General features: G+C 32.8%; 43 protein-coding genes and 1 pseudogene (1 of these 44 only partly in view). 21 read left to right on the top strand and 23 right to left on the bottom strand.

All coding sequences use genetic code 11. The features are described from left to right. Window positions 1-161 precede the first annotated feature (161 nt). Window positions 162-338 (top strand): CAL67264 family membrane protein, encoded by a 177-nt coding sequence (locus Q4517_RS06380; RefSeq protein ID WP_099216284.1) that lies wholly within the window; start codon window positions 162-164, stop codon window positions 336-338. A 19-nt stretch (window positions 339-357) separates the two neighbouring features. Continuing rightward, on the top strand, window positions 358-2049 hold the full coding sequence (gene ettA / locus Q4517_RS06375; protein WP_303507539.1) for an energy-dependent translational throttle protein EttA: 1692 nt from the start codon (window positions 358-360) through the stop codon (window positions 2047-2049). Window positions 2050-2482: 433 nt separating this feature from the next. Here the strand turns inward: ettA and Q4517_RS06370 are convergent, their stop codons facing one another. The 4 genes from Q4517_RS06370 to argS all read right to left on the bottom strand — a co-directional run bounded on the left by Q4517_RS06370 (window position 2483) and on the right by argS (window position 6470). Then, window positions 2483-2671 (bottom strand): hypothetical protein, encoded by a 189-nt coding sequence (locus Q4517_RS06370; protein ID WP_303507537.1) that lies wholly within the window; start codon window positions 2669-2671, stop codon window positions 2483-2485. Window positions 2672-2765: 94 nt separating this feature from the next. Beyond that, complete coding sequence (locus Q4517_RS06365) at window positions 2766-3212, bottom strand: hypothetical protein (protein ID WP_303507536.1); 447 nt, start codon at window positions 3210-3212, stop codon at window positions 2766-2768. A 63-nt stretch (window positions 3213-3275) separates the two neighbouring features. Beyond that, entirely contained in the window at window positions 3276-4664 is a 1389-nt protein-coding gene (gene lpdA, locus Q4517_RS06360; protein WP_303507532.1) for a dihydrolipoyl dehydrogenase, read from the bottom strand. A gap of 33 nt (window positions 4665-4697) precedes the next feature. Further along, window positions 4698-6470, bottom strand: coding sequence for an arginine--tRNA ligase (argS, locus tag Q4517_RS06355; protein ID WP_303507529.1), 1773 nt, complete (start codon window positions 6468-6470; stop codon window positions 4698-4700). A gap of 137 nt (window positions 6471-6607) precedes the next feature. Between argS and Q4517_RS06350 the strand changes: the two genes are divergently transcribed. The 3 genes from Q4517_RS06350 to Q4517_RS06340 are packed head-to-tail and all read left to right on the top strand — an operon-like array spanning window position 6608 to window position 8789. After that, window positions 6608-7393: a hypothetical protein gene (locus Q4517_RS06350; RefSeq protein WP_303507527.1), complete on the top strand. Its 786-nt coding sequence runs from the start codon at window positions 6608-6610 to the stop codon at window positions 7391-7393. A gap of 5 nt (window positions 7394-7398) precedes the next feature. Further along, the gene (locus Q4517_RS06345) at window positions 7399-7914 is read left to right on the top strand and encodes a YkgJ family cysteine cluster protein (RefSeq protein ID WP_303507525.1); all 516 of its coding nucleotides are present in this window, start codon (window positions 7399-7401) and stop codon (window positions 7912-7914) included. 44 nt (window positions 7915-7958) lie between these two features. Further along, window positions 7959-8789 carry a sterol desaturase family protein gene (locus tag Q4517_RS06340; protein WP_303507522.1) on the top strand — a complete coding sequence of 277 codons (831 nt, stop codon included), beginning with the start codon at window positions 7959-7961 and terminating at the stop codon, window positions 8787-8789. 49 nt (window positions 8790-8838) lie between these two features. Here the strand turns inward: Q4517_RS06340 and Q4517_RS06335 are convergent, their stop codons facing one another. Continuing rightward, window positions 8839-9069 (bottom strand): hypothetical protein, encoded by a 231-nt coding sequence (locus Q4517_RS06335; RefSeq protein WP_303507520.1) that lies wholly within the window; start codon window positions 9067-9069, stop codon window positions 8839-8841. A 265-nt stretch (window positions 9070-9334) separates the two neighbouring features. Here Q4517_RS06335 and Q4517_RS06330 point away from each other — a divergent pair, with 265 nt between their 5' ends. The 3 genes and pseudogenes from Q4517_RS06330 to Q4517_RS06320 all read left to right on the top strand — a co-directional run. Then, complete coding sequence (locus Q4517_RS06330; protein ID WP_303507518.1) at window positions 9335-9865, top strand: hypothetical protein; 531 nt, start codon at window positions 9335-9337, stop codon at window positions 9863-9865. A 66-nt stretch (window positions 9866-9931) separates the two neighbouring features. Beyond that, a complete protein-coding gene (locus tag Q4517_RS06325; protein ID WP_303507517.1) occupies window positions 9932-10711 on the top strand; it encodes a hypothetical protein in 780 nt (259 codons plus the stop codon). A gap of 242 nt (window positions 10712-10953) precedes the next feature. Then, a pseudogene (locus Q4517_RS06320) lies at window positions 10954-11445 on the top strand (IS982 family transposase); the annotation flags it as partial. Window positions 11446-11568: 123 nt separating this feature from the next. On the opposite strand, the gene Q4517_RS06315 reads toward Q4517_RS06320, so the two are convergent. Continuing rightward, window positions 11569-11826, bottom strand: coding sequence for a hypothetical protein (locus Q4517_RS06315; RefSeq protein ID WP_303507515.1), 258 nt, complete (start codon window positions 11824-11826; stop codon window positions 11569-11571). Between the two features lie 109 nt (window positions 11827-11935). Further along, window positions 11936-12514, bottom strand: coding sequence for an adenylosuccinate lyase (locus Q4517_RS06310; RefSeq protein ID WP_303507513.1), 579 nt, complete (start codon window positions 12512-12514; stop codon window positions 11936-11938). Between the two features lie 45 nt (window positions 12515-12559). Here Q4517_RS06310 and Q4517_RS06305 point away from each other — a divergent pair, with 45 nt between their 5' ends. The 3 genes from Q4517_RS06305 (at window position 12560) to Q4517_RS06295 (ending at window position 15633) form a co-directional block, all read left to right on the top strand. Next, entirely contained in the window at window positions 12560-13267 is a 708-nt protein-coding gene (locus Q4517_RS06305) for a toxin-antitoxin system YwqK family antitoxin (RefSeq protein WP_303507512.1), read from the top strand. A gap of 151 nt (window positions 13268-13418) precedes the next feature. Further along, window positions 13419-14606, top strand: a complete 1188-nt coding sequence (mnmA, locus tag Q4517_RS06300) for a tRNA 2-thiouridine(34) synthase MnmA (protein WP_303507510.1) — start codon at window positions 13419-13421, stop codon at window positions 14604-14606. Window positions 14607-14694: 88 nt separating this feature from the next. Then, window positions 14695-15633 (top strand): nitronate monooxygenase family protein, encoded by a 939-nt coding sequence (locus Q4517_RS06295; RefSeq protein WP_303507508.1) that lies wholly within the window; start codon window positions 14695-14697, stop codon window positions 15631-15633. Window positions 15634-16062: 429 nt separating this feature from the next. Here Q4517_RS06295 and Q4517_RS06290 read toward each other — a convergent pair whose 3' ends face one another. Then, window positions 16063-17628, bottom strand: coding sequence for a hypothetical protein (locus Q4517_RS06290; protein ID WP_303507506.1), 1566 nt, complete (start codon window positions 17626-17628; stop codon window positions 16063-16065). A 132-nt stretch (window positions 17629-17760) separates the two neighbouring features. On the opposite strand from Q4517_RS06290, the gene Q4517_RS06285 reads away from it, so the two are divergent. The 5 genes from Q4517_RS06285 (at window position 17761) to Q4517_RS06265 (ending at window position 23135) form a co-directional block, all read left to right on the top strand. Continuing rightward, complete coding sequence (locus Q4517_RS06285) at window positions 17761-18936, top strand: 2-isopropylmalate synthase (RefSeq protein WP_303507504.1); 1176 nt, start codon at window positions 17761-17763, stop codon at window positions 18934-18936. Beyond that, window positions 18936-20318, top strand: coding sequence for a 3-isopropylmalate dehydratase large subunit (gene leuC / locus Q4517_RS06280; RefSeq protein WP_303507502.1), 1383 nt, complete (start codon window positions 18936-18938; stop codon window positions 20316-20318). The genes Q4517_RS06285 and leuC overlap by 1 nt, the downstream gene beginning before the upstream one ends. Then, complete coding sequence (gene leuD / locus Q4517_RS06275) at window positions 20318-20899, top strand: 3-isopropylmalate dehydratase small subunit (protein WP_303507500.1); 582 nt, start codon at window positions 20318-20320, stop codon at window positions 20897-20899. The genes leuC and leuD overlap by 1 nt, the downstream gene beginning before the upstream one ends. An 11-nt stretch (window positions 20900-20910) precedes the next feature. Beyond that, window positions 20911-22026, top strand: coding sequence for a 3-isopropylmalate dehydrogenase (leuB, locus tag Q4517_RS06270; RefSeq protein ID WP_303507498.1), 1116 nt, complete (start codon window positions 20911-20913; stop codon window positions 22024-22026). A gap of 242 nt (window positions 22027-22268) precedes the next feature. Continuing rightward, window positions 22269-23135, top strand: a complete 867-nt coding sequence (locus Q4517_RS06265; RefSeq protein WP_303507496.1) for a M57 family metalloprotease — start codon at window positions 22269-22271, stop codon at window positions 23133-23135. A 62-nt stretch (window positions 23136-23197) separates the two neighbouring features. Here Q4517_RS06265 and Q4517_RS06260 read toward each other — a convergent pair whose 3' ends face one another. The 4 genes from Q4517_RS06260 to Q4517_RS06245 all read right to left on the bottom strand — a co-directional run bounded on the left by Q4517_RS06260 (window position 23198) and on the right by Q4517_RS06245 (window position 25201). Next, window positions 23198-23566: a nuclear transport factor 2 family protein gene (locus tag Q4517_RS06260; RefSeq protein WP_303507494.1), complete on the bottom strand. Its 369-nt coding sequence runs from the start codon at window positions 23564-23566 to the stop codon at window positions 23198-23200. Between the two features lie 11 nt (window positions 23567-23577). After that, window positions 23578-24321, bottom strand: coding sequence for an SDR family NAD(P)-dependent oxidoreductase (locus tag Q4517_RS06255; protein ID WP_303507492.1), 744 nt, complete (start codon window positions 24319-24321; stop codon window positions 23578-23580). Further along, complete coding sequence (locus Q4517_RS06250; RefSeq protein ID WP_115900639.1) at window positions 24311-24520, bottom strand: 4-oxalocrotonate tautomerase family protein; 210 nt, start codon at window positions 24518-24520, stop codon at window positions 24311-24313. Before Q4517_RS06250 ends, Q4517_RS06255 begins: the two co-directional genes overlap by 11 nt. A gap of 117 nt (window positions 24521-24637) precedes the next feature. Then, window positions 24638-25201 carry a Crp/Fnr family transcriptional regulator gene (locus tag Q4517_RS06245; RefSeq protein ID WP_303507488.1) on the bottom strand — a complete coding sequence of 188 codons (564 nt, stop codon included), beginning with the start codon at window positions 25199-25201 and terminating at the stop codon, window positions 24638-24640. 234 nt (window positions 25202-25435) lie between these two features. Here Q4517_RS06245 and Q4517_RS06240 point away from each other — a divergent pair, with 234 nt between their 5' ends. After that, window positions 25436-26125 carry a DNA-binding domain-containing protein gene (locus Q4517_RS06240; RefSeq protein ID WP_303507486.1) on the top strand — a complete coding sequence of 230 codons (690 nt, stop codon included), beginning with the start codon at window positions 25436-25438 and terminating at the stop codon, window positions 26123-26125. A gap of 242 nt (window positions 26126-26367) precedes the next feature. On the opposite strand, the gene Q4517_RS06235 is transcribed toward Q4517_RS06240, so the two are convergent. The 3 genes from Q4517_RS06235 to hutI form a co-directional block, all read right to left on the bottom strand. Continuing rightward, complete coding sequence (locus tag Q4517_RS06235; protein WP_303507484.1) at window positions 26368-27375, bottom strand: formimidoylglutamase; 1008 nt, start codon at window positions 27373-27375, stop codon at window positions 26368-26370. Window positions 27376-27416: 41 nt separating this feature from the next. Further along, window positions 27417-27719: a GIY-YIG nuclease family protein gene (locus Q4517_RS06230; RefSeq protein ID WP_303507481.1), complete on the bottom strand. Its 303-nt coding sequence runs from the start codon at window positions 27717-27719 to the stop codon at window positions 27417-27419. A gap of 159 nt (window positions 27720-27878) precedes the next feature. Further along, a complete protein-coding gene (gene hutI, locus Q4517_RS06225; RefSeq protein ID WP_303507479.1) occupies window positions 27879-29111 on the bottom strand; it encodes an imidazolonepropionase in 1233 nt (410 codons plus the stop codon). Window positions 29112-29160: 49 nt separating this feature from the next. On the opposite strand from hutI, the gene Q4517_RS06220 reads away from it, so the two are divergent. Together Q4517_RS06220 and Q4517_RS06215 are read left to right on the top strand one after the other, a co-directional pair. After that, window positions 29161-29586, top strand: a complete 426-nt coding sequence (locus tag Q4517_RS06220; RefSeq protein ID WP_303507477.1) for a DUF3995 domain-containing protein — start codon at window positions 29161-29163, stop codon at window positions 29584-29586. A 355-nt stretch (window positions 29587-29941) separates the two neighbouring features. Further along, complete coding sequence (locus Q4517_RS06215; RefSeq protein ID WP_303507475.1) at window positions 29942-31348, top strand: glycosyl hydrolase family 18 protein; 1407 nt, start codon at window positions 29942-29944, stop codon at window positions 31346-31348. An 871-nt stretch (window positions 31349-32219) separates the two neighbouring features. Here Q4517_RS06215 and Q4517_RS06210 read toward each other — a convergent pair. The 5 genes from Q4517_RS06210 to Q4517_RS06190 form a co-directional block, all read right to left on the bottom strand. Then, the gene (locus tag Q4517_RS06210; protein WP_303507473.1) at window positions 32220-32453 is read right to left on the bottom strand and encodes a hypothetical protein; all 234 of its coding nucleotides are present in this window, start codon (window positions 32451-32453) and stop codon (window positions 32220-32222) included. Window positions 32454-32712: 259 nt separating this feature from the next. Next, window positions 32713-34665 carry a hypothetical protein gene (locus Q4517_RS06205; RefSeq protein WP_303507470.1) on the bottom strand — a complete coding sequence of 651 codons (1953 nt, stop codon included), beginning with the start codon at window positions 34663-34665 and terminating at the stop codon, window positions 32713-32715. A gap of 441 nt (window positions 34666-35106) precedes the next feature. Further along, on the bottom strand, window positions 35107-35730 hold the full coding sequence (locus Q4517_RS06200; protein ID WP_303507468.1) for an FMN-dependent NADH-azoreductase: 624 nt from the start codon (window positions 35728-35730) through the stop codon (window positions 35107-35109). Window positions 35731-35796: 66 nt separating this feature from the next. Beyond that, window positions 35797-36378, bottom strand: coding sequence for a Crp/Fnr family transcriptional regulator (locus Q4517_RS06195; RefSeq protein ID WP_303507466.1), 582 nt, complete (start codon window positions 36376-36378; stop codon window positions 35797-35799). Between the two features lie 168 nt (window positions 36379-36546). Beyond that, complete coding sequence (locus Q4517_RS06190) at window positions 36547-37539, bottom strand: dienelactone hydrolase family protein (RefSeq protein ID WP_303507464.1); 993 nt, start codon at window positions 37537-37539, stop codon at window positions 36547-36549. Window positions 37540-37678: 139 nt separating this feature from the next. On the opposite strand from Q4517_RS06190, the gene Q4517_RS06185 reads away from it, so the two are divergent. After that, complete coding sequence (locus tag Q4517_RS06185; RefSeq protein ID WP_099214217.1) at window positions 37679-37888, top strand: SHOCT domain-containing protein; 210 nt, start codon at window positions 37679-37681, stop codon at window positions 37886-37888. Window positions 37889-37976: 88 nt separating this feature from the next. On the opposite strand, the gene Q4517_RS06180 is transcribed toward Q4517_RS06185, so the two are convergent. Then, on the bottom strand, window positions 37977-38450 hold the full coding sequence (locus Q4517_RS06180; RefSeq protein WP_303507457.1) for a nucleoside deaminase: 474 nt from the start codon (window positions 38448-38450) through the stop codon (window positions 37977-37979). A 216-nt stretch (window positions 38451-38666) separates the two neighbouring features. Between Q4517_RS06180 and Q4517_RS06175 the strand changes: the two genes are divergently transcribed. Then, window positions 38667-40172 (top strand): hypothetical protein, encoded by a 1506-nt coding sequence (locus Q4517_RS06175; RefSeq protein WP_303507455.1) that lies wholly within the window; start codon window positions 38667-38669, stop codon window positions 40170-40172. A gap of 290 nt (window positions 40173-40462) precedes the next feature. On the opposite strand, the gene Q4517_RS06170 is transcribed toward Q4517_RS06175, so the two are convergent. Both Q4517_RS06170 and Q4517_RS06165 read right to left on the bottom strand, forming a co-directional pair. Next, window positions 40463-41602 carry an NAD(P)/FAD-dependent oxidoreductase gene (locus Q4517_RS06170; RefSeq protein WP_303507453.1) on the bottom strand — a complete coding sequence of 380 codons (1140 nt, stop codon included), beginning with the start codon at window positions 41600-41602 and terminating at the stop codon, window positions 40463-40465. 5 nt (window positions 41603-41607) lie between these two features. After that, a protein-coding gene (locus tag Q4517_RS06165; protein WP_303507451.1) for a LodA/GoxA family CTQ-dependent oxidase crosses the window boundary here: on the bottom strand, window positions 41608-44444 show its 3' portion. 352 nt of this gene lie beyond the right edge of the window; 2837 of the gene's 3189 nt are visible here — the last part of the coding sequence; the start codon falls outside the window, past its right edge — the gene reads right to left on this strand; its stop codon occupies window positions 41608-41610.

Here is a 44444-nt window from a genome sequence, read left to right as displayed (position 1 = left end):
CAAAAAACCTTTGAAGCTAGCTTCAAAGGTTTAATTAATATTTTATAAAAACTGTCAATCTATTTCAGGACGACTCAGTATTAAGATTAAGAGCATGAATAAGTCTAAATAATTACCGATATTTGTAGCTCACATTTTTTTGAAAAAAGTAAATTATGGCAATGAACAAAAACACTGTCCTAGGCTGGGCAACGCTTATAATGGTATTAATGGGAATTTTACTTATATGTTTAGCAGTATTTAAGTACGATGAAATAGCCGGATATGGTTTTGGTGCTGTTGGTTTAGGTTTTTTTGCTAATGCATGGGTGTTTAACGCCTTAAAAGGAAGAGTTTAATTAAAGAAAATATAGAGAAATGAGCGACGATAAAAAAGTCATTTTTTCAATGAATAAGGTCTCTAAGACCTACCAAAGTACAGGAAAACAAGTTTTAAAAGATATTTATTTAAGTTTCTTTTACGGAGCTAAAATTGGTATTTTAGGTTTAAACGGTTCAGGTAAATCTACCTTATTAAAAATTATAGCAGGAGTAGAAAAAAACTACCAAGGTGACGTTACTTTTTCTCCAGGATATAAAGTAGGCTACTTAGAGCAAGAACCTAATCTAGATGAGAATAAGACAGTGATGGAAGTTGTAAAAGAAGGAGTTGCAGAAACAGTTGCCATCCTTGATGAATACAACAAAATCAATGATATGTTTGGTTTAGAAGAAGTATATTCTGATCCTGATAAGATGGAAAAGCTGATGAATCAACAGGCTGAGTTACAAGATAAAATTGACGCTTCTAACGCATGGGAACTTGATACAAAATTAGAAATAGCCATGGATGCGTTACGTACACCAGACGGAGATAAGAAAATTGGAGTATTATCAGGAGGAGAGCGTCGTCGTGTAGCTTTATGTCGTTTGTTGTTACAAGAACCAGAAATTTTATTATTAGATGAACCTACTAACCATTTAGATGCAGAATCTGTACACTGGTTAGAGCATCATTTAGCACAATATAAAGGAACCGTAATTGCTGTAACGCACGACCGTTACTTCCTAGATAACGTTGCAGGATGGATTTTAGAGTTAGATAGAGGAGAAGGTATTCCATGGAAAGGAAATTATTCATCTTGGTTAGACCAAAAATCACAACGTTTAGCGCAAGAAAGCAAAACAGCATCTAAGCGTCAAAAAACGTTAGAACGAGAGTTAGACTGGGTTCGTCAAGGAGCAAAAGGTCGTCAAACAAAGCAAAAAGCCCGTTTGAAGAACTATGAAAAATTAATGAGCCAAGACCAAAAGCAAACGGAAGAGAAATTAGAAATTTACATTCCTAACGGACCACGTTTAGGAACCAATGTGATTGAAGCTACAGGCGTTTCTAAAGCTTATGAAGATAAATTATTATATGAAAATCTAGAGTTCAATCTTCCGCAAGCAGGAATCGTAGGTATTATTGGTCCAAACGGAGCAGGTAAAACTACTATTTTCAGAATGATAATGGGAGAAGAAACTCCTGATGCAGGAAATTTTAAAGTAGGGGAGACAGCTAAAATTGCCTATGTTGATCAATCACACTCAAATATAGATCCTGAAAAATCTATTTGGGAGAACTTCTCAGAAGGTCAAGATTTAGTGATGATGGGAGGTAAGCAAGTAAACTCTCGAGCTTATTTAAGTCGTTTTAATTTTTCAGGAAGTGAGCAAAATAAAAAGGTAGCAACCTTATCAGGAGGAGAACGTAACCGTTTGCATTTAGCAATGACCTTAAAAGAAGAAGGTAACGTATTGTTATTAGATGAGCCTACGAATGATTTAGATGTGAATACTTTACGAGCTTTAGAAGAAGGTTTGGAGAATTTTGCTGGATGTGCTGTGGTAATTTCGCATGATAGATGGTTTTTAGATCGTGTTTGTACGCATATTTTGGCTTTTGAAGGAGATAGTCAAGTATATTTCTTTGAAGGTTCTTTCTCTGATTATGAAGAAAACAAGAAAAAACGTTTGGGAGGTGATTTAATGCCAAAACGTATTAAATACAAGAAGTTAATCAGATAAATTTATTATCTAATATTTTATAAAAATAAAACTCGAAGTTAGCAGCTTCGAGTTTTTTCTTTTTCTATAACAATTGTCCCCTCAATGCAAAACTGTTTAGTAGATAGTTTTTCATAGTATGATAGTTTATGTTAAAGTTTTCTTAAATACAATTATCATGCCGAAATTATAAACTTTTTTTGTCTTTATTGATTAATCCGTGGCTTTAAAGAGTTTTTACTGTTAATGAGTAGGTTTGTTGTGTGTTTTTCTTAAAATAAACCCTTTAAAGGGTAGAAAGTAATTTCTATTTATTAATAACTTTGTATCAAACAACACCTTTGTATGAGAAAAAGTATTCAATTGATTGTTCTATTTTAGGACGAGACAATTCAAATATAAAAAAGCCTCACCAATATATGGTGAGGTTTATAAGTATTTATATTTTATAAGTTTAGTAGCATCTTTCAAAGTAGCCATCAACACAGCAATATGGAACATCAGTAATACAGTGTACTGGAGAAGGATATTGACTGTTACAGGCTAAACCTTCTCTAGGGCATATACTAGTAATTCCGCCAGTAATAGATTTTTGTTCAGAGGCTTTTAAGACAGACCCCATGTTTGAAATATTTTTTAACATAATCATAAATTTTAAAGTTGATATAAATTTATGTAATAGGTCTCAATTAAACTTAAAAAAAGCCGTAATAAAAGTAAGGGAATTACGTACTTTTTTAACTATGAAAAGCAGCATTATGAACTAGTTTTCCTCCACAACTTTTACATTGTCCTGAATTATCTGAACCAACAGTACAACCGTTAGCACAAGTATAATGATATTGTCCAGCTGCATTTGGCCCAGAAGTGGGTGGTGTTGCAGGTGTTGATATTGGTGAAGTTTTGTTTTGGGTATTATGAAAGCCTTGGTTATGAGCAAGAGGAGTTTTACAAACAGGACAAGAAGTGCCTTGAACACTTGAAGTTCCTCCTTTACACTTTTTAGGACATATATAATGTGCGCCTCCAATAATATTAACAGAATTATTGTTATTATTTGGAAGTTGAGGAGTTGGACGTTCGCTAAAAGGAATTGTTAGTGGATTTACAGGTGCTTTCTTTTCTTCTGTTTTGCAAGAATAAAAACAACATAATAATACGAGTATAGGGAATATTTTTTTCATATTCAAATATAAAAAAACCTCGTCAAAAAAGACGAGGTTTTAACTATATAAAGTTTGTGAATCTTATAAGTGAATTACTTCATCATAAGCATCAGCTACAGCTTCCATAACAGCTTCACTCATAGTTGGGTGTGGATGAATTGCTTTTAATACTTCATGACCAGTAGTTTCTAATTTACGACCTAAAACAGCTTCAGCAATCATATCGGTAACACCAGCACCAATCATATGGCATCCTAACCATTCACCGTACTTAGCATCGAAAATTACTTTTACAAATCCGTCAGGAGTTCCAGCAGCTTTAGCCTTACCAGATGCAGAGAACGGGAATTTACCAACCTTTAATTCGTAACCTTTTTCCTTTGCTTGCTCTTCAGTTAAACCAACAGAAGCAATCTCAGGAGTAGCATAGGTACAACCAGGAATATTTCCATAGTCAATAGCTTCAGTATGTAAGCCCGCGATTTTTTCAACACAGGTAATTCCTTCTGCAGAAGCAACGTGAGCAAGTGCAGGACCAGGAGTTACATCTCCAATTGCATAGTATCCAGGAATGTTCGTTTGGTACCAATCGTTTACTAATATCTTATCTCTATCAGTAATAATACCTACATCTTCTAAACCGATGTTTTCAATATTAGTTTTAATACCAACTGCTGATAATACAATGTCTGCTTCTAAAACTTCTTCTCCTTTTTTAGTTTTAACGGTAGCTTTTACTCCGTCACCAGAAGTATCAACAGATTCTACAGAAGAGCTAGTCATTACTTTTATTCCCGCTTTTTTGAAAGAACGCTCCATTTGTTTAGAAACATCTTTATCTTCTACAGGAACAATTGTTGGCATAAACTCAACAACAGTTACATCAGTTCCCATTGAATTATAGAAATGAGCAAACTCAACTCCAATAGCACCCGAACCTACAACAATCATAGATTTTGGTTGTTTTGGTAAGCTCATTGCTTCACGGTATCCGATAACTTTTTTACCATCTTGTGGTAAGTTTGGTAATTCACGAGAGCGAGCACCTGTAGCGATAATAATATTGTCTGCTGAATACTCAGTAACTTTACCATTTGTATCAGTAACATCTACTTTTTTTCCAGTTTTTACTTTACCAAAACCATCGATGATATCAATTTTGTTTTTCTTCATTAAGAATTGAACACCTTTGCTCATTCCTTCAGCAACACCACGACTACGCTTAATAACTGCTTCAAAATCTTTATCGATTGCTTCTGCCTTTAAACCGTACTCATCAACATGTTTTAAGTAGTCATATACTTGAGCAGATTTTAATAATGCTTTGGTAGGAATACATCCCCAGTTTAAGCAAATTCCACCTAAGTTTTCCTTTTCAACTACAGCGGTTTTAAACCCTAATTGAGAAGCTCTAATAGCTGTTACATAACCTCCGGGACCACTTCCGATTATTAGTACGTCGTATTTCATGTTGTTTACTTTTTACTTGTTGTTTGTTAATTATTACATTCTTTCAGGAACCTGAATTCCTAATAAATTGAATGCTGATTTTATCGTGTCAGCTACTTTTTTAGATAACTGAACTCTAAATACTTTTTTATCTTGATTTTCTTCTCCTAAAATTGATACGTTTTGATAGAATGAGTTAAATTCTTTTACCAAATCATAGGTGTAATTAGCGATTACTGCAGGTGAGTAATTACTAGCTGCTTGCTGAATTACTTCAGGGTACAATTCTAATTGTTTGATCAATTCTTTTTCTTTCTCGTGTAGTTCTACAGAGACAGGAGCAGAGTAATCAAAGTCAGATTTACGTAAAATCGATTGAATCCTTGCAAAGGTATATTGTATGAACGGACCTGTATTTCCTTGGAAATCTACCGATGCTTGTGGATCAAACAAAATTCTCTTTTTTGGGTCTACCTTCAAAATGAAGTACTTTAAAGCTCCTAATCCGATAATTTTATATAATTCCTCTTTTTCTTCGGTTGAATAACCTTCTAATTTTCCTAATTCTTGTGAAATTTCACGAGCAGTGTTCGTCATTTCGTCCATTAAATCGTCAGCGTCAACTACCGTTCCTTCACGAGACTTCATTTTTCCAGAAGGTAAATCAACCATTCCATAACTTAAATGGAATAATTGTTTCGCCCAAGAGTATCCTAATTTTTGTAAGATTAAGAACAATACTTTAAAGTGGTAATCCTGTTCGTTACCTACGGTATATACCATTCCATTTACATCAGGAAAATCTTTTGAACGTTGAATAGCAGTCCCAATATCTTGGGTCATATACACTGCTGTTCCGTCAGAACGTAACACTAGTTTTTCGTCTAGTCCTTCGTCAGTTAAATCACACCAAACAGAACCATCTTCTTTTTTGAAGAAAACACCATTTTTAAGTCCTTCTTCAATAACATCTTTTCCTAATAAATAGGTATTACTTTCGTAATATAATTTGTCAAAGTTAACTCCGATGTTTTCATAAGTAACGTCGAAACCTTTGTATACCCATCCGTTCATCATTTCCCAAAGGGTAACAACTTCTTTATCACCAGCTTCCCATTTACGAAGCATTTCTTGTGCTTCTAAAAATAATGGGGCTTGTTTTTTAGCATCTTCTTCAGAAGTGCCAGAAGCGACTAATTCGCCAATTTCTTTTTTATATTCTTGATCGAATTTTACGTAGTAATTACCAACTAATTTATCTCCTTTTAATCCTGTAGATTCAGGAGTTTCGCCTTCTCCAAATTTTCTCCAAGCCAACATCGACTTACAAATATGGATACCACGATCGTTTATAATTTGTGTTTTATAAACTTTATGTCCCGCTGCTTTTAAAATTTCAGCAACAGAATACCCTAATAATACATTACGAACATGTCCTAAGTGTAAAGGTTTGTTGGTGTTTGGAGAAGAATACTCAACCATTCGAGCATCTGTTTCATCTTCTTTTACAAAACCATACCTTGCATCTGCTGCAATTTCATTAAAAAAGTTTACGTAGAAAGAATCGTTAACTACCAAGTTTAAAAAACCTTTTACAACATTGTAGTTGGTAACTTCGTTGATGTTTTCAACTAAATACTTACCTAAATCTTCACCAATTTGAACCGGATTTCCTTTTTTGTACCGTAGTAAAGGGAAGACAACAACAGTAATGTCACCTTCAAAATCTTTACGGGTTGCTTGAAATTCTACACTAGGAATTTCTACATCATACAAGGCTAAAAATCCTTCTTTTACTTTCGTTTCGATTAACGATTGAATATTCATTGGTTCTTTTTAATTGTCGCACAAAATTACATAATTTATTTGGATGGTATTTAAACTGATTCAAACAATTTTATGGGTACATTTGCGAGGTGTTTAAGGGGGGATAATTGGTTAGTTCTAAAAGAATACTACTGAAAATGATAAATAAAGCTGTAAAAATAATAGTACTGTTTTTTACATTTTTTCTTTTCCAAAACTGTTTGAATAATAAAAGGGAATCTGTTAAAACTGTAGGTGTAAAATCTAATGAATTGAAAAAAGAACAACTTTTAATCTTTCCTAAAGAGGATACTATTTTAGAAAGGAATAATCCTGATTCGTTAGATTTATCAAAACATCAAATATTTATAGATACAACTAGGAGTTCTAAGTTTTACAAGGATTTAATTAATTGGTCAGAGTCTAAATGGGATATTGAGTCAATAAAATCTTCTGTAGAAGAATTAAGTAAAGACTTCAAACCAAAAAACATAGAAATAAGTAATTTTCCTAATCATTTTATTTCTTTGAGGAAGCTTGAAGGTAACTTTATATTATATGATAGATGTGATGGAATTGATCCAAGGTTTGAGATTAGAAAAGGTTTTTTTATTTTCTATGGTCCTTTAGAGTCTCATGCAGATTTGATATCTAAGATAAGAATAAATTCAGAAAAAAGAATAGAGCTAGAACTGAAGACACATAAGACGTTTTCATCTGATGAAAAATCTTTTTTGATAATAGAGAAGATAGATGATTACATATACAAGATGGAATATAAAAGTGAAAATTATAATAGACTTTACTATATTACTACTATAGAAAATATAAGAAAATTTGATTTAGTTGTAAATAATTGTCCATCTATGAAAATGTCAGAGTTTAAGAAGTTTGATGGATATATAAAGAGTGATAGAATAGAAGTAGAAGATTTATTAAATTAGAATTAATGGATAAAGACCTTGAAAACTTACCAAAATTAGCCAAAGACGCTTTACAAGAAAATAAGAAGTATTTTCAACGATTAAAGAAAAGAACACCTAAACGCTTAGACTTATTAATGCAAGAGTTGCATGAGGAAGAATTTGAACGTACGGATTGTTTAGAATGTGCAAACTGTTGTAAAACAACTTCACCGATATTTACCGAAAAAGATGTAGAGCGTATTGCGAAGCATCTAAAAATGAAGGTGATTGATTTTACCAATCAATATTTACAGCGAGATGAAGATAATTTCATGGTCTTACAATCGGCACCGTGTACTTTTTTAGATGAGCGAGATAATACTTGTTTTATTTATGATGTTCGCCCGAAAGCTTGTTCTGAGTATCCACATACCAATCGAAAAAAGTTTATTCAAATAGCGGATTTAACTATTAAAAACACGGAAGTTTGCCCTGCTACGTATAGAATAGTAGAGGAGTTGAAAAAACGTTTACCACAATCGGGAAGTTCTAAAAAATAAGTTGTTATGGATATTTTTTCTATTTTTAGAAAAAATATTACACATTGGAAACCCTTATACATTATTTTGAAACCATTCCTTCCAGTCATAGAAGTAGTATTTTAGTTGGCGGAATTACTTTCTTTTGGTTATTGGAAGGTGCTGTGCCTTTATTTTGTTTTAAGTACAATAAATGGAAACATGCATGGCCTAACTTGTTTTTTACAAGTACTACCATAATTATCAATTTTGCACTGGCTTTTCTTTTACTAAAAACTGCAGATTGGGTACAAGCGAATCATTTTGGATTGATTAATTGGCTTCCTAAAATGCCATTATGGTTGTATGTGTTATTAGGAGTTTTGTTCTTAGATTTCTTTGGAGCATATCTGGCACACTTAGTAGAACACAAAGTAAAACCTTTATGGATGGTGCATTTAGTACACCATTCTGATCATAAGGTAGATACAACTACAGCAAATAGGCATCATCCAATAGAAAGTGTAATCCGTTTTACATTTACATTACTAGGTGTTTTTTTAGTGGGAACACCAATAGGTATAATTATGCTATATCAATCTATGTCGTTAGTGTTTACGCAACTAACACATGCTAACATTAAAATGCCTAAGAAATTAGACAAAGTATTAAGTTACGTTATTGTTTCGCCTGACATGCATAAAGTACACCACCATAACATATTACCTTATACCGATTCCAACTACGGGAATATTTTTTCTATTTGGGATCGATTATTAGGAACGTACATGGAGTTAGATAGAGAAAAAATAGTGTATGGAGTAGATACGTTTCCGGATGAAGAAAAAAATTCAAGTTTAAAGGAGCTACTTAAGCAGCCTTTTCAAGGATACCGTAAACCAACTAATTTAGGGTAATTATAAAGGAATAAAAAAGAAACGAGCCTAGGCTCGTTTCTTTTTTATTCTATCCTGCTTTTATAGGTGTTCCTTGAGAATCTATTACGTTTGGTGTACAAACAATACCATCGCCTGATACATCAATACTTGATTGATAATTGTCGCTTGTTCCAACTGCAGAATCCCAACATAAGTATGGATAAATTTCATTGTTTTCGTTTGTACCTCCTTTAATTTCTTTTTGACTTAAAGTGTTCAACTCTAAAACACCACTTAACTTTAAAATCTTTTTTAACATAGTTTTTATTTTGATTTATAAGTTGGCAAAACTATACGTGAAAGACAAGAGAAAATCTAGGTTTTAGACTGTATTTAGTAAAGAAAAAACACTTTATTTATATAGGAAATAAATTAATGTATTTAGCAACACTAGGAAAGGCAGAGTAAAAGTAGTTTTACCTAAAGGGTGTTTTTCCTGTGTGTAAATAACTGTTAACCTGATGGTTATGTTTTGTTTTTCGTGTATATTTGAGTTTGTAATTAACCCCGAAAACTATTATTTTATGAAACGACTACAAAACTTTGTACTTGTAGGTATCGCTTTTATGATGCTACAAGCATGTCAAAATGAAGACACTGCAAATGAATTATTAAACGACAAAAACTTAGAGGTAAAACAAGCTCGTCTGTACAACCCACCATGGGTATATGTTATGGATTGGCGTTTTAGTAGAGGAACTTGTACTACAGGCCCAGGAGTGTGTTTTAAAAACGATTATGGAGATATACTTGTATATGGAAATGCTAGTTCAGGCTCATCAGAAGAAGTAAAAGAAGCTTTTTTAAAACTTATGGAAGGAAATAATGATGAAGATAATGGAGTGATAGCATTCAGGAATGAAGAAGAGTCAGTGCGATTAGTATTTTCAAGAAGTTTAGAAGAGGAAGGTTTCATTATTTCAGAAGATGTAACTCTAAGAGAAGACGTTGCAGCAAAGTTAGGTAAAACTAATATTGTTTTACAAGCAGGTAAATACGTTGTAGATTATTCACGTTTTAAAAACGGAGAGGTTTTAATACCTGTAAAAAATTAAAAAACTAACTAATCAAACTAATAAACTCTTAGTAAAAGACTAAGAGTTTTAAAAAAATAAGAAAAAATGAAAAAACAAAATTTTTTATGGATAGCAGTGATGTGCTTTACGTTACTTTTTAGCTGCCAAAGCGAAAGTATAATTGAAAATGAATCGAAAAATGAAGAAGCAAAATTAGCTAAAGAAAATGTAGTAACTATTAATCACACTTATGATTATTACGGTAAACAATTCAAGGTGTCTTATGTATATAATGAAGAAAGCGGAGAGGTAGTTAAAGCTGAGGGAGATGTGAATCTTGCTCAAGAAATCTTTGGAGATGAAGAAAGAGCTCCAAAATCATTATTCTTCGATAATCCAGAAGAAGGAAGTACTGATATTAAAGTTAAGGTTTTTGATAATGGAGAAGACTTACAAGAATATGGAGCGAAAGTAGCAGAAGAATTTCCTGGAGATCAAGAAGGAACAGAAGGTAGAGCTGCTAAATGTGATAGCTATGATTTATATGGTACAGGAGACTTCTACTTCTATAAACATGCTTATTATAACTCATATATGAGTGGAATGAGTAGAATGAACCGTTATTATTATAGAGATCATTGGGTAGGAAGCGGTTACAACGACCAATTATCTTCTTTAATTGTAAAAAAACCATGGAATAGAAGAGCTTTGGTGTATTTATACCAACATTCTTGTTATGGAGGAAAAGTAATAGGATTCTATCAAGGAGCAGGGTACACAGGTTTTGGGGTAGCTAATCTTAAATGGTATACTATGTCAGGTTGGTGGTTCTGGAGAAAATCTTGGAACGATCAAGTTTCATCTACTAAAGGATGGGCATGGTAATAGAATAAACTACAATTATTTCGTTGTTTGTAAAATAATAGAAAACCTCAGGAGACTTTTCTTCTGAGGTTTTATAATTGTTTTTGGTTTTTCTGTTTCTCTATTAGCTCCAATATTTTTTACCTCTAGCTTTACAATCTTTACTTTCATGAAACCCGTTGTGCATTATGATTTAAAATAAAAAAGTTATTCATCTTACTGATAACCAGTAAATTGTTTTAACTACAGAAAGTTTCTATGCTCATCCTGATAAGGGGTATTGTGCCTCACAAGGTTCAAATTATTATGGCTATAAACTACACGCTGTATGTTCTGTAAGTGGTGTTTTTCAAAGTATAGATTTGAGCCCTGCATCTGTTCACGATGTAAATTACCTTAAAGACATTAAAACACAAATTAACGATTGTACTTTAATTGGAGATAGAGGCTATTTGTTTGCAGAAATTCAACTCAATTTATTTGAAACTTACAACATAAAACTAAATACTCCTATGAGGAGCAATCAATTGAATTACAAAATGCAACCATATATCTTTAGAAAATCAAGAAAAAGAATAGAAACATTATTTTCTCAACTCTGTGATCAGTTTATGATAAGACGTAATTACGCCAAATTTTTTCAAGGGTTTAAGACGAGAATACTATCTAAAATAGCTGCCCTAACAACAATTCAATACATCAATAAATTTGTTTTTGATAGAAATATTAACAATATTAAAATTAGCATTATCTAAAATGCACAACGGGTAAGAAGAGTAATTTTTTATTTCATAGTTTTACTGAAATATAGAAAAGCGGCATAAAAAAAAGCGAACTAATTGGTTCGCTTAAAAAACTTTTAGTAATGAAACTTAAATTTAAGAATAATAACTAGAACGATAACACTTAATATTGTCTCCGTTTGACTCATCAATACTTGAGTAGTGAGAAAAATACAAGGTTAATCCAATATGTGTAAAATAGCATTCATATTTTTTACTAGGGTCTCCAACTTCTGTTTTGTCTAGTTGTGCACTAGTAGCCGAAGTTGCTAAATTACGCCCTCCTTCAATCTCAATTAGCTCAAATTTTGTTAATTCCTTAACTCCTTTTAAATTTAAAATGTCTTTTTTCATTAATTAATATATTTTATGGTTAACACCTTAAAGATATATTTAAAACAGAGTGGAAGTAGTTATGATTTTCTGAAAAGCCTTTAAGAGTTTCTAATTGGTTAAATTTTTCTTATAATCTATGCTTCTCAATCAACTCCAATATTTTTTTTCCTCTAGCTTTACAACCTTTACTTTCATGAATTACTTTAGTGCGAATTAGGTGTTCTAACTCAGGAAGAACCCAGTCTCTCTGTAAGCCAAATAAATATAAAGTATTCATGGTGTATGCTTTTACTGCTATTTTTTGATCAGTAATCAACCAATCAAATCCAGTTTCTATAATTAAATCAATATCAGTCTCAGTTAGCTGTCCCTTTGTTTTATTAGCTGTTTTAGAAGTAAAAGCAGTTGCTAAATGCTCACAAATTTTTGCACAAGGCCTTACAGCACTATCAAAATGTACTTTAGATATATTTTTTGTAAAAATAGCTAAGAAAGGTGTAATATGTTCAATTCCATTATGTGTACAAATCCATTCCAATACCCAAGCAGCTTTAATAGATAGTTTGTTATCAACATCGAAAGTAATATCAACTAAAAACTTTACTAATTCAGGTTGCTTTAATACAATATTTGCAGCATTATCTCTGTTTACTCTAGCAGGATTATCAACATTTTCTAGCACAGAAATTAAAAAATCAAGACTCATATTGGTATGGTTTATGTAAATTTGAAATGTAAAAGAAATTATAGCATGATAAATATAAAAAGGATATTTTCAACAGGACTTTTATTATCAGTCTTTTTTACAATGGCTGCACAAGCACAAAAAATTAATCAGTTTGATGCAAATGGTAAAAGAGATGGAGTATGGAAAAAGTATTATAACGATAATAAAAATAAAATAAGATACTCAGGTGAATTTAAAAACGGAAAAGAGGTAGGAACATTTAATTTTTACGAACCCAACTCTTACGGAGTGCCTTCTATGACTAAGGAGTTTTCTACAAAGTCAGATAGTGCTTTTGTGCAATTTTTTACTCCAAAAGGAAAAGTAAAAACAAAAGGATGGATGATAGGAAGAAAGAGAGTAGGTAAGTGGACGTATTATTTTTCAGATGGAAAGCTTTTTTCTGAAGAAGAATATGTTGATGGTAAATTAGACGGTGTGCTAAAAAACTACTATAGAAATGGTAAATTAACCGAAGAGAGTATTTATAAAGACGGTAAGAAAAATGGACTTTCTAAGGTTTTTACTGAAGAAGGAGTGATGATTGAAGAAGTGTATTATGTAAATGGTAAATTAGAAGGAGAAGGAAAATACTACGATTTAAAAGGAGATTTAAAAGAAAAAGGGATGTATAAAAATGGTAAAAGAGACGGTAAATGGCAATTTTACATGGATGGAGAAGTTGTTACCGATAAGAGAAAAAAAGAAGCGTTTTCAATTCCTAAAAATTAAACTATAGATATAGAGAATTTAAATAAGATTCTAAAATAAGGTAATAAACTAAGCCATATCAGGGTCCATCAATTTTAGTAATGAAATCATCAATTATTTCCATCATAAAAATGTTTATTATTTCGTAAATTTGCAGCTTCAAAAGTAAAAAATGAAAAGAGTAGTAGTAGGACTTTCAGGAGGTGTAGATAGTAGTGTAACTGCTTATTTATTAAAAGAGCAAGGTTACGAAGTTATTGGCTTATTTATGAAAAATTGGCACGACGATTCCGTAACCATTTCTAATGAATGTCCATGGTTAGAAGATAGCAATGATGCCATGATTGTTGCAGAAAAATTAGGGATCCCTTTTCAAACAGTTGATTTAAGCGAACAATACAAAGAACGTATTGTTGATTATATGTTTAACGAATACGAAAAAGGTCGTACACCTAATCCAGATGTATTGTGTAATCGAGAAATTAAGTTTGATGTGTTTATGGACATCGCATTAAGTTTAGGAGCTGATTATGTAGCTACAGGACATTATTGTAGAAAAGCAGAAGAAATTATTGATGGAAAGCCTGTATACAAGTTATTAGCAGGAAAAGATACGAATAAAGATCAATCATACTTTTTATGTCAATTATCACAAGAACAACTGTCAAAGGCATTGTTCCCAATTGGAGAATTGACAAAACCTGAAGTTCGTGAAATAGCTAAAGAAGCAGATTTAATTACAGCCGATAAAAAAGATAGTCAAGGACTGTGTTTTATTGGAAAAGTAAGACTTCCCGACTTTTTACAACAAAAACTACAACCTAAAGAAGGAGATATTGTTCGAATTCCAGATGAATTTGAGCAGTACAATCGTCCAGTTCCAGAATTTGAGAATAAAGAAGAAGAGTTAGCATATTTTTCAACAAAGTTTTCTTATAACAAAGAGGATGGAAAAATAGTAGGAAAACACCAAGGAGCACATTATTTTACAAAAGGTCAGCGTAAAGGATTAGCAGTTGGAGGAACCAAAGAACCATTGTTTGTAATTGAAACTGACGTAGATACCAACATTATTTATACTGGAGAAGGAAAAAATCACCAAGGATTGTATAGAAGTGTATTATTTGTATCAAATGAAGAACTACATTGGGTACGTGAAGATGTAGCTTTACAAACTGGTGAATCTATGGAGGTAGAAGCACGTATTCGTTACCGACAACCATTAGAAAAAGCTACTTTATATAAAGTTGATAACGGAATTTATGTAGAGTTTGAAAATCCACAGTCTGCTATTCAAGAAGGGCAATTTGTTGCTTGGTATACAAATGAAGAGCTGTTAGGTTCTGGTGTTATTTCGTAATTTTTTAATACATAAGAATATAAATATATAGCCTCGATTTTTTCGAGGTTTTTTTGTGCTTCCTAGCTAATGATTGTACATTTACGCTATGCAAAACAGAATTACCAAATTATTTAATATACAATATCCAATTATTCAAGGAGGAATGATTTGGGTTTCAGGATGGAAGCTAGCTTCTGCAGTGTCAAATGCAGGTGGATTAGGATTAATTGGAGCAGGATCTATGTATCCAGAAGTACTTCGTGAACACATTCAAAAATGTAAAAAAGCAACAGACAAACCTTTCGGGGTAAATGTGCCAATGTTGTATCCTGATATAGAAAAAATCATGGATATTATCGTTGAAGAAGGAGTGAAAATTGTGTTTACTTCCGCAGGTAATCCAAAAATATGGACCTCTTTTTTAAGGGAAAAAGGAATTACGGTAGTTCATGTGGTAAGTTCAGTAAAATTTGCCTTAAAAGCGGAAGCAGCTGGAGTAGATGCTGTAGTTTGTGAAGGTTTTGAAGCAGGAGGTCATAACGGACGTGAAGAAACTACTACGTTTACGTTAATTCCTATGGTAAAAGAGCAAGTTAAAATTCCAGTAATTGCCGCAGGAGGAATAGGTTCGGGTAGAGGAATGTTAGCAGCAATGGTGTTAGGAGCAGATGGAGTGCAAATAGGAAGTCGTTTTGCTGCGACTATAGAATCTTCAGCGCATGATAATTTCAAGAAAACGATTGTAGATGTAAAAGACGGTGGCACACAATTAACATTAAAGGAGTTAGCACCTGTACGTTTGGTAAAGAACAAATTCTTTAAAGAAGTTCAAGAACTATATCAACAAAACCCAACGATAGAGCAATTAAAAGAATTGTTAGGACGTGCGCGTGCTAAGAGAGGTATGTTTGAAGGGAACTTGGATGATGGAGAACTAGAAATAGGTCAAGTAGCAGGGCTTATCCATGAAATTAAACCAGCAAAAGAAGTGTTAGAAGCAATTGTAGAAGAATATCAGCAAGTGAAAAAAGAACAGTTGTTTTAATCGCAGGGCGATTACCAATAAAATAGAACGTCATTCTGACGAGGTAGGAGGAGGAATCTTATAAAGATGAGTTATAAACATGCTCTTATCGTACTAACGAGTGAAAATTAAGGTAAAACAAAATAGTAATGCTTAAACAATTAATCAGTATTCTGTTTTTAATTATAGGTATTTACCAGCTATTTAAATTAGTTAACTTAATTGAAAGCAATAAGGAGTCTTTTAAGATATTTATAGGTGATAGTAAAAATAAGTTATCCTATCCAAAAGGTTCAGAGATGTTCTTCAAGTTATTTTTTAGATACTTTTTACTTTTTTTAATTAGCATGTTTATATTTAGTCAACTTGTTTAGCTTTCCTAAAGGAGACGAGAATTAGTAATTAGATTTTTTTAATCAGTACTTTACAAGGATAAATCTAATACTATTTTCAACACTTTTGAGAACTAACAAATTTCTCTTTAATAATTTGAGCAACAGGTTTATTTTCAATCTTGCTTTCAAGCCACGAAAGGATGTCTAAATATAAAAAAGCTCTTTTTTCATAAGGATGATTCTCATAAACCTTGAGGCGACTGTGTACTTTTTTTAACTCCTTTTTTATTTGATGCGGAAACACATCTCCCAACGCTTTTATAGAAGAAATAAACTCTTTTTGAACCTCTTGTAAATTCTCCATTTTTAGTAAAAAGCGATAGGTATCTTTAAACTGTCGCTCCAAATCATAATCCAATCCACACTCGTAATGAGCAATTAAAGAAAGTACCCTCGCAAAACACTGTAAGTCGTTAGCTACCTGAATATTTTTAGGCTTAATAATCTTATTTAAATATAAAATACATTCCTTGTTTTTACCCATACCGAAGTACAAACAGGCGATTTTATAGTAAAATACGACGATATGATGATTATCAAGACGACTCTTATAACTATTAATCTTATCATTAATAATAGCCACTAAATATTCGCCTTCAGAAAAACTACCCTCTAAGAAGTGTAAGTGCAATTTGTTAGCATAATAATATAGAAAAGTTAAGATTTCAGTATTGCTATTTTGCGGAATACTTTTTTCTTCAATTTCCTTTTCAAAAGCAGAAAGTTCTTCTTTAAACTTATCATAATGCTTTATAAAAAATAAGCTTTCTAATAAGTAGTTCTTTCCTTTTAAATAAAAAACAGGATGCAAAGAAATATTTTTAGTATCATGCTTAAATAAATCTACCCATTTATTAGCATACTTATAACTCTGTAAAAAATCTTGCGTTAAAAAGCTGTGCCACAAATGTGCTTTGTATAACCATAGCTTTTCTCTAAACCCCAGGTTTTCATACGTATATTCAGGAAGTTTAGAATAAAAATAAGTATTCACTCGTTGTAATTCCTCATCATTTTTTACATAACCATTTTTCAACAAAGTTCCGTATAGTTGTATCGACAAGTTTGATAATTTACTGGCGATAACATTTTGCATGCTAAGTCCTTTCGCTTGGATAGTTAACTCGTCAGAACGTGTATCAATACTTCGGGTTATGTATTGACTTTCAATAACCTTTTCAAGCTCAACAATTTCATAAGCAACATTTTTTTCTTCATTTTCAACCGCCATATTTTTTGCTTTGTCAAGCAGTTTTAAACTTTGCTTGTACAACCCTTTTTGATATAAAACTGTAGCAAAATCTAACTGCTCACGTATTTGAATTCGAATATTTTTATGAGCAGGATTCATACGAAGACTAGTTAGTATTTGCTTGTATAAATGAGCTTTTAAGTTAGATAACTGTTGTTTGCTCACTACACCGCTATCTATAATAGCCTTCTCGTTATAACTTTTCTGTTTTTCAAGCAATTTAAAAAGTGCAAAAAATTTAGCGTCTACATTACCCCCTAAACGACCAACATATAAATTAAACTGACGTTTTTCTGACTTGGATAAAGACTTTATCAAAACAAACAACGCGTCATTTTGTTGATTGGAGAATGTAATTTGTTTACGCATAACTTTTTGTTTTTCAGTGTGTTGTTTTTGTTTTTTGTTGTTTTGATATCGTAACTAACCCGTTAAAAAAGAGCTTGCTAGAAAAGCCAATATATACATTTGGTTTTTATTTTGATAATCATAGTTAGATTTATGCAAAGCGATAAAATTCAAATTTTCGATACCACATTACGAGACGGAGAGCAAGTCCCAGGATGTAAATTAGATACCCAACAAAAACTAATTATTGCTGAAAGACTCGATTTTTTAGGAGTTGATGTAATAGAAGCAGGTTTCCCTGTATCCAGTCCAGGAGATTTCACATCAGTACAAGAAATAGCTAAATTAGTAAAAAATGCTGCTGTTTGCGGACTAACAAGAGCTGTGAAAAAAGATATTGAAGTAGCAGCAGATGCCTTGAAGTTTGCTAATAAGCCTAGAATTCATACAGGTATTGGTACTAGTGATTCACATATTCAGTATAAATTCAATGCTTCGAAAGAAGAAGTAATTAGGCGAGCAAAAGAAGCCGTTTCATATGCTAAAAACTTTGTAGATGATGTGGAGTTTTATGCAGAAGATGCGGGTAGAACCGATAATGCTTTTTTAGCCAAAGTTTGTGAAGAAGTTATAAAATCTGGAGCAACAGTGTTGAATATTCCAGATACTACAGGATATTGTTTGCCTGAAGAATATGGAACAAAAATAAAATACCTAAAAGACAACGTAAAAGGCATTGAAAATGTAATTATTTCTTGCCATTGCCATAACGATTTAGGATTAGCCACAGCAAACTCTATTGCAGGAGCTGTTAATGGCGCGCGTCAAATAGAGTGTACCGTCAACGGGATAGGAGAGCGAGCAGGAAATACGGCTTTAGAAGAAGTAGTAATGATTTTAAAGCAGCATCCATACTTAAACCTTCAAACAGATATTAACACTAAGTTACTGTACGATACAAGTATCATGGTTCGTGAACGTATGGGAATGCCTGTGCAACCTAACAAGGCTATTGTAGGGGCAAACGCTTTTGCGCATAGCTCAGGAATTCATCAAGATGGAGTTATCAAGAATCGTGAAACCTATGAAATTATCAATCCAGCAGATGTAGGTGTAACCGAAAGTGCTATTGTATTAACTGCAAGAAGCGGAAGAGCAGCTTTGGCATATCGTGCAAAAAAGATAGGGTACGAGTTAACTAAAATTCAGTTAGATACAGCTTATAAAACGTTCTTACAGTTTGCTGACAGACAAAAAGAAGTAATCGATGAAGACATTCATCAGATTATGAAACAAGTTAATAAAATTTCAAAAATAGCCATAGCTTAATGGGAAAGACATTATTTGATAAAGTATGGGATGCGCATGTAGTGGATACTGTAAAAGACGGACCACAAATATTATACATAGACAAACATTTAATTCATGAAGTAACCAGTCCGCAAGCATTTAACGAGTTAAAAGAACGTAATATTCCAATTGCACGACCAGACAAAACAGTAGCAACAGCCGATCATAATACACCAACCGTAAATCAACATTTACCAATAAAAGACGAACTGTCAAGGCATCAACTAGAGCAGTTAACACAAAATTGTAAGGAAAACAATATCACTTTATATGGATTAGGACATCGATATAACGGAATTGTGCATGTAATGGCTCCCGAGTTAGGAATTACGCAACCAGGAATGACCATGGTTTGTGGAGATAGCCATACATCAACACATGGTGCTTTTGGTACCATTGCCTTTGGTATTGGAACAAGCCAAGTAGCCCAAGTATTTGCAAGCCAATGTTTGTTGTTAGAAAAACCTAAAAGTTTACGCGTAACTGTAAACGGTAAGTTGAAAAAAGGAGTGTTGCCTAAAGATGTAATCTTGTATATCATAGCACAATTAGGAACAAATTCAGGTACAGGATATTTCTGCGAATATGCAGGAAATGTGTTTGAAGAAATGTCTATGGAAGGACGTATGACCGTATGTAATATGAGTATTGAAATGGGAGCAAGAGGAGGCATGATAGCTCCAGATGAAACCACTTTTGAATATGTAAAAGGACGTGAGTTTGCACCAAAAGGAGACGAGTTTGATAACAAAGTAGCCTATTGGAAAACATTAAAGACTGATAAAAGCGCAAAGTTTGATAAAGAATACACTTTTAAGGCAGAAGATATTGAGCCAATGCTTACTTATGGAACCAACCCAGGAATGGGAATAAAAATTTCAGAGAACATTCCCCAATTTAATGATGCTTCCTTTGAAAAATCATTACAATATATGAACTTTAAAAAAGGAACATCATTAATAAATACACCCGTTAACTATGTGTTTATTGGAAGTTGTACTAACTCAAGAATAGAAGATTTTAGAGTTGCAGCAAACTATATAAAAGGAAAACAAAAAGCAGCGAATGTAAATGCGTGGTTAGTACCAGGGTCACAACAAGTAGCAAAACAAATAAAACGAGAAGGTTTGCAAGAGGTTTTTGAAGCAGCAGGATTTCAATTACGACAACCAGGTTGTTCAGCATGTTTAGCAATGAATGACGATAAAATACCAGAAGGAGAATACTGCGTGTCAACTTCAAATAGAAACTTTGAAGGGCGTCAAGGGCAAGGAGCGAGAACCATTTTAGCAAGTCCATTAATGGCAGCAGCTACGGCAGTAGAAGGGAAAATTACTGACTTTACAAAACAATTAAACTAATGGAGAAATTTGTTAAACTAATAGATACCGCAGTACCGTTATCCACGGAGAATATAGATACCGATCAAATTATACCTGCACGATTTTTAAAATCAACCAATAAAGAAGGGTTTGGAGACAATGTGTTTAGAGATTGGCGCTACAATAAAAATGGTAGTTTAAATGAAGACTTTGTTTTAAACAATACAAATTATACAGGAAGCATTTTAATAGCAGGAGATAATTTCGGATGTGGCTCAAGTAGAGAACATGCTGCATGGGCATTAGCAGGCTACGGATTTAAAGTAGTCATCAGTAGTTTTTTTGCAGATATTTTTAAAGGAAATGCACTTAATAACGGAATATTACCAGTACAAGTACCCAAAGAATATTTAGCAAAACTGTTAAAAAAAGTAACAGAATTACCTGATACAACGATTATAGTTGATTTAGAAAACCAAAAACTTAAAACACCTATAGGTAATGTAGATTTTGAAATCAATCCATACAAAAAGCTATGTATGATAAATGGTTATGACGATATAGATTTTTTAATCAGTAAAAAAGACACAATAACAGCTTTTGAAGCAACAATGATATAAAAAATAAAAAGATGAAGTATAATATTACAGTAATACCAGGAGATGGAATTGGACCTGAGGTAACAGAACAGGCAAAAAAAGTGCTTAAAGCTGTTGGTAATGTATTTGACCATACATTTTTATTTACAGAAACATTAATGGGTGCTTGTGCTATTGATAAAACAGGAAACCCGTTGCCAGAAGAAACTGTTGAATTATGTAAAAAGAGTGATGCTATTTTATTTGGAGCTATTGGAGATCCAAAATACGATAATGATCCTACAGCAAAAGTGCGTCCAGAGCAAGGGTTATTACGTTTAAGAAAAGAGCTAGGATTGTTTTGTAATGTACGCCCAGTAAAAGCGTATGATACCTTAATTCATAATTCACCATTAAAAAAAGATAGGATTGAAGGAACAGATATTACTATTTATAGAGAATTAACTGGAGGAATCTATTTTGGGATTAAAGAGTTAAGTGATGACGGACAGCATGCTTTTGATGGTTGCTCTTATACAGTTGAAGAAATTGATCGAATGGCACATTTAGCTTTTCAAGCAGCTCAAAAAAGACGAAAAAAACTAACATTGGTAGATAAGGCCAATGTACTAGAAACGTCAAGGTTATGGCGTAAAGCAGTAACAGCATTGGCAACACAATATCCAGATGTTGAACTAGATTTCTTATTTGTAGATAATGCTGCAATGCAATTAATTTTAAACCCAAAACAGTTTGATGTAATACTAACAGAAAACCTTTTTGGAGACATTCTTTCAGACGAAGCAAGTGTTATAGGAGGTTCTATAGGTTTGTTAGCCTCAGCTTCAGTAGGAAAAGAAAATGCGTTGTTTGAGCCTATTCATGGATCTTTTCCACAAGCAAAAGGGAAAGATATTGCAAATCCACTAGCATCAATACTATCATCAGCGTTATTATTAAAACACTTAGGGCTACATGCTGAAGCAGATACAATAGAGCGTGCTGTTCAAAAATCATTAGAATTAGGAATAACTACAGAAGATATCAATTCAGAAAACCCGTTTTCCACTAGTAAAGTAGGAGATTTTATAGCAGATTATATCTATAATCAAGAAGATAGTGATATGAACTTCCAAAATATACACATGGGGCAAAGCACCATTATATAAGTAGTAAAAACTATAAATAATTATATAAACTTCCTTTAACTATCATGGTTAAAGGAAGTTTTGTTTATAAGTAGTTGCTAGCCTGTTTGTTGGTTGTTTAAAATCACCCTTTATTGTTAAATATTTAATACTTTATGATTTTTCTGTTTAAATATTCTTTTTTTTAACATTTTTTTAGGTTTTGTTTTAGGTATTTGAATCTAAAGTGTAGATTTACAGCGAATTATAAAACCCTTCATATTATGAGAAAAACAAAGTTAGCCCTAATTATGGGCTTGTCGGTAGGTGTATTCTTCACCTCATGTTCAAGTGAAAACGAACAAATTAAAGAATCAGATGCTATACTGCAATATAGCGATAATCCAGGGCTTAAACCTGTACCTCAAGAGGTTGTTGATGCTGCAGCCAAATTGGAGTTAAATGTAGATCATATTCGTTATGATAATTTTTATTTTCCTGACGGAACATCAGAAGTGCGCTTATTTTTAGAAGAAGATGTAGTAATGACAGAAGATCAGTTGTTTGCTATGGCTAAAGCTAAAGATCAATCTGCTCGTCAATACTCAACCAATAATTTAGTGTCTCAAGGTAGAAATATTTCTATTATTGGATATACTGGTGGTGGTGGATATGGTCTTTCTAGTAAAGAGCAAACAGCACTTCAATGGGCAGTAGATAATTACAATAATTTAAGTGGAGTTTCTATTAGCTTTACATTAAGTTTTGGTACCAACTATGATACTAAAGATATGGTGGTATATCATAATCCAACTCAATCTGGAGCAGGTGGTAGCGCAGGTTTTCCAAGTAATGGCTTACCTTATAAGTTTGTACAAATATATGGTTTGAACAGCTACGATACTAATGTTGTTGAGCATGTTATTACACACGAAATTGGGCATTCAGTAGGGTTTAGACATACTGATTGGTTTAGCCGTCAAAGTTGTGGACAAAATAGTAACGAAGGTACGGCAGGTGTAGGAGCTAACCATGTGTCTGGTACACCAACAGGATACGATTCAACTTCAGTTATGTTAGCTTGCTTTAGCTCTAACGAAGACGGAGAGTTTAATGGTAACGATATTACAGCATTACAAAACATGTACTAAGAAATAACTAACCTTAATACATATTTTTAAACCACCGAATTAAAGTCGGTGGTTTTTTGTCTTTATATTACATGTGTAAAAATCTTAGCTACAATTTTCCAGTCAGTATCTATTTTAGTTAACGATAAATAGTCGTAGTAATTATACCCTAACATTGGTACATGTAACTTAGCCATGGCAATTTCCCCCATAATATCAACTCCAATAATTTTCATGTTAAAAGATTCCTTCAAATCATTTGGACTTTGTCTATTAGCAACACCATCAATATAATCTTCAGAACTTTTAAAATAATCAACTCCCTTAATGTCTCCATAAATAGGAGCATTGTTATGAAAGCATACTTTAAGTTTTTCAGTATCTCCATAAAAAATACCCTCAAAGTAGTTCGTTACTAAAAGCTCTATTGCTGTTATATTCTCTTTATACATCTTTTTATTTTTTAAATAGCATGACCAACGGTGTGTCCACCAGCTACATTCATAGTTTCTCCTGTAACAAAATTTGAAAAAGCTAAATAGTAAGCAGCTTCAGCAATATCAGTAACCTCACCAATACGGTTTAACAAGTGTAATCCAGCTAAACTATCAGCATCTTCAATGCCTATTTTATTTTGTAACGGACTTCTAATAATACCTGGAGCAATAGTATTTACTTTAATATTATCATTACCAAACTCAGCAGCGAGTTGTCTGGTTAAGGCATGAATTGCACCTTTGCTAATTAAAGGAGCAGTAGCAGGAAAACCAGCAATAGCATGATCTACCAAAACGGTTCCTATATTTATAATAGCTCCACTTTTTTGTGCTACCATACTAGGAATAACAGCCTGAGAAGCAAAGTAAGTTCCTTTTAAATTTACATTCCAATACAACTCTAAATCACTTTCTTCAACCTCTAAAAAAGGCTTAGGAGCAAAGATTCCAGCATTGTTAATTAACACATCTATAGCGTTAAACTTTTCCAAAGCCAAGGCTACTAATCGCTTACTTGTCTCCTGTTTACTAATGTCTCCAACAAGAAATGCTGCGTTTGAAGGACTTCCTAGTTCTTTATAAGCATTTCGTAAATTTTCTTCGTTAGAAGCATTCATTACTACATTGCATTCTTTTTCAATAAAAAGTTTAGCAATTTCTTTACCAATACCCGTTGAAGCTCCTGTAATAATTACGGTTTTATTTTTCATGAGTCTTATTTTTAGTTCCTAAGTATTGTTTACCATCATGTCCCCAATTACCCATAGGAACTTCTTCAATAACAATATGGGTAGTTGCAGGGTTTTTCTGAAGCACATCAACTAAAAGTTGTGTAGTTCCTTCAATAAGTTGACGTTTTTGTTCTTGAGTTACTTGTTCGTCAGTAATCTTAATATTTACAAAAGGCATAATAATATGTTTTAAAATTATGCTACAAAGTTGCGGTGGATGCACAACTCTACACAGGAACTATGTCACACCTTTAAAGTGATGTATGTCACATACAAATAATAAGAAGTACTAAAACTAAGAATTAAGTCTGCTAAGAGTTTCTCTAGAAACGCCTAAATAAGCAGCAATCATTTTTTTAGGAACCCGTTGAAAAAGGGTAGGGTATTGTTCTAAAAGTCGGTCATATCTTTCTTTTGCAGAATTTTGTAAGAGTGATACAATTCTTTTTTGAAGAGCTATTCTGCCCATTTTACTCTTTTTAGCCCAAAATCGTTCCATTTTGTGCATAGAGGCAGTTAGTTTATCACGGTTTTCGTAAGTAATGTATAGTAGTTCGCAATCTTCAATACAGTTAATTGCAGTTTTAGAAGGTAGTTGCTTTACAAATGACTCGTAATCGGTAATCCACCAATTTTCCATAGCAAATTGAAGAATATGCTCTTTACCGCTATCCTCAATAAAATAACTTTTTACACAACCTTTAACTACCCAATACTCTTTATTGGCAGTTTCGCCTTCTTGCAATAAGTATTGATGTTTACGTTTAGTAATAGGCTGAAAAAAACTTAGAATATAGGCAAATTCCTCATCAGTTAAAGGTATAATCTCTTCAATATGCTGTCGTAAAGGATGTGTCATTAAGGCTATACTATTTTTCTTTTTTCTGTATGCAAATATACTTGTAAAGTAAGTAGTATTTAGAAAATGTTTTTGTACATCGTCATTACAGAAATGACGCAAACTAATAGCAAACCCAAACCGTCATTCCGAACGGTAGTGAGGAATCTCATTAAAAGGAGTAACTCTTATTGTAAGTGTTACTACCCAAAAAAGTATTCAAAAGGAAAAGTAAATAATTTAAAAATCAATATGATGAAGTACTATTTAATTAAAAACAAGTTAACCAATGAAACCAACTACTCAGCACGCATATTAACAGAGCGTACTATTAATCAAGATGAGTTGATTGATAAAATGTTGAGTAAACGAAACCTAGTAAGTAAAACCGATATTGTAGCGGTACTTAATTCTTACTATGAAGAGATTATCGAGTCGATAGAAGAGGGCGATAACATTAACCTACCCTTACTAAATATTGGCTACTCTATTTCTGGAGTTTTTGATACGGAGGAGGATGGTTTTAATCCTGAAACTCATAAACTACACGTAAACCTCAACAGCGGAAAGTTAATCAATGAAATTAAAGACGATATTCCGCTACAAAAAGTAACTGCACCTATTACCAACACGGTTATTAATAATTTAACAGTAACTACGAATACTACCTTATCTGCCAACGGTTTGTTTGAGCTGAACGGTTTGCGCTTAAAAGTTGCGGGTGACTTACCTGAGGTTGGTTTGTATTTTGTTGCCGAAGATGGTACCGAAACCAAAGTTTCTTATTTAGCACAAAATAGCTATAAGAAGATTATTGGTCAAGTTCCAGCCCTTGCTACAGGTAACTACCATGTTAGAGTTAAAACGCAAGTAACAGGAAATTCTGAACGCTTTTTAAAGGATATTATGGTAGGTGATTCTACATTTAGCCTTACTGTTGCCTAAGTAACAACAGTACTGTTGTTTAACACCAAACACTACTGTTATGTAACAGGCAACAGTAGTGTTTGATGTTTCAAACAAAACCTATATACCATAAAAAGTACGAGCATCTGCTCGTACTTTTTTGTATTTCTTACCTAGTTATAAGTATCGTAGCCAGAGAGGAAAGCCGTAAAAATCAGTGTAACTAAACCTTCAAGTTTTTAATTGAGTTTTGTTGTATCTCGGTTCGTAATAACGTATAATTAATTACTCTTAGCCTTAATAAAATCAGAAATTAAGTAGCTAATATATTTTCCTACTTGTCCGTTAGCTATTTCATCTTTAACAACTGCAGGGGCTCCCTCACAAATATGTAAATAAGAAGCATTTTGTAGTGTTCCAAAATAATGTGTAAATCTACGAGCTTGTTGTGGAGTAAATCCGCTAGGAGTCATGGCACTACTTGGAAAATGCTGTACACAATCCAAATCGATTTCGATACCAAAAGGAGTATTTTCTATAAAGTTTTTAGCACGTTGTAATTCTCCATCAAAAGAAGTAGACTGATATACCTCTAATTCTTCAAAAGTATTATACTCTAGATGCAAACTGTTGTGCATCATGTCAAAAATATACTGAGGAGTGTAGTTTTCATGCAATCCGAACATAAAGTAATTTTTAATAAAACTTTCTTGTAAGGCATATGAAAATCCGTTACCACTATGACGCTCTTCTAAACGGCGTAAATCGGTATGTGCATCTAAGTTAATTACGTTTATGGGTTGATTTTTCCCCTCAGAAAGTCCTTTAATATTTCCGTAAGCATTGTTGTGTCCACCACCAATGATAATAGGAGTTTTACCACTCTCAACAATTATTTTAATAAGCTTAGAAAGCTCTTTATCTATCGCTTTTACTAATAAATCACCTTTCTCTCTGTCAGAAACATCAAAACTATATACATCGTCCAAACAATCTAAATAGCCTAACACAAGGATGTCATTTCCATTAATAAATTGGTTTTGCTGGGTGTTTAAAAACGACTTTAAAGCAGGAACAAAAGCAGTGTGTGCACCACCATTTCCGCCATTCATACGAACACCAATATCTTCTGGAACTCCTAAAATAACAAAAGAAGCAGAGGAATTTTTAAGTTCCGATTGTAGGTCTTTTTTAGAGTCGATAACCGCAACGCACTCTCCTAATTTTGTTTCTCCTTCACGAGGAGCTACAAATTCTTGTATGTCTTTTTCGTTGAATATTGTTAGCATATTGTTGTATTGTCATTCCTGCGTAGGCAGGAATCTTTTTGTTAGTTATACCAGTTTTTAGCTAAATCATCCCAATTAGGGTTCTCTTTAATTACTAAGTTTATTTTCCATGCTCTTTTCCATTTTTTCATGTTTTTCTCTCTTTTTATAGCTTCCTTAATAAATTGGTGCTCTTCAAAGTAAATCAATTTATCCAGGTTGTATTTAGAAGAAAAACCTTTTACAAGTTTGTTTTTATGTTCAAAGATTCTTCTTTCAAGATTGTTAGTAACACCTATATATAAAACCCCATCTTTTTTATTAGTGATGATATAAATATAATATTGATGATTTGTTTTGTGCATCCTTTAATACCTTCTAAGAGATTCCTGCCTACGCAGGAATGACAAACGTTGTTAAAACGTCATTTTGAACTGGAGTGTAACTAAAGGAGAAACCTCAAGAATGTTCGTAACTCACCTTAATGAGATTATACGTTATTACTCGGAATGACAGTGTGCAATTTACACCTCTTTTCCGTTGATAAACACTGAATCAATTAAGTTACTTCCGAAGGAATACGGTAAAAACCCATACGAAGGAATCTCTTTAGTAAGGATTAAATTCGCTTTTTTTCCTTTGGTAATACTTCCAACCTCATCAGATAAATTCATTGCATAGGCTCCGTTAATGGTTGCTGCATTAATAGCCTCTTCTGGTGTCATTTTCATTTTAATACAAGCCGTTGCTACTACAAAGTTCATGTTTCCTGATGGTGTAGACCCTGGGTTGTAATCGGTAGCTAAGGCTAACGGCAATCCTGCATTTATAATATCACGAGCAGGGGTGTATGGAATACTTAAAAAGTACGAACAAGAAGGTAAGGCAACAGGCATGGTTTGCGTTCCTTTCAACGCTTCAATATCTTCTGTATTCATTACTTCTAAATGATCTACTGACAAGGCATTGTGTTTTATACTTACTTGTATACCACCAATAGTTGTAAACTGGTTTACGTGTACTTTTGGTGTTAATCCGTATTGTTGCGCAGCGGTTAAAATTCTGTCAGTATCTTCTACTGAGAAGTATCCCGTTTCGCAGAAAGCATCTACAAAATCCGCTAGATTTTCCTCAGCAACTTTAGGTAACATTTCTTCAATAATTACATTGATATATCCTTCTCTGTTGTTTTTGTATTCAGTAGGGAAGGCGTGTGCCCCTAAAAAAGTGGCTTTTATAGGGATGTTGTAGTTTTCACGTAGCTTTTTAATAACACGTAACATTTTTAACTCAGCATCTACGGTTAAACCATAACCTGATTTTATTTCAACAGCACCAGTACCTAAAGCAATTACTTCTTCTAAGCGTTTTGCCGATTGTTGGTACAAATCTTCTTCTGAAGTTTCTTGTAACTTCTTTGCAGAATTTACAATACCACCACCACGATTGGCAATTTCTTCATAACTCAAACCATTAATTCTATCCACAAACTCTTGCTCACGATTGCCTGCATATACAATATGCGTATGCGAATCACACCAAGTAGGCAACATCATTTTACCAGTACAATCCACCGTTTTATCAGCAGAAGTAGGAGCTTTTTTCATGCTTCCATAGTCAGTAATAATACCATTTTCAACCAATAAAAAAGCATTTTTTATGGTAGGTAAAATACTCATGGCAGCTCCAGATACTTTTTTAGTACTTGTTTCTCTAATTTGTATTAATTCTTTAATGTTTATGAATAAAGTTGTCATGTTGAATGCTTAAATTTGTTAGACAAACTTACGGTAAAAACTACAATTTATGATACATTTTTTAGGAGTGATTTGCGTTTTAATTCTCTTTTTTATCTCGTTAATTCACGTTTATTGGGCTTTTGGTGGAACTTTATGGGTAGATGCTGTCATACCTACTAAAACAGCAAATGAAAAAGCGATAAACCCACCTAAAGCACTAACTTTTGTAGTAGCTATAGTAGTAGGTGCTTTTGCGGTTGTGTATGCAGAAAAAACACAACTATTTACGTTACCTTCAATGCCTACATGGCTACAAAACTATGGGCTTTATGTTGTAGCCAGTATTTTTCTCATTAGGGCTATAGGTGATTTTAAGTATGTAGGCTTTTTTAAGAAAACTAAGGCAACAGAGTTTGCCGTAAACGATACCAAGTTTTTTTCTCCATTGTGTTTGTTTTTAGGAGTGGTTGGAGTGTTAATGGCGTTTTCGTAACTAGTTTTGTACTAGTAATTATTTTTATATGGTATTGTAGTTTTTATTCCTTTATCAATTTAAACAATTCAAAAGCATCAGCTTTTGGTTGGTATCCGACTTTTTCTTTTATACATGTAAAACATGTGTTCGTGATTGATTATCAATCGTTTACTGACTTTTTTTAAAACGATGTTTATTAATTTATCAACTTTATAATAGCAAATGATATGAAATAATAAGTGCAGTAGGGGACTTTAAAAAACTGCATTCGTACTCAGGTAAAGCCTAAAGGTTTGTTAGATATATAATGTATTTGATTAGGTTTTTAATCTGCTGTCGAAGATAACTAAGTAAACATTAAATACAATATATTATGAAAAATTCTCAATTCCCCTACGGTATTAACGCTTGGATCTTTTTAAATGAAGATGAACCACCTAAGACAAACTATAATAGTCCTGATAGTTGTTTTCAATCACTTATTAAATACAACGTATATAACAGTGTAACATCTCTTGGAATTGCTTTTTTTGAGGTAGTTCCTGCTACTAAAGGCACTACCATTAAAATAGGTGACTCATCACACCCAGGTGGACTTACAAATCAAGATTATTTGAATTCTGTATTGAAGGATGCCCGACAAGTGAATCCGAATATTAAGTTTTTAACAACCATGGTTTATTCGGGAGATAACACACTAGCTTCAATTTTTTCATCTGGTGGAAACGAACAAGAAGAAGCAACTAATTTTGCAACTAATTTGGTAGCTTACTTAAAAGAGACTGGTATGAACGGATTGGACGTTGATTGGGAAGGTGATGTGTCTACACGCATGACTCAATCTCAATTTAAAATCTTGTTTTCTACGATTCGCTTAGTGTTTGATAAGCAGCCAGTAAAATATTATTTGTCGTTTACTCCTGCATGGCCAACAAATTCTATTGATTATCCAACTGTAAATAGTGCCTTCGATTTTGTATCACCACAGTTTTACGATGGCATGCCATTATATGAATTTATAAGTGCTGGAATATCGCCAGAGAAAATTGGTTATGGTGCGCAATTTGAACCGGGAAATGCAGCACCTAACTCTAGTGCTCAACAAGTTTGGAGTGAGGTTTCTGATGGGTTTACTAGTAACGGGGGTTCTTATGATTATCAAGACATTTTTATGTGGCGTTTTAACTCTGGAAACTTCCAGTTTGAGCAAGCCCAATTTATGATTCTTAATCAGTTAGCCAATCCATTACCAAGTAACGCATTTGACGATACTCCGATAGTTGGCGCTGCGGGGAATCCAAATATAACGCAAATGATGATTCGTTCGGGTGATGTACTAGATGCTATTCAGACAGTAAATACCGGAACTGGACCTTATAATACTGGGACTCAGGATAGAAGTGTTGGAGTGTTTACATTACCACAGCATGGTGGAAATAGTGGAGTAGCTAAAACGATTGATATACCGTTAAACGACCCAATTGTGGCTATTTCTGGTTATACGGACGTGTGGTATGGTTGGCAATGTGTATCACAAATAACTTTAACAGGTAAAAGCGGGGCTTCTTATGGTCCTTTCGGAACTATGAGTGATTCAGTTATGCAAACACCTTTTAAACAGTCTGCTGAGGCAGGACAAAGTTTAGTAGCGTTTAAAGGATCTACTATAACAGTTCCGCTGGCAAATGGTAGTTATACTGAAGTTATTGCCAGCTTAAATGCTGTTTTTGCTAAGCCTTTTGTGGCTCAGGAAATAAACGAAAAGACGCTTTCTCTTTAAATTTTAGTATAGTAAAGAGTATATAAGGTGTTCTTAAAATAGAGTAAATGATATTAATTATAGCCATTTTTACGTTTTTTTTTGTAAGAAAGGCGTTTAAGTATTATGAGAATAATAAACAGAAAGAAATAATAAAAAACACAAAAAAAGAAGTAATTAGAACGAATATTTGCTATAACTGTAATAACGTAGTAGATAAAAATAAATAGTGAGAGATAAACAATGTTAATCAAAACAGATAATACTGACAATGTATTATTTTTAAAAGCATTAAACAAGTTATTAAATGACTCATTGTTTTTTTTCTGAAACTTAAAAATTTTATACAAATACGTTTCTATGGTTAAATACGAAATCATATTAAAACAAAAACAAAAAATAACTACTGTTGTAAAAGAATTACTATCAAAAAAAGTATTTGTAAAAAGCCTTAAAGAAACATACCAAAAAGGCAATATAAAAAAAGATATTAATACGTTTTGAATTGTTACGTGTAGTTCTTTAAACTCTTTAAATGAAGGAATTGTAGGCACAGTGTTTTTTTAAAAAGCAAATATAAAAAAGTAATTAAAAACAAAAGAGCATTCAAAATTTGGATGCTCTTACTTTTTCATGCACAGTAATTAGCCCCCCGGCTCTTGAAACTGTACATAGGTTGAGTTGATAATAACACAAAAGTAATGAAATTATTGCGTTATGTTGAGTTTATCTATTTAATTAATATAAAAGATTGAGCGATATTTGAATCTGAACATCTCTTGAATTATTTTATAAGTATCTGCCCATTCACTCAAAATAATAATCTGATATAAGAAGGAGCTTTTAAATTATCAAATAAATAATTAAAAGTATTATCTACTATTGATATAATTTACTCTCTAAAAAATAAGTAAATATTGTCTTGATTTATAGGCTTCCAGTTTTTAGCATGGAAACTGTTTTCTCTCCAGTAAATTATAAGATTTACATGGTCTATTTTTACAGAATCCTTTGTTTGTGTTAATAGGTTTAAAGTGTCTTTACTTTGAGTAATTCCGTTCATTTTAAAATGACCATCTATTTCTGAAATAAAGTCACTTAATTCTTTTAATTTCAACTTGTTCACTATCAGCTTTAGTAAGTTTATCCCACTTGTTTTCTAATTGCTTTTTTGAGTTACAACTTAATAAACTTAAAGAGAGGAATGCGATTAGTAATATGTTTGTTATTCTCATTTTATACCTTTTTCTTTTATCTTCTTGCTAATGGTTTTTACTAGTCTTAAATTCGACTATGAGTAGTTGCGTGGTTTAGCACGAAACTTTGCAAGTACACACCAAACTGAAAATCTGCGAGTATTTTCAGAAGTAGACGAGAACAAGCAATTACTTATAGCCATTGTTAGCAACAGTTTTTTTGTTTATAATTATATCATCTTCAATCTTTAACAAAGTAAGAATAATTATTTTGAGTATTAAATAATAATCACTTTTATGTTTGTCCTCAGATTGAGTGTTTGTTCCGTGCGAATACTTATTTCTTAAATCGTAACCATTTGTATATATCTTTTGGTTTAGATAGAAATTAAGATATTTTACTTCTTCTTTAGAAAATAAAGTGGTTTCGTTAAACAACATTTTTTTCTCAATTAACAGGTCAATTTCGTCTCTTACGAATTTTGGATAATGCCAATAACTTAGTAATTCGTTTCTATGAATTTCTCTAATGATGTATATAAAAGTGATTTTATCTATTTCTACATTTTTTTCATTATTGATTTTTAGATAACCATCTTCAACTAAAGTTTGAATTGTATCTTTTTGGTAGTTTGCAAAATCTTCAATGTTTACTGTTTCTTGTGTTAGTAAATCAAACAAATTAGTGTGTTTTGTTCCAAAAGTTTCTGTGTAATACATATGACTTTGGTCTGAAAAAAATATGTGTTTGAGTTTTAAAATTAATTTGTCATTAGAATAAAGATACTTTTTGGTATTTTGACTGGTAATTTGACTAAATCCAATTGGTTTAGAACTTACTTGAAGAAGTTCAATGTCAATAGTGCCATCATCAGCTAAATTTTTATACTGTTTTAGTAAAAAGTCAAAATCAGGTAAAAGGGTACGAATTTTGTCTAATTCCGGTGAGTCTGAAACTCTAATTTGAAACATTAAATTATTTGGCTCAAGTAGTTCGTTTATGTGCGAGATAAATGAATTAATTACTTGTTCAATTCCACGACCTTTTCTTTTCAGATAATTATCAATGAGATGTAATTGTATAATAGAGAGCATTTCTTTTCTCGTAAAAACTTCTCCGATTTCATACTCGTTTTTGGATTTTAAGCCCATTACACGCTCCAAAACGTCTAATTCACTTGTCTTACTGACTAAATAGATTAATGAGGTTTCATCTGTGTAATTAAACAGGTAACTAAACACTTTAAATAAATCTACTTGGTTTTCAATTCCATCCAAATATTTTTCGCTGTAAGTGGCTTCTATTAATCCATTTTCATTTTTGAATATTACAGGTTCGTCTTGGTCTTCACTAAGTCCACCTTGTACTCTTATATTCCAAGTATGTCCTTTATCTATTATTTCATTGTTTTGTTCTTCAGCCTTTTTTTTTGCTTTGTATTTGGTTTTGTCTGAAAGCTTTAATTCATTTGAATCTTTTGATTTTTGGGCTAATCTTACGTAATTTAAGTTGGAATCTTCACGGTCTAAGTAAGTACTTATGATATTTTCTTTATCTGACAAACTGAGACTTTTTGGGAAATAGAATTTAGTAGACTTATTGTCACTCTTTTTTTCTTCAAATTGCGAAAGCAGGATTTCAGCTGAATTTTTATAATTCATCAAAAAATCTCGTATTACTTTGTTGAATTTCTGAACTATATTCTTTTGTGGTAGAATGTAATTTATTTGAGATGAAAAATTTTTAAGAATATCACTAAATGTTGAATGAGAGATGCTTTTATAAATACTTAATTTATCAATTAACTCCCAAAAATTATTTTTATATCGATATTCTAAACCTTTTATAATATTCTCAATATTTTGGTCACTGATTTTTAAAAACCTTTTTTTCAACGATGACCAATTTTCCTCTATAATTTGATTGTACTTTTCTTGGTCAGATTTACTCCATTTAGTTAAAAATAGTTCGTTATCAAAATGTAACTTAATATTGTAGAATTCAAGTAAGTCATTCAACGTGAAATTTTGTTTAGAATTGAAACTGTTCAATAATTTTTCAGCCTTGATAAGGTTATGACTTGAAGCCATATCTTCTTTTGAATAAAATACTATTCTATCTATTTCGTTTCTTGAACTCAATTTTTTTGTCAAATTGCTGCTAACTTGTTTATATCCGTAATAAAATCACTAACACAATCTTAAATAGTAGAATAATTAGAAGGTATAGCAATTTTTACTCATTCAAATATAAAAAAAGAAAGATAAAAAAGTGTAACTTTTTTATCGGGTCAACACACGAAGCCTAATCGGGTCAACACACGAAGCCTAATCGGGTCAACACACGAAGCCTAATCGGGTCAACACACGAAGCCTAATCGGGTCAACACTCCTTGCCTAAGGGGAGTGACACTCCCTCGGTAAGGGGAACGATACTCCCCGCCTAAGGGGAGTAACACCAAACAAGTAAAAAGATAAAAATAGATGCGTGTGTAGAAAAATGTTTGTTAGGTGCTGTGTTATGTAAAGAAGGCATTAAAAAATGCTGTTTACATTCATAATAAACAACATTTTGATGGTAGGTTAAATAGCTTCAATTTCTTGATATATCTTCTTTTTAGAGTTTTCAAAAATAGCCCCTCCAAACTCCTCATTATCTAAAGAAATTATGGAAACATCTTTAATCCCCATAATTCCAAAAACAAACTTTAAATAGGTAGTTTGGAAGTTCATGTGCTCGTTTTTTTCATTTTCACCATAGCCAGTATCACCTCGGCTTGATAGGATAAACATTTTTTTGTTTTTTAGTAAGCCAACATAATCACCATCGGGTGTTCCTGAGCGGAACTTCCATGTTTCATTAATTCTCATAAGTTGATCTATGTAAGCTTTTAATCCGCTAGGTATAGACCAATTGTACATAGGTGTTCCAAGAACATATACATTGTGTTCTTTAAACTCTTTAATTAGCTTATCGCTCAAGTTAACTCCTAATTGATTTTCAGCTGTTCTGTCTTCAGGCTTAATAAACGCACTAGCAATCCATTTTTCGTTGATGTGAGGTATTTCTTTTAATCCAACCTCTCGGTATGAAAATGTATCGTTAGGATGCTTTTGTTGCCAATTTTTCACAAAGAGTTGAGTTAATTGCCTACTGTGCGATTTTTCATTTCTTACACTAGCATTAATAATAAGTACTTTGTTCATATCTTAATATAGTTTACATGATATGGCAAAGTTCGTTGTAGAAAAAGTAAAAAATATTGACCTAGTTTAAGATGGCTTGTGTTTTTTACGAACTCTACTTAAAAACTCAGGAGTTACACCTAAGTACGAAGCAATTAAGTATTGAGGAACTTTCTCTGCTATTTTGGGGTAGTCTTTTATAAAATCAAGATACCGTTGTTCAGCATCATGCACATTGTTGTGAATAATTCTTCTTTGTAGGCTACCAAGATAATTTTCGAGTATAATTCTAAAAAAGCGTTCTAATTTAGGTACTTGCTTTAGCATTTCCTGAAAAGAGTCATAGCGTATTTGTAACAAGTTGGTTTTTTCTATTGCTTGAATATTGTAAATAGAAGGTTGTTGCTTTTGAAAGCTATCAATATCTGTAGCCCACCAATTTTCTATGGCAAAATATAAAACTTCTTCAGCACCAGTTTCAGAATTTATATAAAAGGCTTTAAGAGTTCCATTAATTACAAAATTATCTGTTCTACACACATCACCATTTCTTAAAAGAGATTCTCCTTTTTTAAGAGTTTTTTCAGTCCAAAAACTTTTAATTATATTTTCTTCCTCAGAAGTTAACTTAATATATTTTGAAATTGATGTAATTAGTGGATTTTTCATTTAAGCTGTTGCTAGTATATTATTCTTTTTTTATTTTGGATAAGCTATTATTCTTAACCCGAAAGCTGAAAACTTATCACCCACAAAAGGTAAGCTTTTTATAAGCTCTTTGTTAGTATAGGTTAAAATAAAATATACTAGGTTTTAAAGCTGTTTTATATTCTTTTATTATTGATTTACCCAGTTCAAAAAATCTTTAAAAACAACGTTCCAATACTTTTCATATTTTCCATTCTCTAGTTCTTTTCCAAAACTATGGTCTAAACCTGAATAAGCCTTGAATGTTAAATTGTTTTTCTGTTTCCTAATAAACTCTATTGGAATTAGGTAAGCGGATTCAGGAGCTACAGCCTGGTCTTTTGTTCCAATAGCTACAAATAGAGGCTTTGAAATTTTTAATAAATTGTTAATTGGTGGCTTAGAAAAAGAACTCCATCTTTTATAACTATTGTTTTTACCTGCCCAATATTTATCGGTAGCATTAGGGTTTGCCATTATTTTTTTAAAATCTTCTAATATTGAACTAATCTCTCTTTGTGCTTCTTTTTCACTAATTAACCCTTTAGCTAATTTCTTTCTAGTAAATGTAATAAAGTCAATAAACTGAGTGTTACCTCCACCAGACAAATACCCAAAATGAGTTATACTAGTATTCACGGTTCCTAATTTGGCAACAACATCGCTCCCTTCAGAGTGTCCGAGAGCAATAACTTTTTTGAATTTATTTGGATACTTTTTAGTTATACTGTTAATTACTTGGTTAGCTTGATGAGTTCGATACGCTAATGTTTGGTTTTCATAATATGATTTAGGAACAGGAAACTCCTCATCCATTTTTGTTAAGAAAGGAAAGCCTTTTTTAGATATTACAATAAATAGATAATTATCAGGTAAAAGGTTAAAATCAAGAGGCAATGTTGTTCCAACATACGTTTTTCCATTTTCTTTCATTGTTTGATATAGTGACATTGCTTTTGATCCTTGAATATATAAGAGAAGAACATTTGTAGATTCAATATCTTTTTTAACGTATGTATGATAGTTAATGGTGTCTTTATTTGTTACTATAGAATGGTGTTTAAAAGTCTTTAAGTCTTTTGTTCTTTGGCTAAAGGATGTTGAATAAATACATAACGATAATAATAGTGTAAGTAGTTTCATATAAATCTTTTTAATTTTATATTAAAGACTGAAAAGAAAAAGACATGTTGCAAAACTTATATTTAAAACTGTATTTAGTTGAAATTCAGATGTGTAATTCCGTAATTTAGTGTTGTTTTAATATAAAAACTAAATAGTTATGCATTATCACGACGGACATTTTTGGGGAATGCACTTTGTATGGTGGATTGTTTGGATAGTAATAGGAGTATTCTTTTTCTTGTTTTACAGTTCTTTATTCCAAGTAACAAAAAAAGAATCTCCATTAGAAATACTTAAAAGACGTTTTGCAAAAGGTGAAATCACCAAAGAAGAATATGAAGAGGCTAAAAAAGTATTAGATTCTTAAGTGTAATAAAAAAGAAACCCTTTGTAAAAACTACAAAGGGAACTTTATTGGCACCGCCAAAGGGTATAATATCTCGAGGTTATTTACTCTAATACTCAACTTTATCTTCTTTCTCAGACCATTTCTGGAAAGGTTCTAGCGCAATATCGCGTCCTATTTGTTCAAACGGAATACTTCTTTTTTCGTAAGGCAGTGGAATTTCTTTGTAAATAAACTCGTCATCAAAACCAATATCAGCAGCATCTTGTTGGTTGCTACCGTAAAAAACTTTATCAGGACGCGCCCAATAAATAGCACCTAAACACATAGGGCATGGTTCGCAAGAGGTATACACCACACAACCGTCTAACTGAAAAGAACCTATATTTTTACAAGCATCACGAATAGCAGTTACTTCTGCGTGAGCTGTTGGGTCGTTAGTAGAGGTAACTTTGTTATTTCCTCGGCCAATAATTTCTCCATCCTTTACTACAATGCACCCAAAAGGTCCTCCTTCATTGTTTTGCATTCCTTTTAAAGCTGCTTTTACAGCTTCACTCATATATTCTTCGTGTGTATTCATTGTTTAATTTTTATAAAAAAGGGTTACAAAACTAAGTCTTTTCTTTGGTTCAAGTTACTAAATAAAATATTTTTTAAAGTAGAAATATAAAGATTACTTACACTTGGTATCAAAAAACAGCTTTTTATAACTGTAATTTATGGGGTTATGACATCTTTTTTAATAGGCTAGTAAAATATTCTCTAATTTGTAACTATTATCAAAAACTAATCAATCATGAAATTAACAACCAAACTTATTTTAAATACAATGCTAGTAATGAGTGTTGTGTTTTTTTATTCTTGTAAAAAGGAGAAAAAAGGAAATGATGCTGTAGAGCAAGTAGCAAAAGTAGCTTACAACAAAACAGCAACCGAAAGTTTATGTGAAAGTGATTGGTTTCCTCACACACAAACCCCAGCCCCTGCTGAAGGAAAAGGAAGTCCGTTTGATGTATCGAGCACAACCAATGCAATTTTTCACCAATGGTCTTGGCAAAAGTTTTTATGGCTTACCAAACCAGAATATCAAATAGAAAAATTAGTAGTAAAACAAGAAGGAAAAGAAGTTCCTCTGTATGTAGGAGAAATGTTACCGTTATTTTTAAACCCTAAGAAAATGCACCAAGTAACATCGCATATGCAAGATGTAGTTCCCAAACAAGGAGCTGCTGTAGTATTAGAAGATACAGCCCAAGCAGGTTCAGGAGGAATATTAAAAACAAATCCTGAGTATAACAAAGAAGGAGTATCAGAAACAGTATTTTATTCAATTCACATAAGTTCTACCATGAGAGAGGCATCAAGAAAGTATAGAGATTCTATAGTTAACGGAACTTTGAGTCAAGATAATCAAGCATCTTTTCCTGTAGGTTCTTTAGAGTTAAAAGTATCATGGACACCTGTTACGGCTATTGCTGAAGAAGAAATTGATAACTACTATACAACGGTAGCGGCGTTGAGTACAGACGGAACAACATATACTAATACAAAGGTAGCACTGTTAGGAATGCATGTTGTAGGAATTGTAGAGAATCATCCAGAATTTATTTGGGCTACGTTTGAACATGACGATTTAGCACCAAACTATAACTGGAAAGAAAACAAAGCAACCTCTGCTACTGATAAATTACTTTTTGAAAAAATTAGTACTACTGGAATTGATGGAATTACATGGAGTAATGATAGTGTGAAGTTACCATACAAAGCGTATGATTTATTTAAGTATGGAGTTCCAAGAGATAGCGTAGGGAACTTTATGAACACAAGCCAAGAAGAACCTATAAACTTTAATAACATAGAGAATCTTAATCTTTGTGTAAAAGAGAATTTAACTGATGTATGGAAAAACTATTTCTACAACGGTTCTCTTTGGATTGATACAGATGGATTGACACCTGAAGAGCAAACTGCTACAATAAATAATTTAGGAGGAAACATAGGAAATGCAACACCAGACAGTACTTCAGTAGCAAGAGGATCGGTAAACTGTGCTAATGTTACTATGGAAACATATACACAAACTTTTAAAAGTAGCTTAAAAGACATTAATGCATCAAACCTAGCAAACTGTTTTAGTTGTCATAACGCTGTAAACTTTTCAACAGATAAGAAATCGCCATTGTATATAAGTCACATATTTAACGCATACTTATTAAGAGGAGAAGGAAAAACATTTAATCAAGTAGAAGCTTTAAAAGCAAAGCAAGAAGTAGAAGACTTTATGAAAAACAGCTTAAAGTAAAGTTTTTAAGATTGACTTTACAAAAAGCCTCTCCAGTCTATTTAGTTACTGGGGAGGTTTTATTTTTGTTAGTTGTTGGCATGTTTTACTCAAAATCACAGTCATTCCGAACGATAGAGAGGAATCTTTTTAAAAGGAGTAACAAATTTACAATCGTAAACCGTCATTTCAAAGAAGGCGAGGACAGAGAAATTTTATAGTTGTATGTTAGGAGCTTTAAAATATTTTTCTAACTATCATGAATGAGGTTCAACATAGTTAAATCTCATAAATATAAGTACCTAAAATTATCAGCTAATACTGCGCCTTTTCCAAAAAGAAGCTTCTTTCCATCGAGTTTCAGTACTATAAAAAAAGTTTTTATGCTTTAGGTAATGATTCCAAACTTGTTGTATTTGTTGACTATATAATATATTGAATTGTTCCATCTTATCAGGATGTAAATCCTTAATAAAGTCAATATTTATAAGTAACTTTTGAAGCTGCATAGCATTCGCCATAGCGTTAAACATTCCCTGAGAAGAAAGTGGATCAAAACTCATAGCAGCATCGCCCAAAGCAACCCATTGTTTACCAGTTACCTGTTCTAAACGAGTAGAATTGGCACTTACCGTACCATGGAAGTTAATACTTGCTTCGTTACCTTCAACCAAAGAAGCAAAGAGTTCGTGTTGTTTGGTAAAAGCTAAAAAAGAATCTAGATGTTTAAACGTATTTCTATCTACTAAATCAGCATCTGTTTGAAAAGCTATGACTCTTTTGTTGTTAGGAACTATAGCACTATACCACCAACCTAATTCATTAGCAACAATGGTACTCATGGTATTTTCTTGTGTGTTAGGCAAGCTCATCCAACAAGAGATTAATTTATCATATCGTGTACGCTTTATATCTAAGCTTTTGGTAAAATGTGATTGTCTACCAGTGGCATCAACTACAAACTTAGCATGAGTGGTATGTGTAATTCTGTTTTTTAAATCATCAGACTTTGTTATTACTTTCCAGTGGTTATCTTCATAAGAACTACTAGAAAATCGTGTTCCCCAGATACAGTTAACCCCTCTTTCAGAAGCACTCTTTCTTAAGTAAACTTCAAAGTTCTTTCTATCTAAACTTCTTGAAAAACCATCGGGGTTTCTCAAATGATCAATAATTTGAAGTTGATTACTTCCCCAGTAAGATTGCATTCCTAAATTATTACGGAATATGGTTTGTTTTATAGAATCCGATTCGTTTTCTAATAGATTCAGCTCTTTTAAAATCCGTTGTGCAGAAGGAGCTAATGATTCTCCAATTCTATCAACAGGTTCAACCAGTTTATCCAGTAGAGTAACATTATAATGATTAACTAAAGAAATGGCGGCAATGCAACCTGCAATGCCACCACCTATAATTAGTATGTCAGTAGTACTATTATATTCTTTCAACATTTATATTATTTAGGAGTATACCTTGAAAAACGTGTCATTTTCTCAGGAATACCAACTTCAACTCTTTTTGGAGTAGTTTCTTGGTGTGAATCAGACTGTTTCATATGGTGTAACTTAGAAGCAATTAAATGTATGGTTTTAATAACATTTGGTGTTGCTTTAAAACCTTCTGCTAGTTCATCTTCAGTCAACGTTAATAAACTACGTTGAGCATCTTCCAATATATATTGCTCGTTTAATAAATTATCGTGTGATAGTTTGTCTACGGCTGCATCTATTGTATTTTGAACTCCTTTCTTTAATGTATGTTTAGCAGTTAAAACACCTTGTAAATCTTGTATGGTAGTTTTTAATAGTGCTGCTTCTTGTTCTGGAGTAGGAGTAATACCCACTTGCATTTCTTTAGGGAAATTAGGATCGTGTGCAACCCCTGGACGCTTTTGTACCACGGCTAACTTATCAAAATACTTAATCATGCTATTAATTTGATTTGTATAGGTAGGTGCTTCACCGTCTAACGGAAGATTATCTAGCCAATCGGAACGGAAATTAAAGGCCTGAATACGGGTTTCTTCTGATAAATTAGGATCTACTGTCTCTTTATAACGTTCTTCATTTAAAACGTTATTCGGCACTCTAGCAGGCCAAAACGTTGGTAAATATGGATCGTATTCACTAGTGTATCCATCTCTACAACTTGCTGTATCTGTTTGCCAAGGAATTGCCATCCAACGCGTAATACTCCCAGCTACTTGTCCGCCTAAAATAGGACCTTTTGCTAATGGTAATATATCGTTATTCATCATCGGACCATAATATGTAGTATTAACAGGCGGTGTTTTAGGTGCATGTTTAATTCTAAATGGAGCCATGTACATACCAGAAGAACGCATAGGCCAGGTCATTTCACAGCCAGGGTGAAAAGCATCAGCTAAACAGAATTCCATAGCAGCTTTGGTTAACATATCAGGCTGTTCAGCAACAGGAAGTTCATCTATTGTTGGTGGTTTAGGTGTGTGTGGGCATCCGGTCATATCTACATAATCTGCATCAAAGTCACCTTGTACCCATTGATCTAAAAACTCTAATTGTAAATCTGATAAGGTAGCGTGTTGACGTACAGAACCTGTAGCAGGAATGCTAATGGCATCACCATATAACCAAGGCCATAGTTGAGGAGCTTCTGCTCCTGACACATCAAAACGACGGAAGTTGTTAGAAATAGTTCTTCGCATTTCCATATAGGCAGGCGACGGATTTCCTAATCGCTTTATCCATTCGTTAGTGGTATAATCAAACTGACCTCCAAAACCAAAAGCTCCTGCAAAACCTGCATTTACCCATTGTAAATCGGTCATACGTTGGAAAATTGGTAATATGTCTTTGGTAAACGATGGTCTGGTAGGACGCACCAACATTTTAGACTTTACGGCTACATCACGCATTAAATCCCACATTGTACGTACCGATTTTTGCATAGGTGCATAATCTGGTGGAGCACAAATAACCCAGGCTGGATCTACTTTTAATTTTGTTCCTTCGTATTCAACTTCCGCAGTAACAGGACCGTCCGAAATATCATCGTACCAACCTTCGTTATTTGCAAACGTAATGGCAATATCACCGTTGATGTTTTCCGATTTCCCATGTCCGCCTAACATCACTAAACGTCCTTTTTCATCGGTACGCATTTCACCTAAGTACACTTTTTTTGAAAGAAATTCACCTTCAAAGAAAGGTCCTTCTTTAACATTGGTACCGGTAATAGATTTTGCGCCTCCGTCAATTAATAATGAATTACGATCTTTTACATCAATATTTCGTAACATAGAAGGAGGCACGTCAGCAGCTTCAGGAATATCTAAGGCAATATTGAACTGATACCAAGACGATTTTTGATTGGCTAAATGGCTATGCCACGTAATTTTTGCATTTTCAGAGGTTAATTCTTTCACCGCTTTTCCTGCAGCATTGAATCCGTAAACTCTAAACTGTGCTGCTTGTCTTTTTAAGGCACCTGTTTTATCGCGATAGGCATACGGATCGATTTGTGGTTCAGGATTGTCAACCAACGGACCAATAAAATATTCGTTTTCACTATTTCCTACACGCATCACGCCAATAGGAGGGTAGATACCTGCTTTTACGATACAGTCACTATTTTCATCGGTGTTACCTTCAAACTGTGGATTGATTTCTTTGGGATCTTGTAATTGCTGTCCGTTGGCTTGATGTCGTGCTTCAGCACTTGCCGCATACACTACTTTTCTTGCTTGTGCAATAGAACCTAAGGGCTCATGTTGAGGTAAGGTTCTCCAAATATTGAAAGCTAAGTTGCTTCCAAACTCTGCTTGCCCAATACTAGCCACATCTTGTTGAGGTAAATGTAATTTTGCAATACATATATACGGACTTTCTTCTGTGCTCCAAACTACCTGTGCATCATCTAAAGGCATAGTAGCATCGTTGGTACGCAATTGTATTTCGAAACGGAAGGTAGCTTCTTTGGTTAACAACCGTTGTTGTAAATCGATACCTAAATAATTATTATCGTTAAAAGGAGTTCCTTTATAAGTGTCTTCAGGAACTAAACGATATTTTACAGTTTGAGAATCGCCTAACTTAAAAGGAAGAATAGCCCAATAACTAGCGCTTAATACACTAGCTTCTTCTTTGGTCATTGCTTTTAAAATACTAGCTAATTCAGGGTGTTTTGCTATGTATGAGTCGTAATCACGGTCAATAACACCAGCTGTGGTAAAGCTACACATTTGTTGTGCATCACGTGCAAAAAAACGGTCGATGTTTTGAAATATAAAATCAGCATTCGTTCCATCTCCCA

This window comes from Tenacibaculum sp. 1_MG-2023 (assembly GCF_030547425.1).
GTDB lineage: Bacteria > Bacteroidota > Bacteroidia > Flavobacteriales > Flavobacteriaceae > Polaribacter.
The sequence above is the reverse complement of the archived record's forward strand: the minus strand, read 5'-3'. Positions and strand labels throughout refer to the sequence as shown.

What these genes read in the sequence shown, in the direction of transcription:
- Q4517_RS06380 (WP_099216284.1), top strand. Translation starts at nt 162, where the DNA reads ATGAACAAAAACACTGTCCTAGGCTGGGCAACGCTTATAATGGTATTA.
- ettA (WP_303507539.1), top strand. Translation starts at nt 358, where the DNA reads ATGAGCGACGATAAAAAAGTCATTTTTTCAATGAATAAGGTCTCTAAG.
- Q4517_RS06370 (WP_303507537.1), bottom strand. Translation starts at nt 2,671, where the DNA reads ATGTTAAAAAATATTTCAAACATGGGGTCTGTCTTAAAAGCCTCTGAA.
- Q4517_RS06365 (WP_303507536.1), bottom strand. Translation starts at nt 3,212, where the DNA reads ATGAAAAAAATATTCCCTATACTCGTATTATTATGTTGTTTTTATTCT.
- lpdA (WP_303507532.1), bottom strand. Translation starts at nt 4,664, where the DNA reads ATGAAATACGACGTACTAATAATCGGAAGTGGTCCCGGAGGTTATGTA.
- argS (WP_303507529.1), bottom strand. Translation starts at nt 6,470, where the DNA reads ATGAATATTCAATCGTTAATCGAAACGAAAGTAAAAGAAGGATTTTTA.
- Q4517_RS06350 (WP_303507527.1), top strand. Translation starts at nt 6,608, where the DNA reads ATGATAAATAAAGCTGTAAAAATAATAGTACTGTTTTTTACATTTTTT.
- Q4517_RS06345 (WP_303507525.1), top strand. Translation starts at nt 7,399, where the DNA reads ATGGATAAAGACCTTGAAAACTTACCAAAATTAGCCAAAGACGCTTTA.
- Q4517_RS06335 (WP_303507520.1), bottom strand. Translation starts at nt 9,069, where the DNA reads ATGTTAAAAAAGATTTTAAAGTTAAGTGGTGTTTTAGAGTTGAACACT.
- Q4517_RS06330 (WP_303507518.1), top strand. Translation starts at nt 9,335, where the DNA reads ATGAAACGACTACAAAACTTTGTACTTGTAGGTATCGCTTTTATGATG.
- Q4517_RS06325 (WP_303507517.1), top strand. Translation starts at nt 9,932, where the DNA reads ATGAAAAAACAAAATTTTTTATGGATAGCAGTGATGTGCTTTACGTTA.
- Q4517_RS06315 (WP_303507515.1), bottom strand. Translation starts at nt 11,826, where the DNA reads ATGAAAAAAGACATTTTAAATTTAAAAGGAGTTAAGGAATTAACAAAA.
- Q4517_RS06310 (WP_303507513.1), bottom strand. Translation starts at nt 12,514, where the DNA reads ATGAGTCTTGATTTTTTAATTTCTGTGCTAGAAAATGTTGATAATCCT.
- Q4517_RS06305 (WP_303507512.1), top strand. Translation starts at nt 12,560, where the DNA reads ATGATAAATATAAAAAGGATATTTTCAACAGGACTTTTATTATCAGTC.
- mnmA (WP_303507510.1), top strand. Translation starts at nt 13,419, where the DNA reads ATGAAAAGAGTAGTAGTAGGACTTTCAGGAGGTGTAGATAGTAGTGTA.
- Q4517_RS06295 (WP_303507508.1), top strand. Translation starts at nt 14,695, where the DNA reads ATGCAAAACAGAATTACCAAATTATTTAATATACAATATCCAATTATT.
- Q4517_RS06290 (WP_303507506.1), bottom strand. Translation starts at nt 17,628, where the DNA reads ATGCGTAAACAAATTACATTCTCCAATCAACAAAATGACGCGTTGTTT.
- Q4517_RS06285 (WP_303507504.1), top strand. Translation starts at nt 17,761, where the DNA reads ATGCAAAGCGATAAAATTCAAATTTTCGATACCACATTACGAGACGGA.
- leuC (WP_303507502.1), top strand. Translation starts at nt 18,936, where the DNA reads ATGGGAAAGACATTATTTGATAAAGTATGGGATGCGCATGTAGTGGAT.
- leuD (WP_303507500.1), top strand. Translation starts at nt 20,318, where the DNA reads ATGGAGAAATTTGTTAAACTAATAGATACCGCAGTACCGTTATCCACG.
- leuB (WP_303507498.1), top strand. Translation starts at nt 20,911, where the DNA reads ATGAAGTATAATATTACAGTAATACCAGGAGATGGAATTGGACCTGAG.
- Q4517_RS06265 (WP_303507496.1), top strand. Translation starts at nt 22,269, where the DNA reads ATGAGAAAAACAAAGTTAGCCCTAATTATGGGCTTGTCGGTAGGTGTA.
- Q4517_RS06260 (WP_303507494.1), bottom strand. Translation starts at nt 23,566, where the DNA reads ATGTATAAAGAGAATATAACAGCAATAGAGCTTTTAGTAACGAACTAC.
- Q4517_RS06255 (WP_303507492.1), bottom strand. Translation starts at nt 24,321, where the DNA reads ATGAAAAATAAAACCGTAATTATTACAGGAGCTTCAACGGGTATTGGT.
- Q4517_RS06250 (WP_115900639.1), bottom strand. Translation starts at nt 24,520, where the DNA reads ATGCCTTTTGTAAATATTAAGATTACTGACGAACAAGTAACTCAAGAA.
- Q4517_RS06245 (WP_303507488.1), bottom strand. Translation starts at nt 25,201, where the DNA reads ATGACACATCCTTTACGACAGCATATTGAAGAGATTATACCTTTAACT.
- Q4517_RS06240 (WP_303507486.1), top strand. Translation starts at nt 25,436, where the DNA reads ATGAAGTACTATTTAATTAAAAACAAGTTAACCAATGAAACCAACTAC.
- Q4517_RS06235 (WP_303507484.1), bottom strand. Translation starts at nt 27,375, where the DNA reads ATGCTAACAATATTCAACGAAAAAGACATACAAGAATTTGTAGCTCCT.
- Q4517_RS06230 (WP_303507481.1), bottom strand. Translation starts at nt 27,719, where the DNA reads ATGCACAAAACAAATCATCAATATTATATTTATATCATCACTAATAAA.
- hutI (WP_303507479.1), bottom strand. Translation starts at nt 29,111, where the DNA reads ATGACAACTTTATTCATAAACATTAAAGAATTAATACAAATTAGAGAA.
- Q4517_RS06220 (WP_303507477.1), top strand. Translation starts at nt 29,161, where the DNA reads ATGATACATTTTTTAGGAGTGATTTGCGTTTTAATTCTCTTTTTTATC.
- Q4517_RS06215 (WP_303507475.1), top strand. Translation starts at nt 29,942, where the DNA reads ATGAAAAATTCTCAATTCCCCTACGGTATTAACGCTTGGATCTTTTTA.
- Q4517_RS06200 (WP_303507468.1), bottom strand. Translation starts at nt 35,730, where the DNA reads ATGAACAAAGTACTTATTATTAATGCTAGTGTAAGAAATGAAAAATCG.
- Q4517_RS06195 (WP_303507466.1), bottom strand. Translation starts at nt 36,378, where the DNA reads ATGAAAAATCCACTAATTACATCAATTTCAAAATATATTAAGTTAACT.
- Q4517_RS06190 (WP_303507464.1), bottom strand. Translation starts at nt 37,539, where the DNA reads ATGAAACTACTTACACTATTATTATCGTTATGTATTTATTCAACATCC.
- Q4517_RS06185 (WP_099214217.1), top strand. Translation starts at nt 37,679, where the DNA reads ATGCATTATCACGACGGACATTTTTGGGGAATGCACTTTGTATGGTGG.
- Q4517_RS06180 (WP_303507457.1), bottom strand. Translation starts at nt 38,450, where the DNA reads ATGAATACACACGAAGAATATATGAGTGAAGCTGTAAAAGCAGCTTTA.
- Q4517_RS06175 (WP_303507455.1), top strand. Translation starts at nt 38,667, where the DNA reads ATGAAATTAACAACCAAACTTATTTTAAATACAATGCTAGTAATGAGT.
- Q4517_RS06170 (WP_303507453.1), bottom strand. Translation starts at nt 41,602, where the DNA reads ATGTTGAAAGAATATAATAGTACTACTGACATACTAATTATAGGTGGT.